The organism is Kitasatospora sp. NPDC058965 (assembly GCF_042741245.1).
Taxonomy (GTDB): Bacteria; Actinomycetota; Actinomycetes; order Streptomycetales; family Streptomycetaceae; genus Kitasatospora.
In genome coordinates, this window is the sequence record NZ_JBHYKG010000036.1 from 1 (window position 1) to 40,648 (window position 40,648).

Annotated in this window: 24 protein-coding genes, 1 tRNA gene and 1 pseudogene; 9 read left to right on the forward strand and 17 right to left on the reverse strand. The window is 69.9% G+C overall.

Translation table 11 applies throughout. The features are described from left to right. Positions 1 to 177: 177 nt before the first annotated feature. From ACFW1A_RS09085 to ACFW1A_RS09100, 4 genes are all read left to right on the forward strand, one after another. Entirely contained in the window at positions 178 to 579 is a 402-nt protein-coding gene (locus tag ACFW1A_RS09085) for a globin (RefSeq protein WP_380406640.1), read from the forward strand. 331 nt (positions 580 to 910) lie between these two features. Further along, positions 911 to 4,330, forward strand: a complete 3,420-nt coding sequence (locus ACFW1A_RS09090) for an FtsX-like permease family protein (protein WP_380406642.1) — start codon at positions 911 to 913, stop codon at positions 4,328 to 4,330. Next, entirely contained in the window at positions 4,327 to 7,476 is a 3,150-nt protein-coding gene (locus tag ACFW1A_RS09095; protein ID WP_380406644.1) for a hypothetical protein, read from the forward strand. The genes ACFW1A_RS09090 and ACFW1A_RS09095 overlap by 4 nt, the downstream gene beginning before the upstream one ends. A gap of 77 nt (positions 7,477 to 7,553) precedes the next feature. After that, entirely contained in the window at positions 7,554 to 8,489 is a 936-nt protein-coding gene (locus tag ACFW1A_RS09100; RefSeq protein ID WP_380406684.1) for an ABC transporter ATP-binding protein, read from the forward strand. Positions 8,490 to 8,697: 208 nt separating this feature from the next. On the opposite strand, the gene ACFW1A_RS09105 is transcribed toward ACFW1A_RS09100, so the two are convergent. The 5 genes from ACFW1A_RS09105 to ACFW1A_RS09125 all read right to left on the reverse strand — a co-directional run bounded on the left by ACFW1A_RS09105 (position 8,698) and on the right by ACFW1A_RS09125 (position 14,895). After that, the gene (locus ACFW1A_RS09105; protein WP_380406646.1) at positions 8,698 to 9,414 is read right to left on the reverse strand and encodes a hypothetical protein; all 717 of its coding nucleotides are present in this window, start codon (positions 9,412 to 9,414) and stop codon (positions 8,698 to 8,700) included. Next, positions 9,411 to 9,920, reverse strand: coding sequence for an acyl-CoA thioesterase (locus tag ACFW1A_RS09110; protein WP_380406648.1), 510 nt, complete (start codon positions 9,918 to 9,920; stop codon positions 9,411 to 9,413). The genes ACFW1A_RS09105 and ACFW1A_RS09110 overlap by 4 nt, the downstream gene beginning before the upstream one ends. Before the next feature lie 123 nt (positions 9,921 to 10,043). After that, the gene (gene ettA, locus ACFW1A_RS09115) at positions 10,044 to 11,708 is read right to left on the reverse strand and encodes an energy-dependent translational throttle protein EttA (RefSeq protein ID WP_380406650.1); all 1,665 of its coding nucleotides are present in this window, start codon (positions 11,706 to 11,708) and stop codon (positions 10,044 to 10,046) included. 536 nt (positions 11,709 to 12,244) lie between these two features. Continuing rightward, a complete protein-coding gene (locus tag ACFW1A_RS09120) occupies positions 12,245 to 13,612 on the reverse strand; it encodes a Cys-Gln thioester bond-forming surface protein (RefSeq protein ID WP_380406652.1) in 1,368 nt (455 codons plus the stop codon). 434 nt (positions 13,613 to 14,046) lie between these two features. Then, positions 14,047 to 14,895, reverse strand: a complete 849-nt coding sequence (locus ACFW1A_RS09125; protein ID WP_380406654.1) for a single-stranded DNA-binding protein — start codon at positions 14,893 to 14,895, stop codon at positions 14,047 to 14,049. Positions 14,896 to 15,482: 587 nt separating this feature from the next. Here ACFW1A_RS09125 and ACFW1A_RS09130 point away from each other — a divergent pair. Further along, positions 15,483 to 15,555: transfer RNA gene (locus tag ACFW1A_RS09130), tRNA-Arg, on the forward strand. 701 nt (positions 15,556 to 16,256) lie between these two features. On the opposite strand, the gene ACFW1A_RS09135 is transcribed toward ACFW1A_RS09130, so the two are convergent. The 3 genes from ACFW1A_RS09135 to ACFW1A_RS09145 form a co-directional block, all read right to left on the reverse strand. Continuing rightward, entirely contained in the window at positions 16,257 to 16,478 is a 222-nt protein-coding gene (locus tag ACFW1A_RS09135; protein WP_380406656.1) for a hypothetical protein, read from the reverse strand. 239 nt (positions 16,479 to 16,717) lie between these two features. Beyond that, positions 16,718 to 16,936: an ATP-binding domain-containing protein gene (locus ACFW1A_RS09140; protein WP_380406658.1), complete on the reverse strand. Its 219-nt coding sequence runs from the start codon at positions 16,934 to 16,936 to the stop codon at positions 16,718 to 16,720. Beyond that, on the reverse strand, positions 16,933 to 18,756 hold the full coding sequence (locus ACFW1A_RS09145; protein WP_380406660.1) for a UvrD-helicase domain-containing protein: 1,824 nt from the start codon (positions 18,754 to 18,756) through the stop codon (positions 16,933 to 16,935). Before ACFW1A_RS09145 ends, ACFW1A_RS09140 begins: the two co-directional genes overlap by 4 nt. 43 nt (positions 18,757 to 18,799) lie before the next feature. Here ACFW1A_RS09145 and ACFW1A_RS09150 point away from each other — a divergent pair, with 43 nt between their 5' ends. Then, positions 18,800 to 19,090 (forward strand): transposase, encoded by a 291-nt coding sequence (locus ACFW1A_RS09150; protein ID WP_380406662.1) that lies wholly within the window; start codon positions 18,800 to 18,802, stop codon positions 19,088 to 19,090. 995 nt (positions 19,091 to 20,085) lie between these two features. On the opposite strand, the gene ACFW1A_RS09155 is transcribed toward ACFW1A_RS09150, so the two are convergent. From ACFW1A_RS09155 to ACFW1A_RS09195, 9 genes and pseudogenes are all read right to left on the reverse strand, one after another. After that, on the reverse strand, positions 20,086 to 20,934 hold the full coding sequence (locus ACFW1A_RS09155) for a hypothetical protein (RefSeq protein ID WP_380406664.1): 849 nt from the start codon (positions 20,932 to 20,934) through the stop codon (positions 20,086 to 20,088). A gap of 12 nt (positions 20,935 to 20,946) precedes the next feature. Beyond that, positions 20,947 to 21,156 (reverse strand): annotated as a pseudogene (locus ACFW1A_RS09160) (RHS repeat-associated core domain-containing protein); the annotation flags it as partial. Further along, positions 21,089 to 22,021, reverse strand: coding sequence for a transposase (locus ACFW1A_RS09165; protein WP_380406666.1), 933 nt, complete (start codon positions 22,019 to 22,021; stop codon positions 21,089 to 21,091). The pseudogene ACFW1A_RS09160 and the gene ACFW1A_RS09165, both read right to left, overlap by 68 nt. 138 nt (positions 22,022 to 22,159) lie before the next feature. Next, complete coding sequence (locus ACFW1A_RS09170) at positions 22,160 to 23,725, reverse strand: ISL3 family transposase (RefSeq protein WP_380406668.1); 1,566 nt, start codon at positions 23,723 to 23,725, stop codon at positions 22,160 to 22,162. 115 nt (positions 23,726 to 23,840) lie between these two features. After that, complete coding sequence (locus ACFW1A_RS09175; protein ID WP_380406670.1) at positions 23,841 to 24,401, reverse strand: winged helix-turn-helix domain-containing protein; 561 nt, start codon at positions 24,399 to 24,401, stop codon at positions 23,841 to 23,843. 83 nt (positions 24,402 to 24,484) lie between these two features. Further along, positions 24,485 to 24,607, reverse strand: coding sequence for a hypothetical protein (locus tag ACFW1A_RS09180; protein WP_380406672.1), 123 nt, complete (start codon positions 24,605 to 24,607; stop codon positions 24,485 to 24,487). A gap of 229 nt (positions 24,608 to 24,836) precedes the next feature. Continuing rightward, on the reverse strand, positions 24,837 to 25,151 hold the full coding sequence (locus ACFW1A_RS09185) for a YcxB family protein (protein WP_380406686.1): 315 nt from the start codon (positions 25,149 to 25,151) through the stop codon (positions 24,837 to 24,839). Between the two features lie 394 nt (positions 25,152 to 25,545). After that, positions 25,546 to 26,031, reverse strand: a complete 486-nt coding sequence (locus ACFW1A_RS09190; RefSeq protein WP_380406674.1) for a hypothetical protein — start codon at positions 26,029 to 26,031, stop codon at positions 25,546 to 25,548. Then, positions 26,000 to 32,710, reverse strand: a complete 6,711-nt coding sequence (locus ACFW1A_RS09195; RefSeq protein ID WP_380406676.1) for an RHS repeat domain-containing protein — start codon at positions 32,708 to 32,710, stop codon at positions 26,000 to 26,002. The genes ACFW1A_RS09190 and ACFW1A_RS09195 overlap by 32 nt, the downstream gene beginning before the upstream one ends. A gap of 540 nt (positions 32,711 to 33,250) precedes the next feature. On the opposite strand from ACFW1A_RS09195, the gene ACFW1A_RS09200 reads away from it, so the two are divergent. From ACFW1A_RS09200 to ACFW1A_RS09210, 3 genes are all read left to right on the forward strand, one after another. Next, positions 33,251 to 37,372, forward strand: a complete 4,122-nt coding sequence (locus ACFW1A_RS09200; RefSeq protein WP_380406678.1) for a LamG-like jellyroll fold domain-containing protein — start codon at positions 33,251 to 33,253, stop codon at positions 37,370 to 37,372. 776 nt (positions 37,373 to 38,148) lie between these two features. Continuing rightward, the gene (locus ACFW1A_RS09205; RefSeq protein WP_380406680.1) at positions 38,149 to 40,005 is read left to right on the forward strand and encodes a hypothetical protein; all 1,857 of its coding nucleotides are present in this window, start codon (positions 38,149 to 38,151) and stop codon (positions 40,003 to 40,005) included. Between the two features lie 183 nt (positions 40,006 to 40,188). Beyond that, entirely contained in the window at positions 40,189 to 40,629 is a 441-nt protein-coding gene (locus tag ACFW1A_RS09210; protein WP_380406682.1) for a sortase-dependent protein, read from the forward strand. Positions 40,630 to 40,648: the final 19 nt, after the last annotated feature.

A 40,648-nucleotide genomic window follows, 5' to 3' on the forward strand; every position in this document is an offset into this window, starting at 1 on the left:
GGGGGCGCCGGGCCCGGGGGGTCGCCCGGGGCGCCGGGGGGGGGCCCGCGCGGGGCACCCGGGCCCCCGGCCGCCCCCCGGCGAGCCGCCGCGGGCCTGCGGCTGGCTCCCGCGGGGGCGCGGCGCGGCTCCGGAGGCCCGTTCCCGCCCGAGCGGGCCGTCTGCGACGATGGTCGAGTGACTGAGATCGGGCGTGACGGAACGTACGAGGAGACCTTCTTCGACGCGGTCGGCGGCGAGGCCGTCTTCCGCAAGCTGGTCCACCGGTTCTACCAGGGGGTGGCCGGGGACGAGCTGCTGCGTCCGATGTACCCCGAGGAGGACCTGGGCCCGGCCGAGGAGCGGCTGGCCCTGTTCCTGATGCAGTACTGGGGCGGCCCGCGCACCTACAGCGAGCACCGCGGCCACCCGCGGCTGCGGATGCGGCACATGCCGTTCACGGTGGACCGCGCGGCCCACGACGCCTGGCTGCGGCACATGAAGGACGCCGTGGACGAGCTCGACCTGACCCCCGAGGCCCGTCGCCAGCTCTGGGACTACCTGGTCTACGCCGCGGCCTCGATGATCAACTCCGACTGAGTCGCGGTCCCCGCCGCCCACCCCGGGCCCGCCCGGGGTGGGCGGCCGCACGACCGGCCCCGGGTGGGCCGGGGTGGGCGGCCGCTGCAGGGCCGGCCCGTGGCCGGCGGCCGGTGCACGACCGGCGCGGGTAGCCGGAGCACCGACCGGCGCGAACCTCCCGCAGCACCGCTCCCGGGCAATCGTTGGCATGCACACTGCCCGCTAGCTTTCGCAACGGAAACGATTCACGCACGACCCTTCCTTCCGTCCGCGCGTTCTGACAGCATCGCCCGGTATTCGGTGGGCTCATTCCGATCTGCGGAGCCCGCGACGGGGGAGGAACGCACTCATGGGCGGTTTCGTCCTGCGCAGGTTGCGCAGTCGACTCGCGCTGGCGGCAGCCGCCGCGCTGACCGTGCTGCTGACCGCAGCGGTGCTGGCCACGCTCAACGCCTTCGACACCGGGGTCGGCGACGCCGGCGCCCGCCGGGCGCTGCACGGCCAGGACCGGGACCGGGCCACCGTGACGGTGACCGCCGACCTGTCGGCCGGCAACGTGCCGAAGGCCGACCAGCAGGTGCACCAACTGGCCGCCGACGTCTTCGGCCCGGTCCCCGCCACGGTGCGCGACCTGGTCCGCAGCCACTCGTTCAGCCTGCCCGCCACCGGCGCCCGCACCCCCGACGGCAAGCCCGTCGATCCCGACCTGACCACGCTGGCCACCCTCGACCCGGCCCGGGTGAGCGTCACCGCCGGGGGGCTGCCGCAGCCGACCACGGCCGGGCAGCCGGTGGAGGTCGCGGTGCCGCAGATCGCGGTCGGCCGACTGGGCCTGCAGTCCGGATCGCTGCCGCTGAAGCTGCACCTCGTCGACCGGATCAGCAACACCGGGGCGGACGTGCTGGTCACCGGGGTCTACCACCCGCTGGACGCCACCGACCCGTACTGGCAGCTGGACCCGCTGGGCGGGCACGGGCTGCGGGTCGGCGGCTTCACCAGCTACGGCCCGCTGCTCGCCCCGGACAGTGCCTTCGGCGCCGGCGGGATCGCCCAGCAGGGCGTCAACTGGCTGATCACCGGGGACTTCGACCGCGCCACCACGGACCAGCTGGACGGCGTGCGGACCCGCACCCCGGGCCTGCTCGGCGACTTCCAGAACACCTCCGGCTACTCGGCCGCCAGCAAACTGCCCGACGCGCTGGCCGACCTGCACGACGAACTCCTGGTCGCCCGCTCCACCCTGGTGATCGGCGCGCTGCAGCTCGCGGTGCTGGCCGTGGGCGCGCTGGTGCTGGTGACCCGGCTGCTGAGTGAGCGCCAGGCCACCGAGAACGCCCTGCTCACCGCGCGCGGCGCCGCCTGGTACCGGGTGGCGGGCACCACCGCGCTGGAGGCCGGGGTGCTGGCACTGCCCGCCGCGCTGTTCGGCCCGCTGCTGGTGCCGCCGCTGCTCGGGCTGCTCGGCCGGGTCGGCCCGCTGGGCAACGCCGGGGTGCGGCTGGACGGCGGCCTGGCCCCGGCCGACTGGCTGGTCTCGCTGGCCGCCGCCGTCGCCGCGGTGCTGATCGTGCTGGCCCCCACCGTCGCCCAGGCCGTCGGCACGGCGCTCAACCGGCGGGCCGGCCGGCGCCAGGCACTGGCCTCCGGGCTGGCCCGCTCCGGCGCCGACGTGGTGCTGCTCGTGCTGGCCGTGCTCGCCTACCTGCAACTGGCCCACTACGGCTCCGGCGACGCGACCGGCGGCGGTGCGCTCTCCGCCGACGCCGGCGGGCAACTGGGCCTGGACCCGGTCCTGGTCAGCGCACCGACCCTGGCCCTGTGCGCGGGCACCGTGCTGGCGCTGCGGCTGCTGCCGCTGGTGGCCCGACTGGGCGAGCGCCGGGCCGCCCGCGGCCGGGGCCTGCCCGCCGCGCTGGCCGGTTGGCAGTTCGCCCGCCGCCCGCGCCGCAACGCCGGGCCGGTGCTGCTGCTGGTGCTGGCCGTGTCGATGGGCATGCTGGCCCTCGGGCAGGCCGCCTCGCTGACCGCCTCGCAGCACGACCAGGCCGAGTTCTCCACGGTGGGCGGTCTGCGGGTGACCAACGTGGGCCTGCCCGCGGTCAGTCAGGCCGAGGTGCTGACCGGGCTGCCCGGCGGCGAGCACCTGCTGCCGGTCTCCCGCCAGGAGGTGCCGCTGGCGCACGGCGCCATGGCCCAACTGCTGGCCGTCGACGCCAAGGCCGCCGCGCAGCGGGTGACCATGCGCTCCGACCTGACCGGCTCGCACACCCCGGCCCAGTTGTTCGGGCCGCTGGCCGCCGCCGCACCGGCCGGGAACGACGGCATCGTGCTGCCCGGCAAGGCGCTGGTGATCAGCCTGGACGTCGCGGTCGACAGCACGTACTCCGACCCGGTCGCGTTCCCGCTCCCGCCCGGCGCGTACGTCCCGGGCGGGTACCCCCCGGCCGGGGACGACTCGAACGCCCCCGCGCTGACCCTGACCCTGCGCGACCGGTTCGGGATGACCTTCACCACCGAACTGCACGACCTCCCCGGCCAGGGCGAACGGACCGTCAGCGCCGACCTGTCCGCGATGTTCGCGGCACCGGCCGGGGCACCGGCCGCACCGATCACCCTCACCGGCATCGAGGTCAGCTACAGCGCCACGGCGACCGGCAACCTGCACCAGAAGCTGACCGTCCGCCAGGTGGGCGCGGCCGACGCGACGGGCGCACCGGTCCAGCCCGCCACCGTCCCGGCCGGCCTGCAGTGGAACAGCACCACCACTCCCGCCTCCGACCACGACCAGTGGGACACCCGGTTCCAGCGCGCCTTCCCCGGCAAGTCGCTCGACGCGGTGGCCGCCGCGCTGGACCCCGCCGACGGCCACGACGTGCTCGCGCTGCACTACTTCACCGGTCTGGGCACGATGCCCAACACGGCGAAGCTGACGGTGCGCACCGACGCCGGCCAACTGCCCAGCACGATCGGCGCGGTGGCCACCGACGACTACCTGCACGCGACCGGCGCCAAGGTCGGCGACGACGTGCCGGTACAGCTCGGGACCAGCCGGCTGGTCTTCCACATCCAGAACGCGGTGCCGGCCCTGCCGGCCGTGGGCGGGCCGACCGGCGGGCCGAGCGCGGCGCTGCTGACCGACCTGTCGACCGTGGACCGGCTGATCGCGGCCGGCGGCGACAACCCGCTGGCGCCCACCGAGTGGTGGCTGCCGAGCCAAGGGCGCGGCGACCCGGCGCCCGCCCGGCTGGCGGCCGCGCTGCGCACCAGCGTCTTCCCGTCCCAGCCGCTGCTGGACACCGAACTGATCGACCAGGCCCGGCAGGACCCGCTGGGCGCCGCACCGCAGAGCGGGCTGCTGGCGCTGACCGTGGCCGCCGCCGTGCTGGCCGCGATCGGATTCGCCGCGGCCTCGATCGGTGCGGCCGGGGAACGGGCCGCCGAGTTCGCCGTGCTGCGCGCCCTGGGCGCCCCGCAGCGGCAGCTGGCCCGCACCGCCGCCGCCGAGCAGGGCATCCTCATCGTCCTCGGACTGGGTGTGGGCACCCTGCTGGGCTGGGTGCTGGTGCACCTGGTGGTGCCGCTGACCGTGCTCACCCCCGCCGCGCACCGACCGGTGCCGGCCGCCCTGGTGCAGCTGCCGCTGTGGCAGGTGCTGATCCTGCTGCCGGCGCTGGCCGCCCTGCCGGTCGCCCTGACCGTGCTGCGGGTGCTGCGCCCCGCCCGCACCGCCGAGACCGTCGCCCGTCTGCGCCACCCGGAGGAGATGTGAGCCGCGCCGAGAACCGCGCCCCGCAGGCCGCGCCCTGGGTGCGGACCCGCCTGCGCACCACCCGCGGGGCCGGACTGCTGCTGGCGGTGCTGGTCCTGGTCACCGCCTTCCTGGCCGCCGGGCTGCCCCGGGTGCTGGACCGGGACGCCGACGCGGCACTGTCCGGTCTGCTGACCTCCGCCACCCCCGCGGCCCGGTCGCTGACCGCGAGCACCGGGCCGGGCACCGACACCGCAGAGCTCAACTCGGGCACCGCCAGCACGGCCGCGCTGGCGATCCAGCACACGCTGACCGACCCGCTGGCCCCCTCCCCCGCCGAGAACGCCTACGGCGCGCGCACCACCACGGTGCGGTACCTGATCGACCCGGGCCTGCCCCGGCTGGAGGACCACGACCCGACCCTGGGCCTGGTCAGCCTCAACGACCAGATGCAGCACCTCAAGGTGGTCGACGGCAAGCTGCCGGACATCATCGGGACCGACGGCGACCAGCCGCTGTTCCAGGTGGCGCTGGCCAAGCAGACCGCCGACCTGCTGGGTGTGAAGGTGGGCTCGCAGCTCACCGCCTCCGCCCAGCCCAAGGGGCCGAACCGGAGCGGCTACAAGGTCACCGTCGCCGCGATCTTCGAGGCGGCCGACCCGCAGGGGGCGTTCTGGTCGGCCACCCCCTGCGTCACCGGCCCGTGCCTGGCGTACACCCCCACCGTCCCGGCGACGCCGTACTGGAACGTCAGCGCGCTGGTGCCGGAGGCCGCGCTTCCGACCCTCGCCCAGTTCGCCCCGTCCGAGCTGTTCTGGCAGATCCCGGCCGACCCGCACCACCTGCGGGCCGCCCGGACCGGCGAGGCCCAGCAGTTGCTGTCGTCGATCCTGTCCGGTCGGATCGCCGCGCAACTGCCGGACCGGGCCGAGGTTCCGCAGCTGCGGGTCACCTCGATGCTGCCCGCGCTGCTCAGCGAGGCCCAGCGCAGGCAGTCGGCGGTCGCGCCGCTGAACGCGATCGGGCCGCTGGGCGCCGGGGCGGTGGCGGTGGTCGTGCTGCTGCTGGCGGCCGGGCTGGCGCTGGACCGGCGGCGCGCCGAGCTGGTGCTGCTGCGGGCCCGCGGCGGCTCGCTGACCGGGATCGGCCTGCGACTGCTGGCCGAGACCGCGGTCCTGGTGCTGCCGTCCGCAGTGCTGGGCACCGTGCTGGCACTGGTGCTGCTGCCCACCCCGCGCTGGCAGACCCCGGTGCTGCTGGGGACCGCGACGGCGCTGCTCACCCTGCTGGCCTTCCCGCTGCGCGCGGTGCTGCTGCTGCGCGAGCCGCGCCGGGGCTCGGCGGCCCGCCGCACCCCGTCGGCGCTGCGCTCGCGGTTCGCCGGACTGCTCGGCGACCCGCGCCGACTGGTGCTGGAACTGGCCGCACTGGTGCTGGCCGTGGCGGCGGTGGCGGCGGTGCGGCGGCGTGGCGTGGCCCCGCCGGGCAGCTCGGTGGACCTGCTGCTCAGTGCCGCGCCGATGCTGCTCGCGGTGGCCGGGGCGGTGCTGCTGGCCCGGCTCTTCCCGCTGCTGCTGGCGCCCGCGGTGCGCTGGGCGGCCCTGCGCCCCGGCGCGATCGGCTTCCTGGGGCTGGCCCGGGCCACCCGCGGCGCTTCGGCGGGCGGCACCGCGAGCGGCGGCTCGACGGGCGGCTCCCGCGGCGAACGCGCGGCGCCGACCGTGCTGCCGCTGATGGCGCTGCTGCTCGCGGTGACCACCGCCGGGTTCGGCGTGACCGTGCTGTCCTCCACCGACACGGCACGTCAGCTGGCGGTCCGTCACGCGGTGGGCGCGGACGCCCGGGTCCTGGGCAACGACTCCTGGACGCTGCCGACCGGCTTCGCCGACGCCGCCGACAAGCTGCCCGGGGTACGGGCCGGCACCACCATGGTGGTGGACGGCTCGGCCTCGGTGTCCACCGGCGACGGGGCGCTGCTCGGCGGGTCGCTGCTGCTGATCGTCGATCCGCAGCAGTACGCGGCGCTGGCCGAGCACGTCGGGTTCGGCCGGCTGGACCCCGCGCTGCTGGACGGCTGGACCGGCAACGGCTCGGGCGGTCCCGACGACCCGGTGCCGGCCATCGTCTCCCAGGACATCGCCGGGCGCCTGGGCACCGGGGTGGACGGGGTGCAGCTGCCGGACGCCTGGGGCTACCTCAAGTTCTCGGTGGTCGGCACCACCGACGGCTCGCCCGCGCTGCCGACCGGCGGGACCAGGCCGATCGTGGTCGTCTCCAAGACCGCGGTGCTGCGCCAGCTGCCCCACGCCAAGGGTCTGCTGGACACGCCGAACGGCTGGTTCGGGACCGGGGACGGGATCACCGGCGCCCAGCTGCGGGCCCTGCTGGCGAAGGACGGCTCGAACACCGGGCCGGCGTCGAGCGACCAGCCGGCGGGAGCGAGTCAGACGGCGACAGCGGGTCAGACGGCGACGCCCGGACAGACCGCGGGGGCAGGTCAGACGGCGACGCCCGGACAGGCTGCGGGGGCGGGTCAGACGGCGACGCCCGGACAGACCGCGGCACCGAGCCCGTCAGCGGCGCCCGGCCAGACCGCGACGCCCGGACAGACCGCGGCGCCCGGCCAGACCGCGGCGCTCGGGGACGGCTCGGCGCCCGGGGCGGACTCGGTCGACGCCCGGTTCAACATCGTGACCCGGGACGACTACGCGAAGGGGCTGGGCAACAACCCGCTGGAGCGGTCGTCGGCCCGGCTGTTCTGGGCGGCACTGGCGGGCGCGGCCGGCTACAGCCTGCTCTCGCTGCTGCTGACCCTGTTGCGGGCCGCACCGGAGCGGGCGGCGCTGCTGGCCCGGCTGCGCACCATGGGTCTGCGGCCGCGGCAGGGACTGGTCCTGATCCTGGTCGAGGCACTGCCGCAGGCCCTGCTGGCGGCGGCGGCCGGGGCGGGCATCGCCTGCCTGAGCGCGCCGCTGCTGGGCTCGTCGGTGGACCTGTCGGCCATGGTGGGCGTACCGGTCCCGGGCGGGCTGCGGATGGCACCCGCGGCGGTGGCCGAGCAGGCGGCCGTGCTGGCGGCGCTGGCCGCCCTCGTGGTTCTGGTGGAGACCGCACTGGCCGGACGGCGTCAGATCAATACCGAGTTGAGAGCGGGTGACCAGCGGTGAGCACATCGGACATTCTGGCGGACGGCAGCGGGACCGACGCCGCGCGGAGCACCTCCCGGGGCGGCTTCTACGGGGCGCTGGAGGAGCGGGTCCGGGCCGCCGAGCAGGCGCCCGGCTACGGTCACGACTCGGTCATCGCCTGCGACCGGCTGGTGCGGATCTTCACCGCCGACCGGGTGGAGGTGCAGGCACTGCAGGGGCTCGACCTGCTGGTGCGCAAGGGCGACCTGGTGGCGCTGGTCGGCGCGTCGGGCAGCGGCAAGTCCACCCTGCTCAACATCCTGGCCGGGCTGGACGTGCCGACCGCCGGCTCGGCCACCGTGGCCGGCTGCGACCTGCTGACGATGGACGCCAAGGAGCGGCTGCGCTACCGGCGCGAGGTGGTGGGCTTCGTCTGGCAGCAGACGGCGCGCAACCTGATGCCGTTCCTGACGGCGGCGCAGAACGTCGCACTGCCGATGCAGTTGAACGGCGAGCGCTGGTCGGCCGGGCTGAACAAGCGTCGGGCCGCCCGCGCGACGGAGCTGCTGGAGGCGATCGGCATCCCGCACCTGGCCGACCGGCGGCCGGCCCAGCTCTCCGGCGGTGAGCAGCAGCGGGTGGCGATCGCGGTGGCGATGGCCAACAACCCGTCGGTGGTGCTGGCCGACGAGCCGACCGGCGAGCTGGACTCGGAGACCGCGGCCTCGATCTTCGACGCCTTCCGCACCGTCAACCGCGAACTTGGCGCCACCGTGGTCATCGTGACCCACGACCCGATGGTGGCGGGCGAGGTCCGGCGCACCGTGGCGATCCGGGACGGGCGCACCAGCTCGGAGGTGCTGCGCTCCACCCTCACCCGCGAGGACGGCACCGAGTCGGTGAGCGAGCGCGAGTACGTCATGCTCGACCGGACCGGCCGGGTGCAGCTCCCCCGCGAGTTCCTGGCCGCGCTGGGCATGGAGCACCGGGTGGCCGTCGACCTGGCGGCGGACCACATCGCGGTGTGGCCGGACGACCACCCGGACCACTAGTCCAGGGGCGGTGCCGTAGGGAGGGGGCGGCGCTCGCGGAAGGGGTGGCGCTCGCGGAAGGGGCGGGCCCGCCCGGGCGGGGTGCGGCGTGGGCCGAAGGCCGCGCGTGGGCCGTGGCCCGTGGGTCGCGCGTGGGCCGAGGGCCGCGCGTGGCCCGTGGGCCGGGCGGGCCGGGCGCGCTCGGCCCGGTCCCGTCCCGCCAGGACCGTCACGCCAACGGCGTCAGCCCCAGGCCCGCGCCCGGGGCGGTGGCGGTGCGCAGCACGACGGTGCCGTGCGGGGCGGTCAGGCGCAACCAGCTGGCCGAGCGGTGCGCGGTGAGCTGGGCACCGGGGTGCAGGAAGCCGATCCGGTAGGCCGCGTGAGCGGCGCGCAGTGGCAGCTCCGGCAACGCCGTGAGCGGGCGGGCCCAGATCTCGTCGGCGATCCCGTCCAGCACCTCGCGGGTGCGGTGGTGCTCCGGGACCGCCGCGCTGCGCTCCTTGAACTCGGCCACCGAGGCGAGCAGTTGCGGCATCACCCGGTCGGCCGGGGCACTGCCGAGCAGTTGCCAGCCGGCCCGCGGCGGCAGCAACCCGGCCCAGGACGGACCGGTGACCGGTGCCGGCAGCGCGACCGCGCCCTGCTCCTCGTCCAGGCCCTCCAGCAGCTGGCCCGCCGAGACGGTGGCGTCCACGCCCGGACCGCCGGCGCCGGCCACGGATCCGGTCACGGAGTCGGCCAGCCGCGCGGTGCGCAGGGCCAGCACGCCCGCGCTGCCCAGCGGGAGCCGGCCGTAGACCGCGAGCACCTCGGCACCGGCGGCGCCGACCAGCTGCAGCCGCACGGCCGCCGCCCGGTCGAAGCGCAGCAGCCGGGTGAGGAAGGCGGCCAGGTCGGCTGCCTCGCGCGAGTCCTTCAGGCCGAGCCGGGCGGTGCTGATCACGCGGCGACCTTGGCGGGCACCGGGTCCTTGGCGGGCACCGGGTCCTTGGCGGGCACCGAGTCCTTGGCACGCACCGCGTCCTGCTCGGTCTCGACGAAGCGGCTCAGGAAGGACCGCTCCACCGGGCTGATCCGGCGCGGCCGGGCCGCCTGCAGGTCGTACGGGACCACCACGGTGGAGGCGCGCACGTAGACCTTCTCGGTGCCGTCCTCGGCGGTGTCCTTGATCTCGTAGGAGACGGTCACCGAGGCGCCGCCGATCTTGGTCACCCAGGTCTCGATGGTCACCGGCTCCGGCCGGTGCACCAGCGGGAGCTTGTAGTCGATCTCGTGCCGGGCCACCACCGAGCCGCCCGCGAACTCCCCCGCGCCCGCCTCGGCGGCCTGGGTGAACATGAAGTCGATCCGGGCCTCCTCCAGGTAGCGCAGGAAGACCACGTTGTTGACGTGGCCGAAGGCGTCCATGTCGGACCACCGCAGCGGGCAGGCGTAGATGTGGCGTGCCACGAGCCGTTCTCCTTGTCGCTCTCATTCGATCGGCCCGGTCGGGCGCCCCTGCGGGCGCCCGGCCGGGCCGCTCCCCGTGTCCGTCCGCCAACCGACCGGCCGGAGCCGGTGGCTGACGGTCGATCAGCCTCGGGTCAGCTTCTTGTAGGTCGCGCGGTGCGGACGGGCCGCGTCGGCGCCCAGGCGGTCGATCTTGTTCTTCTCGTAGGACTCGAAGTTGCCCTCGAACCAGAACCACTTGCTGTCACCCTCGTAGGCGAGGATGTGGGTGGCGACCCGGTCCAGGAACCAGCGGTCGTGCGAGATGACCACGGCGCAGCCGGGGAACTCCAGCAGCGCGTTCTCCAGCGAGGAGAGGGTCTCGACGTCGAGGTCGTTGGTGGGCTCGTCGAGCAGCAGCAGGTTGCCGCCCTGCTTGAGGGTGAGCGCCAGGTTCAGGCGGTTGCGCTCACCGCCGGAGAGCACGCCGGCCGGCTTCTGCTGGTCCGGGCCCTTGAAGCCGAAGGCCGAGACGTAGGCGCGGGACGGCATCTCGACCTGGCCGACGTTGATCCAGTCGAGGCCGTCGGAGACGACCTCCCACAGGGTCTTCTTCGGGTCGATGTTGGCGCGGCTCTGGTCGACGTAGCTGATCTTGACGGTCTCGCCGACCTTGACGCTGCCCGCGTCCGCCGTCTCCAGGCCCTGCAGCATCTTGAACAGCGTGGTCTTGCCGGCACCGTTGGGGCCGATCACGCCGACGATGCCGTTGCGCGGGAGGGTGAACGACAGGTCGTCGATCAGCACCTTGTCGCCGAAGGCCTTGTTGAGCTTGTCGACCTCGATCACGATGCTGCCCAGGCGCGGGCCCGGCGGGATCTGGATCTCCTCGAAGTCCAGCTTCCGCATCTTGTCGGCCTCGGCCGCCATCTCCTCGTACCGGGCGAGGCGGGCCTTGGACTTGGCCTGGCGGCCCTTGGCGTTGGAGCGGACCCACTCCAGCTCTTCCTTGAGCCGCTTGGCGCGCTTGGCGTCCTTCTGGCCCTCGACCTTGAGACGGGACTGCTTGGTCTCCAGGTAGGTGGAGTAGTTGCCCTCGTACGGGTAGGCGCGGCCGCGGTCCAGCTCGAGGATCCACTCGGCGACGTGGTCCAGGAAGTACCGGTCGTGGGTCACGGCGACCACGGTGCCGGCGTACTTGGCCAGGTGCTGCTCCAGCCAGTTCACCGACTCGGCGTCGAGGTGGTTGGTGGGCTCGTCGAGCAGCAGCAGGTCGGGCGCCTCGAGCAGCAGCTTGCAGAGCGCGACGCGGCGGCGCTCACCACCGGAGAGGCTGGTGACCGGCCAGTCGCCGGGCGGGCAGCCCAGCGCGTCCATCGCCTGCTCCAGCTGGGCGTCCAGGTCCCAGGCGTTGGAGTGGTCGAGCTTCTCCTGGAGCTGGCCCATCTCCTCGAGCAGCGCGTCCGAGTAGTCGGTCGCCATCAGCTCGGCGATCTCGTTGAACCGGTCGAGCTGGGCCTTGGTCTCCTTGACGCCGTCCTGCACGTTCTCCAGGACCGTCTTGGACTCGTCCAGCGGCGGCTCCTGCAGCAGCATGCCGACGGTGAAGCCCGGGGTCAGGAAGGCGTCACCGTTGGACGGCTGCTCCAGCCCGGCCATCATCTTCAGCACCGTGGACTTACCGGCGCCGTTGGGACCGACGACACCGATCTTCGCTCCGGGGAGGAAGCTCAGCGTCACGTCGTCAAGGATGACCTTGTCGCCGTGTGCCTTGCGCACCTTGCGCATGGTGTAGATGTATTCCGCCACGTGAGATCGCTCCGGCGTCGTCTTGGAGTTGGTTTACCGCGTATCAGCGTTCCATTGTGCCGCACCTGGGGGCCCGGCCCGAACGCGCGGGGCCGGTGCGGGCGGGACGTCGGGCCGTGGGAGGCACCGCGGGGAGCCTCGTCGGGGTGGCCCGGTCGTCGGCCCCGCCCGGTGCGCCGTGACGGGCTGTTCCCGGACCGGTGGCGCTGCTCGTCCGCCCCTCGCCCCCGGCCCCTGACCCTCGGCCCCTGACCCTCGGCCCTCGGCCCTCGCCCCGACACCTGACCCCCGGCCCGCTGGGGCCGCCCCGACGTGCTGGCGGCGCGCTCGCCCGTGGTACCGCCGCTCGGGCCCCGGCCGCGACCACCCCACCCCTTCACCACGGCCGGGCACAGGGCCCGGGAACAGCCGGTGGCCCGGTCCACTGGGGACCGGGCCACCGGTTTTCTCGTTCAGTTACCGCTCCCGCCCTCCCGGGCGGTCACCGCACTGGGCCTACGGCACTGGGTCGACCGCGCTGGGTCTACCGTGCTGGGTCAGGCGGCGGTGCGGCTGTGCCGACCGCGACGGCGCATCATGTAGACCCCGGCGCCACCGGCCACGACCAGCGCACCGGCGATCCCGGCGATCAGCGAGGTGCCGCTGCCGCCACCGGTGGAGGCCAGGCTGCCACCGGTGCTGCCCGAGGTCGAGGCCGGGGTGGCCGACTTGCTCGGGGTGGGGGTCGGGGTGCCACCGGTGGTGCCGCCGGAGCTGGCCACGTGGCAGTTGAAGGTGCCGGTGAAGGTGGTGACCTTGCCGGCCAGGCCCGGGACGCTGATGGTGTACTGCGCGCCCTCGGTCTCCGGGACCGAGACGGTCTGGGTGGAGCCCGGCTTCACGGTGACCGACTTGCTGAAGCTGCCCTGGGTCACGGTGGTGGTGAAGTCCTGGTCACCGGTGTTGGCGATGCTGACCACCTCGGCGTTCTGCTCGCAGACCGTGGTGGCGGTGATCGCCGGCGCCGGGCCGTTCGGCACCCAGCTGGCCTTGGCCTCGGCCGAGGCGGTGACGGTGGTGTTGCCGGCCAGGATCAGGGTCTGGCTGTGCGGGGCGGTGAACGCCCGGCCGGCCAGGGCCTCCAGCGAGGCATGGGCCGTCACCGTGGCGGTGCCCGGGTTGGCACCGGCCGGGGCCTTCACGTAGAGGGCGTCGCCGTTCTTGGCGCCGTTGGTGAGCTTGCCGCTCTTGTCCGACAGGACGGTGCCCGCCTTGTCGGTGAGGACCACGCCGGCCGCGCTGGAGGCGGAGTCGAGGGAGGCCTCGGCCGCCTCACTGGTGGTGGCCACGTTGATCGGGCCGAGCAGCGCGCCGCTCTTGCCGGACACCGAGGCCGGGGAGAGCGAGAGCGAGGCGGTGGGCTCCGGGACGCTGGTCGCGTTGGACTCCAGGTACGCGGTCAGCTTGGCGGCGTCGGCGTTCTTCGGGACCGCCTTGACGTGGTCCGAGAAGTGCCAGATCGCGGCCTGGGTGGCGGAGGCGGCCTGCGCCGGGCTGAGCTCGGCGACCTGGGCCTCCTTCGCCAGCACCGTCAGGTCGGAGACCTGCGGGTAGGAGTGCTGGAGGATCCAGTTGATCTTGCCTGCGTCCGGGTTGTTGGCCAGCGAGCTGGAGCTCCAACCGGTCTCCTGGTAGACCGAGCCGTTCTTGGTCTCGGTCTTCAGGTCGATGCAGTAGGTGAGGAGGGTCTTGCCGTCGCTCGTGTTGAGCGAGATCAGACCACCCGCCGCCGGCGCGTCGGGAGTGTCGTTGATCACGACGTAGTCCCACTTGTCCTTGACCAAGTCACCAAGCTTGGCCGTGACGCCGGTGCCACTGTCCGCGACCGCGGTACCCGCCGCCGCGAAACCCCCGGCCACAGCCATGCTCGACGCGAGCATGACAGCAGCTATCCGGGACAAACCTCGCCGTTGCATCTGGAACATGTAGTGAACCCCTCCGGGCAGAGCCGCGCCCTGGGCAGCCCGCCGCGCAAGGCCGCGCTCCCTGTGGCGCCGCCGCACTTGTCTGAACCAGACGCATCATATTGAGAACCGCCCGGACGCAAACCGCCGGGGTCGGATAAACCGGTTCCGTATCAGAATCGTTATCAAGGAACGGACTTGCCTGCAGATCTGACGGGGCAACAGATAACGGTCACTTTATCGACTTGCCTACGCGGCCCGGCGCGCCGGTGAACCGAAAGCGCCTCAAAAGCTCAAGTTCTGCTCAGAGAACACTCACCGGGGTGAGTGGTGGCGGCCACACCGGGCTGTGGGCCGCCACCCTCTCACACCACGGGTGACAGCGGCTCAGCCGTTCATCCCGTCAGCACGGCACCCACCACCTCCTCCTGCGACCGCCCCGCGGGCTCGACCGCTTCGGCGGCCACCGCCCCCGGAGCCGGGCCACCCGCAGCCGCGACGCCCACCGCCACCCGGGCGGCCCGGGGCGAGCGCGGCGCACGAGTGGGCGCGGTGCGAGGGGCGGCGGCACGGGCAGCCGTGGTGCGCCGCCTGCCGACCGTCGGCCCGGCGCCGGGCTCGCCCGCACCGGGCGGCGGAGCGGCCGCCGTCACCCCGACGGTGCCCACCGGCATCACCTCCGCGCCGACCGGGTCGGCCGCACCCGCCGGCCGGCCGCCGGCCATCGGCCCGGCGCTCAACTCGACCGCCCCCACCGCCTCCTGTGCACCACCCCCGACCTGGGACGACCGGTACTCGCGCACCGCCCGGGCGATCCACTCCGGCACCGCCTCCCCCGCCGAGGAGATCCCGGCCCCCTGCGGTTCCCCGTCGCCGCGCGCGTTCACCGCCCAGCGGAACGCCGACGTACCGCGCCCGAGATCGTGGCCGACCACCCGGGCGTCGACCTCCACGGTGGTACGGCGCTTGCCCTCGTCCTCCCACTCGCGCACCCGCAGCCGACCACTCACCACGACCGGCTCGCCCTTGCTGAGCGAGCTGACCACGTTGGTCGCCAGCCGGCGCCAGGCGATCACGGTGACCCAGTTGGTCTCCCCGTCCACCCACTGGCTGAGCGCCTTGTCGAACCGCCGCTCCGTCGTCGCCAGCCGGAAGTTCGCCATCGGGATCCCGGACGCCGTCTGCGCGTAGTTCACCGGGGAGGCGACATTCCCGATCATCGTCACCATCGTCTCGTTCACCATGGGCCTCACATTTCTCGTGGTCCCCTTGAGTGGGGAATCGACCGGTCAGCAACGATGGTGCCGGGCGGGAAAGGAGCAATCCACGGCCTTCGAATTCCTGTGGATAACCAGGGGTCTGTGGATAAATGAGCCGTACTTGACGATATGCTTTTCACATCAAGACAAACCGAGTGCGTGCATGACAAAACTCCGCCCGAGAGCCGCCCCGCCCCACCCCTGAACGAGTGGCCGCAAGGAGTTCTGTCCACGTCATCCGACCGGAGGAACCCCAATCCGCCCCGTCGTCGGTGCTCAACTGTCACGCTCCCCGCACGCGCCGCTACCAGCGCCGCAAGTCCATAACAGGTGAGGAGACATCGCCGTAACGAGTGCACAACGTCCGGCGGCAACACTGCTCCCGACGCTGCACGCCGCGAGTCCACCTGCGATTATCAGACCGCTATCGCACGGCCGACACACCCGCACCGCCTGTGGAAAGCCGAGCAAGGCAGCAGCACCCCCTTATCCTGTCCCCGGCAGGGCAAGGGCCGCACCCCACCCCCACCCAGGGACCAGGCACCAAACCCCTTCGGGCCGCACGCCCACCCGCCCCCGTAGCTCAGCGGATAGAGCAGGTGCCTTCTAAGCACTTGGCCGCAGGTTCGAGTCCTGCCGGGGGCGCCGCCACGCCCCGCCGATCCGAGCCGGATCGGCGGGGCGTTTTTGCTGGTCAGGGGCTATCAGTGGCGCGCCGCAGCCGCTCGGCTTCGCGCCGGACAAGGCGAACTCCTGTCCGACCGGCTACGGTTGGCGGCGGCCGGTTCCGGCTTCCCGGACCGCATTCGCGTCGCGGTCGACCGCTCGCGGCACCGGCAACCAGCAGCACGCCGCCGGCCTCGGCCGTGAACCCCGGGGCTGCCTCGCTGCGGCGCCGGGCATCCGCGTGCTGACGCTCGATGCACTGGTAGGAGATGCGCCGCAGGACTTCCACGCTGTGCCCCGCCCACTCTGCGACTTGGGAGGGTGCGGCGCCCGAGTTCAACCAGTCCGTCATGCAGCCGGCCCACGAGTCGTAGCTCCTGCGCGCCGTCCTCGACCTCGCCTCCTCCGGGGTCGTGACGGCCGTCCGAGCCGCACGCCGAGCCCTGCGGGCGGCCGGGAGCGCCCGTGACGACCGTGCTCCCCCGGAAGAAGCGGTCACCGGGCCTGAGCTCCTCGTCCTCGATGTGCCGGAGCAGGAGGGCGCTGAGCATCGGGGAGACCGGCGCCCGACGGGTCTCCCCCTCGGCTCGTCCCTTGAGGCTGCGGATGTCCCTGTGCTCCCCGGAATCGGTCCGCCGCCCGCTGACTTCCGGATGGGCCGTGTGGACCAGAAGCCTTCCTCACTCCCCTTCCTTCAGCGGCTCGTCACCGACCCGTATGGCCACTGCCCCATCGGGCCGCGGGGCCGCGTAGCGGATTGTGGCGACGAAGGGCATCAGGCGGGCCCCGCCGTGGGGGCGGATCAGCCCCTGCTGGGTGTGTTCCGGGTCGATCAGTGTCCGCTTTTCGATCGCCAGGGTTGTCTTGACGGGTACGGCCGCCGGGTGGCGCTCATGGAGCACAGCGGGCTCTCCGTCAGGGATTTCCCGATCTCCGGGATCGCCTGCCACACGCTCCCTCTCCGCCCGCCCTGACGCGATGTCACAGGATTGGTGGTGGTCGAGTCGATATCGGGCACCGACACCAACGGCATATCGGTGCATGCCCCGCGCCGGCTCGCTGTGTCAGCTCACGCGTCCGGGGAGCGGTCGTCTGTGGTGAGACCGGTCCACTGACTCGATCGGCAACCGTCGAAGGGGGTTCACGGAGTAACCGCCGAGTCCCCCGTGTCCACGCTCCCCAGCCAGAGCCGGTCGCGGGCGCGCGTCATGGCGACGAAGAGCTGGCTGCGCGCCAGTTCCTCGTACTCCTGGGCGATCTCACCGTCCGCGGCCGTGGTGCGCAGCGCGTGGTCGTACTGCGGCAGGTAGACCTGCTTGAACTCCAGGCCCTTGGCGCGGCGGTAGGTGCCGATCTTCACGGCGTCGACCGGTCGGCCTTCGTAGTGGGTGAGCCGGATGACAGGGATGCCTGCGGTGACCAACAGCTCCTGGTAGTGGTGCAGATGCTGCTGCGTGGAGCAGAGCACCGCGCAATCGCCCCAGGCGGTCCCCTCGGGTGGCGCGGCGCCGGTGGCCTCCGGGGCCGGGGCGCCGTGGGCGCGCAGGGCGGTGAGCAGGGCCTCGTCGTGGTCGGCCAGCGTGCGGCTCCGGCTCCGGAGGACCTGGCCGGCGCGGAGGGACGGGTCGACGTCACGGCGTCCGGAGCTCCGCTGCTCGTCCAGGTCTTCGAAGTCGTCGTGCTGGACGACGGCCAGAGCGCTTCCAGGATCTCCTTGGCGTTGCGGTAGTTGGTGCGCAGCACCTGTCCGCGGTCGCCGCGGATGTCGATGCCCGCCTCGCTCACCCGGAAGCCTCCGGGGTACACGGCCTGTTGGCCGTCGCCGATCAGGAGCAGGCCGTTCGGGGCGTCGCCCGCGAGATGGTGGAGGAGCTTCAGTCCGGTGAGGGTGAGGTCCTGGATCTCGTCCGTGATGACGGCGGCGTACGGCGGTGTGGCCTCGGTCGTGCGCAGGTGGTCGAGGGCGAGGGTCAGGATGTCGTTGAAGTCGTGGACACCGCGTTCCGCACGAATCCGCTCGTACTCCTCGTACAGCGCCCAGACGGCCTCGCGGTGGTTGCGCCGCAGGGTCGCCCGCCTGCGGCGGCGGGGCAGGACCGCGTACTGCTCGAAGCTGGTGATGCCGCGGCCCTTGATGACGTAGTCGATCTCCTCGCGCCAGTAGTGGGAGGTGGCGTCGATGGTGGGCAGCACGCTGGTCCGGCCGACGTGCAGCCAGGCGAGGTTGAAGGCCGAGCGCGCCCGGTCGCCGTGCAGGTGGGACGGGATGCGGTGCTCGCGCAGGTAGTTCAGGGTCCATGCGTGCAGGCTGCTGAACTCGACCCGGTCGCTGATGGCGGGGGCCATGGTCTGCAGGAAGGTTCGTTGGACGCGGGGCAGGTTGTTGGCGAACGTGACGTAGAGGATGCGGCCGGTCGTGCGTCGGGCCAGGTGGGCTGCGCGGTGCAGTCCGACTACGGTCTTGCCGGTGCCGGCGGGACCGCTGATGCGGGCAGGGCCGGACCAGTTGCGGCGGACCAGGGCGACTTGGTCCGGGTGCAGGAAGGTCATCCACTGCTCGATGGGCGTGTGCCGGGCGGCGGCGAGCTGCGCCTCCCGGATGTCGTCGACCTCGAAGAGGGCCTCGGCGGCCGGCGCCGAACCGGCACGGGACTCGCCGTCGACGGCCCCAGGTGCCACAGCCACAGTTTCGTAGGCCGGGAAGGCTCGTTCGAGGTGGTCCCCGATGAGCCGCACTCCGGCCGGCCGCAGGCGGGTCGGCTCCCTCAGCAGTGCGGGGGCCACTTCCTGCTCCCCCAGCAGGTGCACGTCTCCCACCTGCTGGTCCACCCGGTGGCCCGCGAAGACCATGAGCGGACGTACTGCCACCGGCGACAGGCCGAGCTCACCGACCACCCGTTCTGCCAGCCGGGTGACCGCCACCAACTTCGCCAGCTCGTCGTTGCGGGATTGACCACCAGCCCGAAGCTGACCCTCCGCCGGTTCCGGGCCGGCCCGCCAGTTCTTGACGTCCACGACATACACGCCGCCGGGCCCGACCAGCAACATGTCCACGTTCGCCGAAACCGTCCCGGGCCACCGACGGTCGACCAGCAGCCGCCAGCCCTGCTCGGTGAGGAACAGGAGCCGTGCCGCGACCAGTTGCTCGCCCTCGCTCGCCGCCCGCCAGATCGGTCGCACCCCGGTCGTGCGGGTACGGGCCCGGGGCTCTGGACGGCTGTCGATGGCGGGGATGACTTGCTTCAAGCCGGGCGAGCGGTCCCGGCTGATCTACGCAGTGCGCGAGTACCGGGGCCGCAAGAACGAGCTGAAGGGCTTCGGCTGGCGGGACTTCCGTGACCTGATCGTCCGTACCAGGATCCAAATCGGCGGTCCGATCGTCCTAGCCTGGGACAACCTCCGCCTCCACCTGACAGTAGGCATGCCGGAGTTCATCGCCGCGAACGCCGACTGGCTCACAGTGTTCCGGCTGCCGACCTACGCCCCCAACCTCAATCCGACGGAGAGCGTCTGATCCTTGGTCAAGCGCGACATCGGAAACCTCGCCGCCGCCGACCTCGGCCAAATCACACGGGCCGTGAAGCGCAGACTCAAGCGCATCCTGTACCGCCCGGACCTGGTCGACGGATACCCTCCTCGGCACCGGACTCATCTTCGACGGCTGATCGACATCACGTGGAAGTGGCCAGGATCAGGGCGGCCTGACAGACCAACCGCCAGGCCGCGACCGGGTCCAAGCCGGACCTCCCCAGTGGCACGAGTGACGGTAGAACGGTCCACGCCGAACCAACAGGCCAGAACATCATTGGGTGACGCCAGGACGTGGTGGACGAGCGCAGCCAGAGCCGGAAAACGAAGACGCGCTCGCACCTTTCTCCGACGTCGACCGCCCACCGTCGCGGCTGGTCACACGGCTCTGCGCCGCGGCAGACCCACCACGCCGCCCCCAACTCTGGCACCAGGTCGGCAATCACCACTTGCGACAAGCCGGTGATCCAACACTCAGAGACGATCAATGCGCGGGCCACGATCCCCACCGCACCACGTCCACGAGTCGACCGGCGGCGCGCTGCGGCCAACCATGTACGAGGTCGTTACTGACTGGCCGTGGAAGGTGAACCGAGTGGCGGACGGTGGAAGAGCGGACCCCAGCCATCCTTATACGCGACGACACCATTCTTGAAGCAAAATCGGTAGATCGTTCCGTCAATAGTCGCCGTATCATCTTGATAGTAGACGCAACTATCCGAGGGCACTGGAACCGCCGGTGGGTTATAGATATCGGAAGGCGCCAGCGGAGCCCCGAGTCGAGCAGTAATACTCTGCTGCGAGTCGCCTTGCTTAATCGCCAGATACTGATCCTCGGCAATGAAACCATGGCCCTTATTGCTGAGTCGACCAGAGACCCAGCCATAGGTCACATACGCTAGGCCGCAAGCCAGTGCAGCTGCGACAACGATCACCGTGACCCGCACTCCGTTCCTCTTGCCCACCATGCCGCCTCTCATGTCACGGAACCGTCTGCATAGACGACTGTGCGAAGATCCAATAGTTCTGCGCAAGGCCTGTATCGTGGAGCCTAATCAGGTCCGACGCAGAGAAAGTCCTTCCTGGCATCTGGAACCCTTTATCAAAGTCGTAATACTTTCGCACCTGGAAGCGGAACTCCATTGCCCCAGAGGCGGTTCGTGTGGCTGCGACGCGGTAGTCGAAGTCCGCAAAACTGGTGAACCAGTCCCTTGGCGAGAATGCGTGGTCACTGTCGGTTAGCGGATTCTTACTCATGCCCACCTCATCGGCATCACCGATTTGCCACGGACTCACAAAAACAGGATTCCCTTCGGCAAGCGATGCTTTCATCCCACCCCGAATCGTCTCGTCAATCTGCTCATGGACAGCCGGGACATTTTCATACAACTTATCGATTGCATCTGCCGATAGCTCCAGTGTCGCACCCCCTCCGGTAAGATAATGCCCCAGCAGAAGACTTGACATCACGTAACCGTCTCCCGTCGCCAACGTGGCGGCTACTGAGAGCTCGAGCCAGACCAAATAGTCGTTCCGCGTAGGCTTCAGAGAGCCCGGCTCGTTGATCGGAGGATCATCGGCACCGCGACACATCTCCGACCCACAGTTTGCACAGTCCGGTCCATCACCAAATCCGTCAGGCTGCGGTATATCAGAGACACAGCCATGTCCATTGTAGCGTTGGAATTGACCGCACCGGTGGGCTGGCTTACCGAAGCCGCTGGTGTCAGGGGTTTGCGGCTCTTTCACCGTTGTGGGGAGGTTCGCCTGGCACTTCTCGTCGCGGGCGTCCTCGTGCGGGTTTCCTCCGTAGAAGTCGGGTTCCTTCATCAATCCTGACGGATCGCTACTACCTACAGGATTGTTGCCAGCGTAAGTGTAGCCGTTGAGCTGCTGGGGGTCGGTTTCCAGGACCGGGTCGAGGCTGATGAAGCGGCCCAGGGTGGTGTCGTACTCGCGCGCGCCGACGGTAGTCAGGGCGTCGCTACTGAACTTGAACTCGTGATGTCGGTCGGCTCGTGGTGACGGCGTCAGGGTGCGAGACCGTCGGATGTTGCCGGCTCGGGTTCAGGACGGTGGCTGCAGCCAGCGCCGCGGCGAGATTCACCTCGATGTCATCGCTCCAGGAGCAGACCTCCAGCCATGAGAGGTAGCCGCTTTGCGCGAAGACCAGGACCTCGCCAGGGCACTCGCCGGTTTCGGTGAATAGCTGTACGTCGGCAGCTACGACGGTGCCGGGGCCCGTTGGCGCGGGCTCCACCGTGTCGGTGTCGAGTTCGAAGTAGGCAGTGCCACACCCGCACTTACAACGGGATTGCATTTTGAGTTGAGGCACCTGCCGTCGGAGGGCGACGTGAGCGGGCTCGTCCGGGTTCAGGACGAGGTCAAGCACGTCGGCCACGTCCTCGGGCAGGCTGTCAGTCATGCCGCCACCGTAGCTGACCAGCGGCTTTGGGCTTCGACCAATTTCGGGTCCGTCGACCCGACACAGGTCAAGGTGCAGGTTGGTGCCGGCGAGGCAGCCGTCGATGACCTCCGGTCGGTACTGCAGCATCTTCAGTTTGCGCTTCACGGCGCGGGTGATCTGGCCGAGGTCGGCCGCGGCGAGGTTGCCGATGTCACGCTTGACCAGCGACCAGACGCCCTCTGTCGGGTTGAGGTCCGGGGCATAAGTGGGCAGCTGGAACACAGTGAGCCACTCGGCGTTCGCGTCGATGAATTCGCGCATGCCGACCGTCAGGTGGAGGCGGACGTTGTCCCAGACGAGCACGATCGGTCCGCCGAGTTGGATGCGGGCGCGGACGATCAGGTCGCGGAAGTCACGCCAGCCGAAGCCCTTCGATTCGTCCTTGCGGCCCCGGTACTCGCGGATCGCGTAGATCAGCCGGGACCGTTCGCCCGGCTTGTAGCAGGCCATACCCGCCATCTACACCCGCCCGGAGCCGCGGCCTCTCACCCTCACGACCGGGGTCTGGCCGATCCGGCCCCAGGTCCTGGCACGCGGCGGAGTCATCGACTGGTTCAGCCAAGATTTTCGTGATGCGGTGACCGATCGTCATGCGAGTAGGACGCGCTTGCGGAGAAGCGGAAGGGAAGCTCGTCCATACATTTGCCGTTTGAGCATCTTGATTCGGTTGACGTGGCCTTCGACTGGGCCGCTGCTCCACGGCAGGGTGAGGCCGGCGGTGACAGCGTCCTGGTCGCGTTCGAGTCCGTCGGCGAAGGCGTGCAGGTGGGGTAGGTCGGCGGCGCGGACTGCTGAGATCCAGGCGGGGAGGTCGGTGCCGGTTCGATCGCAGATCATGCGGGCGAAGGCATGGACGTGGTTGCGCACGGCCTCCAGTTCGGGGCAGCGCGAGAGGACATCGCCGAGGAGGCGTTCCTCCTCTACTCGCAGGTTCCCTGGGTGGCGGGTGATCCAATTGGTGAGGTCCTGGGGCTTCGGTGGCGGCTCGGGGGCCGTCTTCGCGGTATCGCGCAGGGGGCGAAGGAAGCGGCGGACGGCTTGGGGCGTGCGTCCTGGGTAGCCCTGGGCCTGGATTTCGCGGAAGAGGGTGGAGGCGTTGGTGCACCCCTGATTCCAGCGGTTGATCAGGTAGGGCCGGTAGGCGTCCAGGCGCGTGGTGCGGATGGCGCGGTCGGCGAGTGCTTCGGGGTTCTCGCAGTGCGCGTAGCGGCGTGCGGTGTGGCGGGCCAGCCCGAGTTCACGTCCGATTGCGCTGATGGTCCATCCCCGGGCGAGTAGGTCCTGGACGGCGCGGTGGCGTTCACGGGTGCGGGTGACCAGCCATTTCTCGGTTCCGGTGTCCGGGTTGAGTGCGGGGTCGGGAGCGGCAGCCGGCGTGGGCTCGGGGTAATCCGCCAGCGGTGGTGTGAGGCAGGAGCGGTGGGCGATTGCTGTGCGTTCGACCGCGTGAGCCAGGTTGTCCCACAGGTGCCACGCGTCGGCGACCTGCTGAGCCTGCGGTGCTCCGGCGTTCGCGGCCTCGGCGTAGGCGCCGGCTCGGTCTCGGCAGACCACCTCGATGCCGGGGTGGGCGGACAGCCAGGCGACCAGGGGTGCTTTCTCCCGCCCGGGGAGCAGGTCCAGGACACGGTGGGAGTCCAGATCGACGAGCACGGTGCCGTACTTCCGGCCCCGGCGGGTCGCGAAGTCGTCGACTCCCAGCACACGGGGTGCGGTCGGCATCGGATCGGGTGTCGCCATCACCACGCTGAGCAGGGTGGTTCTGCTGATCAGAATGTGCAGGACGGCCGCTAGCCGGGCACCGGCCCGCCCGGCCAGAGCCAGCGCGATCGCCTGCACGATCTCCGCGAGGATGATCGTGCGGCGGCCGTACCTCACGGTCAGATCCGCTACCTGCTCGGCGAAGGTCCGCCGAGTGCAGTGAGCGGTGTCGCAGAACAATCGCCGGACGCACAGCTCGATGGCGACCGAGCGTCCGCCAAGAGGCGCGTCGGCCAGGTGGCGCTGGTAGCGACTGTGCACCCGGCGAGTCGGCACACCGCAGTCGGGGCAGGGCACGGCCGTGCCATCCCGGGTTCGGGCGACGACCAGCACCTTCCGGCCCTCGATTCGCACCTGTTCCACCAACACCTGGGCAAGATGCGGAAGCAGCAACCGCAGCGTCTCCTCACACGGTCGCAGTGTCCTGCTGCCTCGGCCAGCGCGTCACCGGCGCAGCGAAGCACGAGCAGAGCACGTCCACTGATCACCATGACGATCCGTCACCGCATCACGAAAATCTTGGCTGAACCCATCGACTGCCCGGCTTCGTCCTCGAAGACGAGCCAGGCACCGCGGGCCGCCGCGGCGCTTTTACCCGCGGCCACGTGTCCTTCTTCCACAACTCGACCGCCGCATCGTCGCGCTCGATGGCCCGGCGGGCCGGCTGCTGCCAGGACCAGCCGTGCCGCTTGAGCAGGGCCCAGGTCCCCTCCACGGTGTAGGACACGTGGAACAGCCGGCCGATCAACATCTTCACCCGTGCCAGAGTCCACCGCTGGTCCTCCCAGCCGTGGGCCAGCGGTCCACGCTCCAACTCCCGCTCCAGCCGCGTAACCTGGGTATCCGACAGTTTGGGACGACCGGGTGAGCCCTTCGAGGCGATTCCCACCGCACCGCCCTCGCGCCACTGCCGGCGCCAGCGCTCCACCGAACGTATGCTCACCCGCAGCGCGGCCGCGATGTCCCGGCTCTTCTCGCCGCCCTCGAAGCGTTCCACGGCCTGCCGCCGGATCCGCTCCCGCGCGGCCCTCTCCGCGTCGGTCAAGCCGCCGCCCTGTGCATACCTCACAGCACACGACTACCGGGGCCGGCCTTCTACCGGCAGGCGAACGCTACTGCTTCACCCATCCGAGCGACATCACGAATTCAACTTCAGTAGCACGCGTCGATCTCCTCCCAGTCTTCCTCGTCGGCAGCCCGCTCCTGCTCCTCGAAGAGCGGACGGAACTCCTCGAAGCCGGGAAGTTCTCGATATCGGCGTGGGCCCAGGGCCAATAGGCGCCTGTCACAGCCAGTCTGGCAATCTCCTGATGGTCGCGGTGGAGTCGCCAGACACTGCCAGCAGCCACGTTCGAGTTGCTCATGTCCCCAGGATAGCGATTACCACTGACAGGTGGGCCGTGCTTCGCGCTATACGGAGCGAAGAACGGGATCGATCTCGGCCAGGACCGGCCCAGGGCCAAGACTGTCTCCTCCCTGGCAGCGCATCGCATACCATCGTCGACTACAACGGAGACCGGCGATATCGCCGCCTTGGCCAACTGGACAACAGGTTGGACAACTGACCAGCCTCCGTATCAGTAAGCGACCGCCCAGGGAGTAGAACTACATCCTTTGCCCGCTTCGACACCAAGATCCAGCCGGTCGGAGTCTTAGTCGCATTGTGCACCTCATCCCACGCCAACTCCTGCACCATGGCCTCACGTTTCACCGTGATCCCACGATCCGTTATCTCAATTGTCGTCAACCGAGAGAAAGCCAGCGCAGCCTTTGCGGCCCTGTTAGCCGTCAACCGCCATGAGAGCGTCAGAGCAGTCATCACCACGAACCCTATTACCGCCGCAACCGTCGCCGCAGTGGGCAGTGCAAACAACGACAGCAGAGCAATCAACCCGATGACAACGAGCCCAGGAGCACTCCGAAGCTGTTCAAACTTTCGCAGTGATGAAGTTATCCCTGCCACTTCGGCCGGCGTGGCCGCCTCCGTCACTCTAATATCCAATAGCCCTCTCCCTCCCTATTTTGAAATTCGACGATCAACAAGGAGATACAACTTACACTTCCGACACGCCGCGCCAGATCCCAAAATATTCAGACCCGCCCCTCGCCAAACCAGGGGAACGATAGTCACAGCCAGGGAAGGAGACTGCAAGAAAGGCTCTCCGCCTCGATATTCAAGACTGCCAACCCTTGCGTCGATCACCGCCAGAGGACTATGCAAAGAACAGGCGGACCCCTTCCGGTTGGCTATCAGCCAGGAGTCGACTCTGACTCGTTAGTTCATCCGCGAGGTCTTCGGGGCCGATCGCGCAGCGATCTGGCAGCACAAGGAGCTCATGTTGCCCATCGTAATCCTGCGAGTGGATCGCTGCCTGCACCGTCCATTCTCCGTCGCACCAGGTCAAAATCTGATTGAAGCTGATGGCCCTACCGTCGGAAAACTCCGCCTCCGCATACCACTCAATCTGGAAGCCATCACCATGGCCGCCATCGAAGCTATCTTCCGCATGTACTCCGTTGAGTTCGGCCATCCAACAGGGATGACTGACCTCCCGGACTCCCGGCAATTTTCGCAAATCGGCGGCAATCCGTGTAAAGATGCCCCCCACTCGCGCCATCGCTCCTACCACTGACACCTCTGCCGGAACATTCATCACCGACACAGCCTCACTCTTTCGGGAACTTTCCTGATAGATCATCGATCTTTGCTGCCTTGATCAGCTCCCAATCGTCCACGTAGACCGACACGTGCCCAGGCGGAGTATCAGCCGATCCTGGCACACCGTCTGGAACCACTGAACCAGCAGGCAGCTTGGACGTGTCGATCGCAATGTATGGCTTGCCCGGGTGTAGAACCGGCGTGCCGGGCGGCAGCGGATTGGACAGCGAGTCACGGAACGACACAGCCTGCTCTCCCGGCCGAAGCTTCAGATTCGACGGCGCGGTGGTACCCCCACGATAGATCACGGGTGGCACACTCGGCTTCGGCGCCGATCCGCTGGCACCTGCTGGCTCGCCGCCTCCTGCTCCAAAGCTTCCGGCGCCAGCTAGGTTCGCGACAACTGCTGCGCCGATTGCGAGTGTCGTCAAGCCCGCCCCAGTTGCTGCCGTACTCACGCCGGCCGCAGCACCAGCAATGCTGGCCATCAATAGCGAGCCACCAGTGTTAAAGAGGGCTTCACCAAAGGCACTCGCCGCCGCGACCGCGATCTCTGGCGCCAGGACACAGACCACGATGACTGCTGCCACTGCAGCGATCACCAGTGCCGCCGTCAGGAGTGCCGCCGAGTGCACCTCTGCCTGGCAGACCACGTCGTACCAGGCGCAGTGTCGGTGTGCCTTCTCCGCCGCGGCCTTTGCGTCGGCTTCGGCCTTCGCCTTTGCGGCGGCCTCCGCCCTCGCCTTGGCCTCCGCGGCTGCGGCGGCGGCTGCGGCCGCCCGGTCGTCGTCGACCTGCTTCTGGTTGTAGCTGCTGCAGGTGGCGGCGGTGCACAGGGCGCCGAAGCCCTGTTCGTGGGCGAGGTCTTGGGAGATGGGGGTGCCGCCGGCCTGGGTGGGGGTGTTGACGGTGGGGTCTGCCCACCAGTTGTCGAGGCCGGTCGGGTCGCTGTAGGTGATGGGGTTGCTGGAGGCGTAGGTGTAGCCGTTGAGCTGCTGGGGGTCGGTTTCCAGGACCGGGTCGAGGCTGATGAAGCGGCCCAGGGTGGTGTCGTACTCGCGCGCGCCGACGGTGGTCAGAGCATCGTTGGGGTCCTGGGCTTTGCCGAGGAAGCCGTTGGGGTCGAGCCAGGATCCTCCGGGTGCCGGGCCGCGGGGTGCGCCGAACGGTGTGAGCTGTCGCCAGGACGGGTTCTTGGCGTCGCTGTCAAGGCTGATGGTTCCGCTGCCGTGCTGGTCAGCCAGTTCGAAGCCGTATCCGCTGTTGGTGAGCACGGCCTGGCCGCCACCGGGGAGGGCGTAGGTCCGGGTGTTGGCGACGGAGCCCGTCGAGGTGTTGAGGGTGAGTTGCTGGTCGGGCAGGAAGAGCGTGGTGGTGCCGGGGTCGGTGCGCTCGATGACGCTGCCGGAGGCGTCGTAGTAGTAGCTGGTGATGTTGGAGCCGGTCGTGGCGCTCTGCAGTTGTCCTTGGTCGTTCCAGGTCAGCGACTGCTGTCCGCTGGGCGTGGTCCGCGAGGTGGTGGCGCCGAGTCCGTTGTAGCAGTAGGTGTTGTTGGCGCTGCTGCCGCCTGTTGTAGTGGCGGTCGCGAGCGTGTGGAGGCCGGCAGTGGTGGGGCAGCCTGCGGCGCTGCCGCCGTAGGTGTAGTTGGTGGTGGTGTCGGTGCCCGCGGTTAGCGAGTGCTGGGTCTGTATCCGCGGCTGCCCGGCGGCGTCGTAGGTCCAGCTGGTCCAGTAGGCGCTGCCAGCCGTACCGTCGCCGACCGTGCTGGTGACGTTCGCCGAAGTGGGCTGTGTGCTGCAGCTGTTGGCGGTCGGGCCGGCTGCGGTCGTCCAGGCCTGGGTGAGCCGGTCGAGCTGGTCGTAGGTGTAGCACTGGGTCTCGCTGGCGAGCCCGTTGCGCACGTCGGACTGGGAGCTGATGTTGCCGGCCGTGTCGTAGACGTAGCTGATGTCGTCCAGGGGGGTGCTGGAGACAGCGGTGTTGATCACCTTCTGCTCGGTCAGCTTGCCTGTGTTGTTGTCGTAGGTGTTGCCGACCGTCGCCTGGTTGGTGGCAGAACCGACGAGTTCCTGGGCGACCTGTCCGAGAGCGGTGTAGAAGACGTTCTGCGCGTATCCGTGCGTTCCGCCGAACGTGGTCGGCACGTCAAGGCCGTTGGCGCCGGAGTAACCCGTGGTCAGGATCTCCGAGCTCATGCCGCCCGCAGCCGGGATGAGTGTAGAGGTCGGCCGGCCGACAGTGCTGGTGTAGGAGTGCCGGTAGGTGTAGGTACCCGACAGGCTGGTCGTGCCCGGGACGGTGTACGCCTCTCCGAGCGACTCGCCGAAGGTGTTGAATCCCTGGGCCTGGACGATGAAGGCACCGGCCGGGGTGAAGGAGGTCTGCGTCGTCACATGGCCGATGGCAAAGGCCATGCCGGGGACGGCGTTGTTGCTGTTGTCGTACACCCAGGCGCTCACCTGGTTGGCACTGGACTGCCCGGTGACCGGCGCATCGTAGGCAGCGGTTTTCCGATTCAGTGCGTCATAGGTGTACGAGAGCGTATGGCCGGCAGAGTCGGTCGACTGCAGGATGTTGCCGTCCGCGTCGTACAGCGTCGGCGAGTTGGCAGGGGTGGCACCCGAGTCGGGGTCGGTCTTGCCGTTCGGCTGCCCCAGGTAGTCATAGCTGGTGGTCCAGGTCGCGCCGAGGGGATCCGTGGTCGTGGACGGACGGCCCAGGGCGTTGAAGGTGTACCTCGTCGCCTGAGTGCTGCCGCCGGACACGCCGACCGTGGTGAACCCTCCGGCCACGTTGGTCGTGACGGTCGGCGTAGCCGAGTACTGGTCGAGTTCGCTCGTGCGGCCAAGCGCGTCCGTCAGTGTCGCGGTGGCCACGGCACCGATCGGCGGCACGCTGATGGTGCGGTCGCCGAGGTAAGCCGCGTAGGAGGTCCGCTGGACCTGGGACTGGTCCAGCATGTTGACGATGGTCGGGCGCCCCAGGCCGTCGAAGTAGGTCAAGGTCTGCTGGTGGACCTTGTTGTCGGCCGGCGTGCCCAGCGTGGTGTTCGGGTTGGTCGTGTTGTCCCAGTAGTTGGCGTTGGTCTTGTAGGTCCAGCCGTGGCTGTCGTAGAAGGAGTCGCTGATGATGCGGCCGGCCGCCGCAGTGACGGCCTGCCTCTGGGTCTGTCGCACGCGCAGCAGTGAGTCGAACAGGGTGGTGGAGGTGGCGTAGCCCGTCTCGTCGTTCATCACCTGGGTGGTGACGGCGACGGGCGCGGTGCTGGTGGAGGGGAACGTGTAGGTGTAGAGCTCGTTCGCGGGCTGGTTGGTTGCCCGCGAGTCCTTCCACACCGCGAGAGTGCGGCCCAGGCCGTCCGCGTGCAGGGTGGTGACCACGCCGTTGACGTCCGTGGATGTCAGCGTCAGGGCCCGCTCGGGGTCGAGCACGGTGGAGGCGTGCTGCCCGAGGGCGTTGGTGGCCGTGATGCCGGTTGTGGTCAGGTACGAGGTGGTGGTGTAGCCCGTGGTCGTCTTGTGGCCATCGCCGTCATACGCCGTGATCGGCCGCCCGTAGCCGTCGTAGACCGTTGCCGTTTTGGTCTGGTAGCTGAACGCCCCACTGGAGTAGCCGATGGCGTCCTGCTTGATCGACGCATCGCCGAGGGTGGGCGTGGCCTGCGGCCACGTCGGCGCGGACGACTGCGGCCAGGTGCCCGCCATCGTGGGGTTGTCATAGAAGGTGCGGGTGTCCGCGATGACGTCGGTGGCCTTGTTCAGGAGCGTCGGAGCGGTCAGGGCGTTGGTCTGCGCGGCGGTGGGCGAGCTGGCGCCGGCTGGCGAGGTGCCGCCGCACGGCTTGTCGTCCTCTTCGGTCTCGGCGACCAGGCCGGTCAGGTTGAGGCTGGTGTTGGCCGGTGCGTAGCTGGTCTGGGTACAGGTCTCCTGCGAGAACGCGGTCCCGGCCAGGGAGAGGTCGCCGTGGAAGTCCGAGAAGAGTTCCAGTGCGAAGGTCGGCGAGCTGGGCGAGGTATCGAAGGTGACGTCGGTCTCGGTGGTGCGCCAGGTCGTCGGTGAGGAGCTGGTGATGGCCTGTCGGGTCCAGGTCTCGACCTGGCCCATCGCATTCGAGGTCAACGGAGGAAGGCCGGTGCGCGCACGCGTCGCTGTGGCTCCGGAGACCCAGTAGGAGTTGATGGTCGAGTGGTCCACGCTGCCACCGTCATAGGTGTACGCGGCGCTCTCGAGTGGGCTTCCCGCCAGCTGGTTGCTGTCGGTGTGGACCCCGCCCTGCGAGTCTGTCAGGGTGACCGCGCGGGTGGACGTGGGGCTGAGCCAGTCCCCGTCCATGCCGCGGTAGAACCAGCTCTCGGAGAGCGTAAGCGGGTCGGCGCCCTGGCCGGTGCGGGTCTGGACGTCGCCGTAGCCGCGCCACTGCCCGTAGGTGCGGTACTTGGCCTGGCTGGTCTCGTTGGTGTCGTAGTGCCAGGCCGCCGGACCGAGGTAGGTGTATGAGGTGTAGAGACCGGCTGATCCACCAGCAGGGTCGGACTGGGAGACCGACTTCACGACGTACTTGTTGAACCAGTCTGTGTACGGGCTGGAGTAGCCGCTGGGTGTCCACACGACCGGAAAGCAGGAGGACCCGTTGGTGGCCGGGTTGAGCGACTGGATGCTGGTCGCCGTGCAGCCACCGTCCGCCAGGCCGTAGGTCACGCTGATCACGCTGCCGGTCTCGGTAGTGATCGTGTTGAGCCGGTAGCGGTTGAACGGGCCCAGGCCCGCGCCGATCCCGGTGGTGTAGTTGACCCGGTTGGCCATCATGATCGGGCTGAATGTCACCTGCGGGAGCGTCACTGCCGAGCCGCCCGCCGTTGTGTCGGCTCCTGTGTGGGTGATCGAGTTCAGCCACAGGGTCGAGGTGTTGTAGGTGCCAGTCGTCGGGATCGACTGGCCCAGCGCCCAGGAGTCGACGGTGTTGTACGCCGAGCCGTTCCACTGCTGGGTGGCGATGCCGGTCAGGCGGGTGGTGGAGAAGAACGACGGCGAGTAGCTGGTGCAGGTGGCTCCCTGGGCGCAGATCAGGTCGAACGGGACGTCCGGCCAGTTGGCTGCGTTCGAGGCGTTCAGCGGGTCGCAGGTGCCGGAGACGCAGCGCTCGCCCGGCGTGTAGACCACCTTGTCGGCGACGGTGCCGTAAGCGTTCCCGTCGGCGAAGCCGTAGTCGATGTGGTCCAGGTGGCTGTCCCTGGTGTACGGGACGTTGCTGGTGCCGTTGTTCTCGCCGTAGTAGTTGGTGTCCTGCTTGTAGTAGTAGGACATGGCGCCGCCGTGCAGGTCCTTGACGTAGTCGAGGTGCCAGCGGTAAGCGGTCGTGCAAACGGAGGAGGCGAAGCCGGACGAGGAGTAGCACGGATCGCCGGGGCTCGCCGAGTAGACCGGCTCGGTGTCGACCGAGTTCGTGGTCGGGCTGCCTGAGGTCCAGCCCGGCAGTTGGTTGCGGCCGAAGGTGAAGACCGTGCCGTTGCGCTCGGTCACGGTCCAGTAGTCGGTGTTGTAGGTGCCGCTGCCGTTGCCGCTGTTGGTGACGTGCGCGATGACGGAGCCGTTGTCGTTGGCCGGCTTCCAGGTGTTGTGGCTCGAGTCCCAGACCATTGCGCTGGTTACGCCGTTCAGCGAGAGCGTCAGGATCGGGCCGTCGTAGCACATGTCCCCGGTCTGCTGCGCGAGCGGCAGCGTCACGCCCTCCGGGGAGTCGGCGCAGGAGACGAAGGACTGCTCGATGAACGAGTCCGCCGTGGACCAGCCGTCACCGATCCACGAGGACTGCGCCTGCGTCGAGGCCGTGGTGCCGTCGATGCTTCCCGAGTCGTAGCTCAGGCCGATTGTCGGGGAGAGCGCGGTCACCGCCGGCGGCACCGCAATGGGGTACGTGTAGTCGAACGAACCCGTCGACCCGCCGGAGCTCCACGACCCGGACGGCTTGAGCGAGGTCGCTCCGAACTGACCGCCCGCGCCACCGCCGTCGCCGGACGACGGGGAGGCGGTCGCCGCGATCACCATCGGAGCCGCTGCAGCAGCGCTTGCCTGCGAGATCGTGTACGCGGCCTTGACCGCTCCCCCCGCCGGGCTCGACGCAGAAGGTACTTGGGCTGGCTTGAGAGGCAGCGTCGTGGAGAGCGACTTCGCCGCCACATCGTTGGTCGTCGCGAGCGGAGTCTGGACGCGGCATGCAGGAACCTGAGGTGTCGTCAAGGCACAGGCCGGCATGCTGACCAGCCTCAAGCGCGAGGCGTAGTCTCCGCCAAAGGCCTGAGAGAACGAGGAGTAGTCGATGCCGATGCGGGCCTGTCCCTGGCCACCGGCACCGGGGGTGAGTTCGGCCAATACGCCGTTGACGCCGGCGGACTGAGCCGCCGTGTGGTCGAGCACCTTGACGTCGAGCGAGGACGGGCCCGCATAGGAGCCCTTGTCGTCAGCCAATGCCTGACCCCAGACCGGGCTCCCGGCGGAGCTGCTCTTGGAAGCGATCAACGGCAGTGAGACTGCCGAACCTGCTGGCCAGCTCGGAGCGGCAAGCGTGTGGTTGGTAGGCGGAGCCGGCCTGGTGAGCGGTTTGGGCTTCACCGGCGTGACCTTGACCGGGCTCCCCAGATCGGGCTTCGGCGCGGCGGCAGTCAGGCTAGGCGCCGCCACGGCAGTCGCCGTGATCCCGACCTGTGCCACCAGGCTCGCCACGACGAACAGTGCAGTCCGCCCGAACGTGCCAGGGTGCCCACTCCACCAAGGCTTTGAACGCAAAACCGCCCCCCAGGTCCCTGAGGCCGCGACGCCGGGCGGCAGGCGCCCGCGTCGTACCCCACCCATCCTGATTGCCAGCGCCGATCATGGCCGATCAGTCGGGCTCAGATCGTGAATCCGAGCATTACGAATCCATCACAGTTTTCGCTGGGCATGACATATTTCACCTATGTCTTTAATTTCACGCCAAAACGCCCAGGCGGCCAGGCATGCCATCAGCCGGCCGAGCGCCCCTCTTGTCCTGATTCGCTCCTGTTATGACGGTACTTCCGTTCAACTGACACCAGCCACAAGTAGTCTGACGGAACGCCATTTCCAACACGGGCACCCTCCAAATGCCATGGCACATGTCGCAAATGGGGGCATGCCGTCAAACCTCTGGCCAAACAGGCAGGCATTGAACACCAGGGCTCCGCAATACTCACGCCGAGGGGACGATCAGCACCCGGCGTGAATCGGAAGGGATGAAAAGGGCAAATGAAACTACGACACCGCTTTCGACCGTCGAGCGGAAGCACGGGGGTACTGCTCGCCGGTGCACTCGCCGCAGCAACGCTCACCGCTCTGCCAGCTGCCGCAGCCGCACCCGCCGCGGACCGGCCTGCGGCAGGCGCCGCAGCGCCCGCACCTACTTCCCGGCTGCTGTCCGCGCACGAGGCGGCTGCCCAGGCCCATGCGACAGGCCGACCTGTCCTGGCGACCGCGCTGACCACCGAGACGTCACAGACCGCCGTGAACCCGGACGGGACTCTGACACTCACTCAGTCAGCAGTTCCGAAGCGCACGCTACGCAATGGGACCTGGACAGACCTGGACGCCACGCTGAAGGCAAACCCGGACGGTTCGCTCTCGCCGGCCGTCACACCCAACAGCGTGGTCCTCTCCGGCGGTGGCAACGGGCCTCTCGCCTCGCTCTACACGCACGGCCAGGGCATGACGCTGACTTTGCCAGTCACCCTGCCTCGCCCCAGCCTCGCGGGCCCCAGCGCCGTCTACGCCGACGTCCTGCCCGGGGTGGACCTGACCGTCACGGTGCGGCCCACCGGCGCGTTCAGCGACGTGTTCACCATTCACACACCAGCCGCCGCGCGTGATCCTCGGCTCGCCAGCCTGCTCACCGCCAGCACCACGACCACTCCAGGTCTGAAGACCGCCACCGACAACGACGGCAACCTCAGCGTGTCCGACGCGACCGGGCACCGGGTTCTCACCGCTCCTGCACCCCTGGCCTGGGACTCGGCCGCTCCCGCAACGACCACGGCAGCCGCAGCCACGGGGAACGAGGCAGTCGTCCAGTACCCATCCGCTGTGGGCGCACCCGGGCGCGCGGCGCACATCGCCAAGCTGAAGGTCGACGCCCGGCCCGACAAGATCACCTTGGCGCCGCCGACCGATCTGCTCACCTCTGCCGATGCCGTCTACCCGGCCTTTGTCGACCCCACCTACTCTCCCAACTACGGCAACAACGGCTGGTCCAGCCCGAGCGCCGCCTACCCGTCAAGTTCCTACTGGAACAACACCGTCGATCCCACAGCCGGCATCAGCCAGGTCGGCAACAGCGGCATCGGCGAGTCGATGAGCCTGTTCGACTTCCCCATCGACCTGGGCACCCTTGGCGGAGCCAGGATCTACAACGCGTACTTCGGGATCACCGAGACGCACTCGTGGGCATGCCCGACCTCCGGGCACAACCAGACCGTCGACCTGTACGCCCCCTCGGCGACCCTAAATTCCTCGAACGCCACCTGGAACTCGTGGTCCGGCAACCTCGGCGGCGCAGTCGCGTCGTCCTCGTTCGCCCTGGGTTACAACTCCAACTGCCCCGCCGGGGCCATTCCGCCGTTCGATGTCACCAGCACCGTCGCGGGAGACGTCTCGGCCGGCAAGTCCACCCAGACACTGGCGATGCGGGCCGACAACGGGAGCGACAACTACGCCTTCAAGGAGTTCCAGGCCAACACCGCGAACCTGACCGTCACCTACGACAAATACCCCAACACTCCCAGCGGCCTGTACACCTCGCCAGCCACCAACTGCAATGGGTCCACTTACCTCGGCGACACCTCCGTGTCCCTCTACGCCCCCGTCTCCACGCCCACCAACAGCCCGCTGACCACCACGTTCGTCCTCTACAAGACCTCCGACGGCTCGCAGAGCAACCTGCTGACCTCCGGCAACGGCGTCAACTCCAACACCTACAACGGGGCATCCGGCCAGGCGGCCGTCATGCAGCTGTCCGAGAGCTTCTTCAAAAGCCAGGCAGCCGGAGCCGTCGCCTCGTTCAGTTGGCGGGTCCAGACCTCCGACGGCACCCTCGGCTCGAACTGGTCGACGACCTGCTCGTTCAACTGGGACCCGACCCGGCCCGGCGCCCCGGGGATCGCTCCCAACCCCACCCCGCCTGCCGGCTCCGCTACCTGCGCCACCATCGGGGACAGCACCGACACCGTCCAGCAGGTCGGCACGTTCTGCTCGTTCACGCTCACCCCGCCCAACGGCACCACGATCTCCGGCTACCAGTACCAGGTCAACCAGTCGCCCCCGGTCACCGTGAACACGACCGGCACGGTGAATGTCAGCGTCCGGCTCGACCGTCTCGTCAACACCTTGACGGTCAACGCGCTCTCCCCGGGCGGCAACACCGGCTCGACCGCTACGGCCAGCTTCACCGGCAGCAAGATCAGTCCAGCAGCCATCGACGGGGACCTCACAGGTGACCACGTCCCGGACCTGATCGTCCCCAGCGGCAATGGCAACCCTCTGCCTGCCGGGCTCTGGCTCGCCGCCGGCAACACGGGCGGCAACGTGACCCAGGCTGCCTCCAATGCCGGCCTCAACGGCCTCGCTGTCAACGCCGGTACGAACCCTGCCGACTGGACCAACAGCCAAACCGTCAGCGGAAACTTCTGCGGTTACGGCGCACAGGACGTCCTCGCCTACTTCCCCACCGGCGCCAACGCGGGCGGCGGCGACATCGCCTGCAACGACGGCAGCAGCGGCCCCCTCCACAAGGGACCGGCCACCGCCCTGGGCACCACCAGCCTGCCCTTCCGGATCCCAGCCGGCTCACTCCAGGACGCCGGCGGCAACAACGCCACCCAGATCGCCGCCGCGGGCAACACTAGCGGCCAGGCCACCGGCTACCCCGACCTGCTCGCCACCATCAACAACCAACTCGTCCTGTTCACCTCCACCACACCGAACGGCTACAGCAGCCAGGTCGGACTCGGCTGGGCCATGTGCCCCAGCGGCTGCAACGTCCTCACCACCCTCAACACCCCTGACGGCACCCAGGACTGGAACAGCTGGACCATCAGTACCGTCCAGCTGGCCACCGGCACCGCGCTGTACCTGTGGAACCCCACCACCGGCGCCCTCAACTTGTGGACCGGCCTCAAGCTGTCCACAAACACCAGCACGCTGAGCACCGCTGCCCAGTACACGATCGCCACCGGCTGGAACACTGGCCAGAAGCTCCTGCTGCGCGCTGCGGACATCAACGGCGACGGCACCCCGGACCTGTGGGCCGTCAACAGCTCCGGAACGGTGACGACCTACCTCAACACCAATAACACCCTCACCACCAGCAGCACCCAGACCCTGACTGCACCCACCCATTCCTGGGCCCTGAACGACAGCAGCACCGACGGCGCCACGATCACCACCGCCGCCGACACCGCGGGCAGCAGCCCACTCAGCGGACAGAGCGGCATCACCTGGAGCACCCAGGACCTCTTCAACCCCGATGCCCACTTCAGCGGCAGCGGCGCCCTGAGCACCCCGGCGGTACTCGACCTGACGCAGAGTTTCACGGTCGCCGCGTCAGTCAAGCCCGACGTCAATGGCGGCGTCATGATCTCCCAGGACGGAACCCAGAACTCGGGCTTCATGCTCTACGGCGACACCACCAGCGGCCAGTGGCGCTTCTGCATGTCCACCATCGACAACGGCGGATGGAACTACGACTGCCTGAACGGCACCGCCGTGGCAGGCGGCATGTGGACCCACCTGACCGCCACTTACAACCGGCTCTCCAACGTCATGGCGCTGTACGTCAACGGCATCGAGGTCGGCGGAACCACCACCCACAACCCCGTTAGCGGCTTCACCGGTAGCTTCCGAGTCGGCGACTTCGGCTCCACCAACGGTGGCCACTTCGCCCAGTACAAGGGCGCCTTGGCCAACATCCAGGCCTGGGCCGGCACCGCACTCCCGCCCGACCAGGCCGTACGCCTGTCCGGCGCCACCGGCTACGCCCTGATGCCCAGTGACAACGCCAGCTACCCCAGCGGCACCACCTGGACCGCCAGCCGCGCCACCATGACCCTCAACGCGGGCCAGCTCACCATCCACCAGACCGGCTCAGCCAGCGGGACCTGGACCCAGGGCGCTACCGGCAACCCCAACGCCGTCCTCGCCATGCAGACCGACGGAAACCTCGTCATCTACCCGCAACCAGCCCGCACCTTCGGCACCGCTCTGTGGGCCAGCGGCACCTACAACAACGCCAACGACACAGCCATCCTCCAACCCGACGGAAACCTCGTCATCTACCGCATCGACGGCGTCCCTCTCTGGGCTTCGAAGACCAACAACTGACCGTCAGCTCCCAGTCTGCTGCCCGGGCCCCTCGGCCCGGGCAGCGCGCCATGCGAAGTACCCAACAGCGCGGCCGATCCAGCCTCCCCAGCCACCATGCAGGCACCGGGGCATCCGTACCGCAGTCTGCGCGAACCCACCATGGTGACCATCGGACAAGGGCTGCACGCTGCAGCTCTACAGCTGCGTCGAGGATCAGTAACCTGGTCACCATCGCCTGGGCGGCGAAGGCGGTCCGGCGAGGTAGGCGAGCTTCTGGTCACGCTGACGGATGAAATGCAGCCCCCGCCCTCACAGGACAGCCGTTCAATCTGCCACGAGCGAATCGGCACTTCACTGGGATTGCATCAGCTGCGCCACTCCGGCAGCCTCACCACCTGCCGCACCTCCAATCGCCCCGGTCCACCAGCAAAGCCCCGCTACTCCCGCCAGGAGCGCATGGACACGGCCAGTAAGTCGCCCTGCCGAACCAGCAGCGTCGCGGCTGGCCAGTTTCCTCTTTCCGGAGCCGGGCCGGCTTCCTCAGTGCGGGTGTGGGTGGCGACTGCGGGCAGTGTGGTGACCGACGTGGACCAGTGCGGCCTGCACACGTAGGCCGGGCGAGCTCCCGCTGATGAATGGGTCGAGTAGGCGCGGAGCGCTACGGCAGCGGGCGCGCACGGCGGATCGGGGCCGACGGGGAGCGAACCGCGCCCAATCGCAAAGCGCTCGACAGCGCCGGCCCCGCCCTGTCACGATGCGGGCATGACCTACGGAATCGAGTCCAACTCCGCCCGGTGAGCGCCCAGGACGAGCGCGCGGCGCTCACCGGCTCGCCCACCATCTACTTCCAGGCACGTCGCCTGTTGCGCCAGTCGCCGGAGCGGCTGCCGCCCGCACGTGGCTATCGCTTTCCCGAGCCGTCCCGCACCGGCGGGGCGACGGCACCCGATGAACCGGTGCTCGGCCGGGACGCCGCCGTGGCTGCCGTCCGGAGTGCGCTGACGCCGCTGCCGGCCGACGCGGCCACCCTCCACCGGCGGCTCGCCGCCCTCGCCCTGCCCAATCGGCAGCTCTGGGTGATCCGGTCCGCTGTTCAGGCGCTGCCGTTGCCCGAGGCGGAGCACGCGCACGCGCGTGCGCTCGCCCGGCAACTGATCCGGATCGGGACCACGGTGACCGCTGTCGGCGTCGGCCTGGCCCTGCTCGGGCGGGTCGGCGAGTGGGGGGACCGTACGTCGATCGCCATCTTCGGTGTGTTCTCCCAGTTCTCCGGCCTCGCCGTGGCGGCCCTCGACCGGATCGACCATGCCGGGGCTTCTGCCACGTGGCTTGCCGCGACCCGCCACCAGCCGGAGTTGGGGCCGCTGGTCTGGGCGGTGCGGTTCGACGGGCCGGCCGCGGTGCGGGCGCAGGTGCTCGCCCTCGCGGTCACGCCGCGCCTCGTCGGCAGCGAGACCGCGCAGCGGATCGCGGCGGCCGCCCGGCTGCCCGAACTGCTGGACCGGTACCCGGACGACGCCGAGCTCCTCGCCCGGGCCGCCCGTCTGCTGGTCCGGATGGGCTGCACCCGCGACTACCGCGCCGATCCGATCGCGTACCCGGACGCCTGCGCCCTCTACGACCGCGTCGTCACCCGGGCCGCGCTGCTGCCCGCCTCCCTCGCCCACCACGCCACCCTGCTCGCGCTCGCCCTCGACCTCGGCAGTGGGAGCGGGGTGCTGCTGGACTGGGCTCCCGGGGAGCGCGAGGCACTGCTGGAGCGGCTCGGCACGCTGCTCGCCGAATCCCGCTGGGTGGCTGCCGTCGAGGCGGGCGTCGACAGCCCGGACCCGGACCGGCGGCGGTGGGCCGGCTGGATCCGGCGGACCGGCCGACGGCCCTTCGAACTGCCGCGCAGTGCACAGCGGTTGCGCTTCGAGGTGGTGGTGGGCGAGCCCGTGGACCGGGAGCCCGTGGAGGTCCGGATCCTGCTCGACGGGCGTCCGCTGGTGCCGGAGGCCTTCGGGCTCGGCCCCGCCAACGCCCCCGAGTACCTGCTGGACCAGGGCCTGCTGCGGGCGGAGCCGGAGCCGCGGGAGGTACAGCTCGCGGAGGCCTACTGCACCGAGGGGTGCTGCGGTGCGCTCCACGTGACCATCCGGCGCGAGGGCGACGAGGTGGTGTGGGACAACTGGCGCCGGCCCGCCCGTCACCCGCACCGGCCCGCCACCGGGGACGAGTTGCCCGCGTACCGGTTCGACGCCGCCGCCTACGACGCCGAACTCGACCGGGTCACTGCCGACCGCTCCTGGTCCTGGCCCGCCCGGACCACGGCCCGCCTGATCAGGGCGGGGCTGGCCGAGCGGCCGGAGGTGCTGCTGCGTTGGGAGGCGCGAGCGGGCTGGGTGACCAGCGGTCACGAGGATCCGGACACGGTCGTGGTGACCTTCTGGCACCTGCCGGGGCTGCTGCCCGACGACCAGCGCCTGCTCAGCGACGGGCTGCAGTTCTGGTGGGAGGTGCCGGACGACGGTCGACCGCCCCAGGAGCAGGCGGCCTCGGTCCTGCGCCGCCTGGCCGAGGAGGACCCGAGGCAGTACGCGACGTTCTGCGGCGGCAACGGCGCCCTGGCCCAGGAGCTGGGGTACCCCTGGCCGCCGCGGCGTCCCTGACGGGACGGTGGACGGCCGCTGCGCGCAACCAGGGCGACCGGGTAACGGCAGGCGGCGGACTGTTACACAGTCAGCCGACAGGTGTTACGCGGCTGAGCGGTGACCGCGCGGCGGCGTTCCTAGCGTGGGCTGCGCCGACCCCGGTCGAGGTGAGCGGGGCGGCGGATCCACGGAGGTCTTCGCATGTCAGGTGTCATCGCGTCAGGTTCCGGTGCCGTGCGGCGCACGGTGCGGCTGTCGTTGGTCTCGCTCGGGGTCGCGGTCGCGCTGGCGGGCTCCGCGTCGGCGGCGTTCGCCGACGGGACGCCGGCGCAGCCGAGCGCGTCCGCCCCGGTTCCGGCCCGTACGCCCGCCCCGGCGGTGTCCCGGCCGCCGATTCCGGTGCCGCTGCCGACCGGTCTCCCGAGCGCCCGGCCGAGCGGGGCGCCCGTGCCGACGCCGGCCAGCGGCCCGGGGGCCCAGGTGCGGGCGGTGCCGAAGGGCGGCGCGCAGACCGGTGAGGGTGCGACCGGCCGGTCCACCGGGACCCTGCTGGCCGGATCCGGCCTGGCTGCCGCGGGCGCGGCCGGCCTCGGGTTCGCCGTGCTGCGCCGCCGCCGGACCGGTGCCGGTGCGCGCGGCTGACCGTCGCGCCCGTCGCACC

Excerpts from the sequence above, each read along its gene's own strand:
- ACFW1A_RS09090 (WP_380406642.1), top strand. The coding sequence starts at position 911 with ATGGGCGGTTTCGTCCTGCGCAGGTTGCGCAGTCGACTCGCGCTGGCG.
- ACFW1A_RS09120 (WP_380406652.1), bottom strand. The coding sequence starts at position 13,612 with ATGGCTGTGGCCGGGGGTTTCGCGGCGGCGGGTACCGCGGTCGCGGAC.
- ACFW1A_RS09125 (WP_380406654.1), bottom strand. The coding sequence starts at position 14,895 with ATGGTGAACGAGACGATGGTGACGATGATCGGGAATGTCGCCTCCCCG.
- ACFW1A_RS09150 (WP_380406662.1), top strand. The coding sequence starts at position 18,800 with ATGGCGGGGATGACTTGCTTCAAGCCGGGCGAGCGGTCCCGGCTGATC.
- ACFW1A_RS09155 (WP_380406664.1), bottom strand. The coding sequence starts at position 20,934 with ATGAAGGAACCCGACTTCTACGGAGGAAACCCGCACGAGGACGCCCGC.
- ACFW1A_RS09165 (WP_380406666.1), bottom strand. The coding sequence starts at position 22,021 with ATGGCCTGCTACAAGCCGGGCGAACGGTCCCGGCTGATCTACGCGATC.
- ACFW1A_RS09185 (WP_380406686.1), bottom strand. The coding sequence starts at position 25,151 with ATGACTGCTCTGACGCTCTCATGGCGGTTGACGGCTAACAGGGCCGCA.
- ACFW1A_RS09190 (WP_380406674.1), bottom strand. The coding sequence starts at position 26,031 with ATGATCTATCAGGAAAGTTCCCGAAAGAGTGAGGCTGTGTCGGTGATG.
- ACFW1A_RS09200 (WP_380406678.1), top strand. The coding sequence starts at position 33,251 with ATGAAACTACGACACCGCTTTCGACCGTCGAGCGGAAGCACGGGGGTA.
- ACFW1A_RS09210 (WP_380406682.1), top strand. The coding sequence starts at position 40,189 with ATGTCAGGTGTCATCGCGTCAGGTTCCGGTGCCGTGCGGCGCACGGTG.